The sequence below is a fragment of the Thermogemmatispora tikiterensis genome, assembly GCF_003268475.1.
GTDB lineage: Bacteria > Chloroflexota > Ktedonobacteria > Ktedonobacterales > Ktedonobacteraceae > Thermogemmatispora > Thermogemmatispora tikiterensis.
This window is the reverse complement of the sequence record NZ_MCIF01000002.1, coordinates 4,904,100-4,961,770: the sequence shown is the minus strand read 5'-3', so window position 1 is coordinate 4,961,770 and position 57,671 is coordinate 4,904,100. Positions and strand designations below refer to the sequence as shown.

The window sequence follows — 57,671 nt, the reverse complement described above, 5'->3', positions numbered from 1 at the left end:
CCGAACGCCCTGCCTCGCGGGTTATCTGCTATGTTTAGCTGCCGGTGTACTCGTAAAGCTGGGTCCCACCGAAGCTGCCGGTGTACTCGTAAAGCTGGGTCCCACCGAAGCTGCCGGTGCTCGTGCTGCCGGTGCTAGAGGACTCCCAGGCGCTGCTCGGTACCTCTTTACAGTGCTGGGTAATCCAGCTAATCAGGTCGCTCTGGCCACCGCCGCCGAAGCCGCGCCCGCTGCCACTGATGAGGAAGAAGCGCACCTGGCCGCTCTCTACCAATTGGGCCAGTTTGGCCGGCGTCAGGATCGGATCGCTGCCAGAGAAGCCGCCCATCGCCATCACCGGCTGATTGGTGGCCAGAATGATCGAATCGGCCTCGTTCGAACTCATGACCGCCACCAGGTACTTGGCGCCATTGCGGTGGGCCTCCAGGTAGTTGATGAGGGCCGTATTGACGGTCACCCCCCCGTCTCCGCCGTTAGGACCCTGCCCATTGGCCGGCAAGGCACCGCTTCCATTCTGTCCGCTGGCAGCGCGCTCAAAGTCTCCAAAGTAGGAGCGGAAGCGCGCGGCATCGTTGCCATTGCCCCTATCGAAGGCCGAGAAGCCGCCAGCACCAAGGCCGCCGAACTGGTTGCCGGGGCCAGCAGTTGGCAGGCTGGCCGCCTCGCCGCGCAGGACAGGAATGAAGGACCAGACCGCCGGCGTGAGCTGCAACGCGATCAGGGCCACCACCAGGGCGGGCACCAGTACCTGCGCGCGCTCACGCAGGAAGGGGATGAAGCGCGCCATGAAGAGAACCAGGGCCGCCAGGGCGCAAGGCACGGCGATCAGGGGAATGAGCCAGGTGCCCCAGGCCGGATTGCTGGTGATGATGTGCAGCTGCTCCAGGGCTGTTAGCAGCAGAGCCAGCGGCAGCAGCCAGCCACGCCAGCCGCGGCGACGGTAATCGTGCCACATGACTACAACGCCGATGCCAAAGAGGGCGGCGACCGCCGGGGCCATCGTCGTCAGGTAGTACTGATGGAAGAAGCCCGCCACCGAGAAGAAGACCGCCGTGGTCAGCAGCCAGACGCCCCACAGGACCAGCCCTTGCTGCTCAGGGTCGCCCCGGAAGCGCGGGCGCCGCTGCCAGGCGACGGCCACGATGCCCAGCAGGGCCAGCGGGAGCAGCCAGACGATCTGCCCGCCAAGTGGCTCGTTGAAGAGGCGGAAAGGACCAGGCGTGCCAGTGCCGAACATGCCGCCACCGCCGGCGTTGCCACCGGCGTTGCGCGCGCCCTGGAAGCCCTCGGGCACCTGCCCAGGGGTGCCAGCTGCATTCCCGTTGCCTGTGCCATTGTTGTAGCCCGGGGTAGCGCTCGCTTCAGTAGCCGGCGCGCTACCGTTACTATTGTTGCTGCCAGGCTGGAAGTAGTTGCTCGCTGGCGACGGTGGATTAGTGCCGTTATTGCCACTATTATTATTTGCACTACTAGAGCTGCTGCTATTCGTGCCATTGATGCTGCGCTCGAAGGCCGAGAAATTACCTCGGGCTCCGGGACCAAAGCCGAATTGCCCCAGGAGACGCTCAATGCCGTTGTAGCCCAGGGCCAGGCTGATCTCCGAGTTGTCCTGGCTGGAGCCGACGTAGGGGCGGGCTGAGGCCGGGGTCAGGTCGACGGCCAGGGCCCAGGAGAAGGAGACGGCCAGCAGGACGACGAGGGCCAGGGCCAGATGGCCGATGCGGACCCAAATGCGCCGCGGGGCGGCCAGCAGGTAGAGCAGACCATAGGCTGGCACAACCAGGTAGGCTTCGAGCATCTTGATGTTGAAGCCCAGCCCGATACAGAGAGCACACAGCAGTAGCCAGCGCAGCTTGCCGGTCTCGGCGGCCCGCATGACAGCCCAGGCGCCGAGCAGCATGACAAAGACCAGTGTGCTGTCGATGGTGTTGTTGCGGTTGGTGACGACGCTGATCGGGCTGATGGCCAGGGCCAGGGCTGCCAGCAGACCGGCGGTGGTGCCGAAATGTCTCCTCACCAGGTGGTAGAGCAGCAGGACAGAGAGGACACCCGCCAGGGCCTGGGGCAGCAGGATGCTGAAGGCCGTGAAGCCGAAGATTTTGGCGCTGGCAACCTGCAGCCAGAAGCCCAGGGGCGGTTTGTCGATGGTGACGAAGCCGCCAGGATCAAAGGAGACGAAGAAAAAGTTGTGCCAGTTATCGAGCATGCTGCGCACGCCCGCGGCGTAGTAGAGGTTGCCAAAGCCGTTGGCGCCGAGCTGGTAGAAGTTGAGAAAAACTGACAGCAGGGCAATGGCCGCTAAGGCAAGGCGTCGCCAGAGCGGTGGCCAGTCCCACTTTGTTCTCGCTGTTGGTGTTGTATCGGGGGCCAGCGGCTGCTCGACCTCCGGGAGCGCCGGAGTCGGAGCCGGGGTCGGTATTCCCATCATAGCGTTTCGGGTCCTTTCCTCTTCGACAGGGTTTGATAAGCGTGCGGTGTTAGAGGTGTTGGACCGTGGCCCTCGGCGGGCGACGGTCCCCTTTGTGAGCAACGCCGTTGCCCGACTGAAAGATGCATGCCTGTCACACTTTGGCCAGGGCGGCGCTGGACGAAGACCCAGAGCCGTAAACCCAGGTAGGAGATGAGAGCCGTGCCGCCGATGGCGATGATTTTGGCGGCGTTGGTCCATAGCGTCGGGTTAACCAGGATATGCTCTAGGCCCAGGCCGGCCAGCCAGAGGATGCCACTGCTCCAGAGGCTGCCGCTGATGGTGATGAGGGCGAAGCGCAGGAGCTCGCCGCTCGTGACTGGCTCACGCTTGCCAAAGGTCCAGTATTTGTTGAGGATAAAGCTGTTGATGGCTCCAACACAGTAGGCGACGATGTTGCAGGCCAGCAGCAGTGGCGTGCTTCTGACGGCCAGGAGCCAGACGAGAAGGTTGAGGACAAGGATATCAACCAGGGTGTTGAGGCCGCCCGTGATGGCGAAGCGCAGGAGCTGACCTACGTTCCAGTTCGAGCGGCGCCGATCACCGCTTGCCCTGGTCTGACTTTGGTTCGCCTGCTCCTGGTTGACGATGAGTTCTTCATCCTGATCGGCTGGCAGGAGAGCCAGGGAAATGGCTCTTCCTAGCCCTGGCTGCGGCTGCGTGAGCCGGTAGAGCCGCGTGGGCCGCAGGGACTGGATGGTCCGGGATCGCCGGGACTGCTCTGCCTGTGGCTGGCACTGGCCGGCCCGCGGACGGCTGGCTATGGTCACTCGTGGCTCAGGTATAAGACGCGCGCTCTCTCTGCTCCGCGCCGGGTTTATGCTCTGCTGAGCAGGGCCGCTGGTGGGTTCACCGGCTGGCCGTTCTAGCAGGATCAATGGTGTCTCTCCTCTTTCTTGTTCGGTTGTTCCCTGCTTCGTGTGCTTCGCTTCTTTTGCTTACTTAGCTTGATTGCTGTTTTGATCTATGTCTGATGCGGTCTTCGCGTGCTCGCTTCGTTGCTGCAACTGTGCCATCCAGGCGTCGGAGCACCTCGGCGAGGTTGCTCCGACGATGGATGGCTGGGGATAGGGTTGCCACCCGCCTGGGCACCTCTCTCTATCGGCGCCTGCCCCCAGGTCTATCTATCGCCTTTAGCATAGGAGCCTTCTTTTGAAAAAAGATTGGAGAAAGATGAGAATTTTCTCATGAAAGGCGGCGATCCGCTGCCCCGCCGCTTGTGCTCTGCCTCAACACAGGCCCGATCTGACTTCTCCGGCCTACTTGATCAGTAGAGGCCAATATAGTACAATTGGCGGCAGGCGAAATGGTTGTGATGCATAGGATGTCCTGCAAGGAGCAACCCCTTGAGTGATACGGGCAGTGGCCCTGGTAACCCCAATGCCTTCGGCTCTGGGAAACGTCGCTGGCTCCGACGGCGAGGCTGGACACAGGAAGAGCTGGCAAAACGGTTTGCTTCTCATCCTGATCTTGTGCAACGCATTCAGGAAGGACTCTTTCCTCTGTCGCCAGAGCTGCGCCAACAGCTCATTGAGTGGTACGGTCCCCATCGCCTTCCTTCTAGCCCAGAGGTCCTAGCCCCTCTAGACCAACCCTTTCAGGAGAGGCCGCCTGACTTCACTGCCGACCCGGAGGTAGTGCGGACCCTGGTGGAGGGTGAACGGCTCTCGCATGCCTATCTTTTCAATCCGACCTTCGCCGCCGAGGTGGCCCTGATCGACCCCCTCCCTCACCAGCGGCTCGCTGTCTATGAGCATATGCTGCCGCAGCCGCGCCTGCGCTTTCTGCTGGCGGACGATGCCGGCGCCGGGAAGACGATCATGACGGGCCTCTATATCCGTGAAATGCTCAGTCGCCGCCTGATCAGGCGGGTCCTGATCGTGCCGCCGGCGGGCCTGGTTGGAAACTGGGAGCGCGAGCTGCGCACGCTCTTCAATCTGCCCTTCCGCATTGTCATGGGCAGTGAGGCGCGCGGGGGCAATCCTTTCCTGGGATCAGGGAGCGATCTGCTGATCGTGAGCGTCGATACGCTGGCTGGCGAGCGTCTCTTTGGGCGGCTCCAGGAGCCGGAGGTCGAGCCGTACGATCTGGTGGTCTTCGATGAGGCCCACAAGCTCAGCGCGAGCTTCGATAGCGATGGGCATTTGAGAGCAACGGACCGCTATCGCCTGGCTGAGGCGCTGGCCGGTATTCCGTCAGACGAGCCGCGCTGGTCGCTGTCCTGGAGCTGCCATCATCTCCTGCTGTTGACGGCGACGCCCCATATGGGAAAGGCGGACGCTTACTACTGCCTCTGGCGCCTGTTGGAGCCAGAGCTATTGTCGACGATGCAGGCGTTTGAGCAGTATCCGCCCAAGGCTCGTCAGCAGCATTTCCTGCGCCGCGTCAAGGAGGAGCTGGTGACGCTCGATGGGCGCCCGCTCTATCCGCCGCGCATGGCGACAACGCTGCGCTACGAGCTGACTCCCGCTGAGCAGGAGCTGTATGAGGCGACGACCGAGTATATCCGCACGACCTATAACCGTGCTCAGTTGCTGAACCGCGAGGCGGCGCGCCTGGCGATGAGCGTTTTTCAGCGGCGGCTGGCCAGTTCGACCTATGCCCTGCTGCGCTCGCTGGAGCGGCGGCTGGCGCGTCTCGATGAGCTGATCGAGCGGGTGCGCCGGGGCGAGCTGCTGACGGCGCACCTGAGCCAGCTCCAGAAGCAGGCCGCCTCGGCCCATCTGAGCGATCCGTTGGAGACGAAGACCGCCGATGAGGAGGAGAGCGCTGCGGGCCAGGAGGAGCACGAGCAGGTAGAGCAGGAGATTCTGCGCCTGGTGCTGACCTCGTCGCTGCAGGAGCTGGAGGCGGAGCGCGCGCAGGTGGTTGCGCTGCTGGAGCAGGCTCGCCGAGTCTATGAGCGCGGCTCAGAGGCGAAGTTTGAGAAGCTGCGCGAGGTGCTGCGCGATCCGCGCTTTGCCGGGGAGAAGCTGATTATCTTTACGGAGCATCGCGATACGCTGGAGTTTCTGCAGCGGCGTCTGGAGGCGCTGGGCTTCACCGGCCAGCTGGCGGTGATTCACGGCGGTATGGACTATCAGCAGCGTGAGCAGGCGGTGGCCTTTTTCCGCAGGCCAGTGGAGGAGGGCGGGGCGCGCTATCTGCTGGCGACGGACGCCGCCGGCGAGGGTGTCAATCTCCAGGTGGCCTGGCTGCTGGTGAACTACGATCTCCCGTGGAACCCGGCCCGCCTGGAGCAGCGCATGGGGCGCACTCATCGCTATGGCCAGCGTCACGATTCGGTGCATATTGTCAATCTGGTGGCCGCCAATACGCGCGAGGGCCGGGTGATGGAGCGCCTGCTGGAGAAGCTGGAGGCGATCCGCCAGGAGCTGGGGAGCGATAAGGTTTTTGATGTGATCGGGCGGCTGCTAGAGGGGGTGTCGCTGCGCGAGTATATGGAGCAGGTGGTGCTGGGGCCGGCGGAGGCGACGGAGGAGATCGGGCGACGGCTGGAGGAATCGCTGACGGCGCAGCGGGTACGGGCTGAGCAGGAGGAGGAGCGCCGGCTTTATGGGCTGAGTGGTTCGGCAGGCGAGGCGATCAGGCGCGAGCTGCCGCGTGTGCGCCAGGAGCTGGAGCGTGAGCGCTATCGTCGTCTGCTGCCGGGCTATGTGCGGGCTTTTGTGGAGCGGGCGGCTCCGTTGCTGGGGTTGCGCGTGGAGGATAACGGCGATGGGACGTTCAGGCTGTGCGAGCAGGTGCCAGGCTCTGGCGCCTTGACCAGGCTGGAGCGCTATCCAGCCGCTCGCCGCGGACGGCTGACGGTCTATCCGCCGGGCGAGGGCGAGGAGGCGATCTTTCTCTATCCGGGGGAGCCGGTCTTTGATCAGCTGTATCATTTGCTCTGGGTCCGCTACGGCGAGCTGGCCGAGCGCGGGGCGGTCTTCGTTGATCCGACGGCGCGCCGTCCGTATGTCTTCTCTTTGCTGCGCCTGGAGGTGCTGCGTGAGGCCGATGCCAGTCTGCGAGCTTTGCAGCGGCCCGAGCGGGTGCAGGTACAGCTGGTTGGCCTGCGTTGGGAGGAAGATGGGACGCTGCAGGAGTGCCCGGCGGAGCAGCTGCTGCTCTTGCGCGCGGGGAGGAGCGAGCAGGCGCCGGAGGCTCAGCGGGTCTGGCGCTCGCTGCTGCCGCGCTGGCCGCAGTATGTGGAGGCGCTGGAGGCTTTTGTACAGGAGACGGTGGGAAGGCGCCTGGTCGAGGAGCGGCGTGCGGCTCTGCTGGGAACGCTGAAGGAGCGGCAGGTCTTCCTGGAGCGCGCTTTTACCTACCAGGAGGGGGAGCTGGCTGAGCGCCGCCGCCGCTTGTATGAGAAGGCGCAGGCCGGCAATGCCCGGGCGAAGGCTGAGTTGACGCGCGTGCGGGCGCTGCAGCAGTCGCTGCAGGCGCGACGGGCGGCGGCGTTGGCGGCGCTGAGCCGCGAGCCGGAGCTGTTGACGCTGAGTGAGGTGACGGTTGTGGCGCAGGCGCTGGTCTTGCCGTCTGCCGATCCCGAGGATCAGCAGCGCTATGCTGCAGAGGTGGAGGAGATCGCCATGCGGGTGGCGCGCGCCTATGAGGAGGAGCGTGGGGCCAGGGTCTGGGATGTGTCGACGCCGGAGAAGGCGCGGGCCGCCGGGTTGGAGCCGTGGCCAGGCTTCGATTTGCTTTCGCGGCGCCCTGCGGGCGAGGAGCGAGCAATCGAGGTGAAGGGGCGCGTCGGGCTTGGTCCAATTGAGATGACGGAAAATGAATACCGGCGCGCGCAGAATCTGGGTGCAAAATACTGGCTCTACTGCGTTTTCGAGTGTGAGAAGGCGGCTCCGGTGCTGCGGCGCGTGCAGAATCCCTGCGCGAAGCTGATCCCTTACCCGAAAGGGAGCGTGCAGTTTGCGCCGGCGGATATTCAGCGCGCCGCCGAGGAGTGAGTGATCTTCCCCTATTTTGTTTCATTTTTTTATTTCTTATCCTCTAGATTGCTGTCAGAGAATATGGTTATGCATGAAGAGAGTCGCTTGATTGAGGTCGATTTTCCGTTAAAGCAGACGTCGCTGGATGCGGTGCATGAGAAGAATGTGCGCCACGGGCACCTGTCAACGCTGCACATCTGGCCGGCGCGCCGTCCGCTGGCGGCCTGCCGGGCGGCCTTGTTGTCGGCTTTGCTGCCGGCTCCAGCCACAGAGCTGCAGCGGCGTCAGTTGCTGGAGCGGATCGCCGGGCGCCTGAAAGATCCGGTGCGGCGGAAGCGCTCGGCTGGCAGGCTGCAGGATGAGCATGCCGAGGAGACGGAAGGTGGGGTACTGCACTGGGGGCGCGAGACGGATGAGGCGCTGGCCCCGTTTCGCCAGGAGATTCGCGCGGCCTTCGGCGGACGGGCGCCGCGGGTGCTTGATCCCTTCGCCGGTGGGGGAGCTATTCCGCTGGAGGCGATGCGCCTGGGCTGCGAGGTGACGGCGATCGACCTGAATCCGGTGGCCTGGTTCTTGCTGAAATGCACGCTGGAATATCCCTGGCGCCTGGCCGGGGAGCGGCGCCCGCTGCCGGGCTTTGTCTTAGGCTCTCACGCCTTTATGAAGGACTATCTGCAGGCCCAGGGCATGAAAGGGGCGGCGCTGAAGGCTGAGCTGGCCCGCCTGGGGCTGAATGGAGAGGGCAGGCATGGCGAGAAGATGGATGAGCTGCAGCAGCAGGCGCTGACGGGGCTGATGGAGAAGATCAGTCTGGAGGCCGACCTGTCCTGGCACGTGCGCGCCTGGGGTGAGGAGGTGCTGCGCCGGGCGCGCGCCGCGCTGGCGCGCTACTACCCGACCCCAGAGGGCAAGACGACGGTGGCCTATCTGTGGGCGCGGACGATGCGCTGTAAGAATTGTCGGGCGACGGTGCCGCTGCTCAAGACGCGCTGGCTGGCGCGGACGGAGCGCCAGCGGGTGGCGCTGAAGCTGGAGCCGAATGCTGAGCGGACAGGGGTGGTCTTCGCGATCTGGGAGGACGTGCCGAAGCCAACGGGGACGGCGCAGGAGCGGCGCGCTTTCGAGCGCCGTGTGGGTGGGGGGACGATGTCGCGCACGGGGGTGACCTGTCCCTGCTGCGGGACGGTGATCAAGATGGAGGATATCCGCTTTGAGGGGATGGCGGGCCGCCTGGGGACGACGCTGACGGCGGTGGTGGTCGAGGGCGAACAGAGAAAAGAGTATCGCTTGCCGACGGAGGAGGAGCGCCGCCTGGCTGAGGAGGCCGCCAGCGCTTTGCCCGCTGTGTTCGAGGCGATTCCTTTCGGCCTCCCGAGCGAGCCGTTGCCTAGTAAGGAGACGCTGGGCATTCGCGTCCCTCTCTACGGCTTCGAGAGCTGGCAGCAGCTGTTTACGCCGCGCCAGTTGCTGGCCCTGGGGACGTTCGTGCGCGAGACGCGCGCCGTGCGCGAGGAGCTGCGCGCTCAGGGCTACCCTCCAGACTGGGTGGAGGCGATCGGCGCCTATCTGGCGCTGGCGATCGACCGCCTGGCGGATAGAGGGAGCACTATGTGCACATGGGTAAGCAGCAGAGATACAGTCGGTCATACTTTTGTTCGCTTTTCGTTACCTATAACATGGGACTTTGCCGAGTGCGTCCCGTTTGAAGACAGCTCGGGCGGCTATCCCGGAGCCATAGAGTGGCTGGCCCGCTACCTTGAGCATGCTCTGGCAGCCTGCCGGCATAGCCCGACTGCGCCACGCATTCTGCGGCATTCCGCTACCCAGGTAAGCATAGAGCCGGTCGACCTCATCGTCACCGACCCGCCCTACTACGATGCCATTCCCTATGCCGATCTGATGGACTTCTTCTACGTCTGGCTGCGGCGCAGCCTGCACGGCCTCAGCCCTGAGATCGACGCCGTGTTCGCCGCGCCCCTCTCACCCAAATGGGATCACGACCAGAACGACGGCGAGCTGATCGACGATGCCAGCCGCTTCGGCGGCGACAGCCAGCGCTCGCGCGCCGTCTACGAGGACGGCATGTTCCGCGCCTTCCAGGCCAGCTATCGTGCCCTGCGGCCCGATGGACGCCTGGTCATCGTCTTCGCCCACAAGCAGCCCGAAGCCTGGGAGACCCTCGTCTCGGCCCTCATCCGCGCCGGCTTTGTCGTCGTTGCCTCCTGGCCTATCCAGACCGAACGAGAGAACCGCACACGCGCCCTCGCCTCCGCCGCTCTGGCCTCCTCCATCTGGCTGGTCTGTCGCCGGCGGCCCGAGAGCGCCCGGCCCGGCTGGGATAAAACCGTCCTCAACGAGATGCGCCAGAACATCACCAGCCGCCTGCATCACTTCTGGGACGCCGGCATTCGCGGCCCCGACTTCATCTGGGCCGCCACCGGTCCGGCTCTGGAGATCTACAGCCGCTACCCCGTTGTCAAAAAGGCCAACGAGCCGGGAAAGCTCATGAGCGTCAGCGAATTCCTGCGTCAGGTCCGGCGCATCGTCGTCGACTTCATGGTCGGGCGCGTCCTCAGCCAGAGCGGCGAGAGCATCAGCGAGCTGGACGATGTCACCGCCTACTACCTGTTGCACCGCTACAGCTTCGGCTTCAAGGCCGTCCCAAGCGGCACCTGCATTCTCTACGCCATCTCCTGCGGCCTCAGCGATCGCGACCTGGTGCAGCGCTACGACCTGCTCAGCCGCGGTGGTAACCTGAGCCAGCCGAACGGCAATGGCCGTCACAACGGAACTGCTCCCGTGGACGACGAGGCCCTGCCCGAGGAAGAGGCGGACGACGACAGCGAAAGCGAAGCGAGCAATAGCAGTCTGCGCCTCAAAAGCTGGCAGCAGCGCCGTCAGCCGCACCTGGGCCAGAGCGTCAGTGGCCGAGACGGTGAGCCGCCCCCGCTCATCGACCAGGTTCATCACCTCATGCATCTCTGGAAGGCCGGCGACGTCCGTCCCGTCAACGACTATCTCGACCGCCAGATGCTCGATCACAAGCCGCTCTTCCGCTCGCTGCTGCAGGCCCTCATCGAGCTGGCCCCCGAGGGCAGTGAAGAGCGCTCGCTGCTAGAGAGCATCAGCAATCATCTTGCCATGCGCAAAGGCTTGCCGAGCCTGCGTCTGCCGTTCAGCCAGGTCTGAGCCTCCAGCGCTGCACATGGGAAGCCTGGCCCTGGCCTGAAGGCCGTCTATCCAGTCCGCTTTCATCCCTACATGGGGCAATTCAGGTCAGGCGCAGGCGCCAGCGAGGCAGTCCAGCACAGCGACAGTGATCAGTCTCATCCAGCAAGCTAGTGAGCAGGAAGGAAGGGAGAGAGGAGATCGATCATGAGCACCGGCACCCCTAAATGGCGCCCCTGGCATGAGATCGTCCGCCTGCGCGACGAGCTGCTGAGCGGCGATCTCAGCCTGGCCAGTTTCGCCGCTGATCTCTACGACGTCGTCATGCAGCGAGGCAACTCGCTCTACCGCGAGCCAGACGAATTCTTCTCCTTGACCTACCCGACGGCAAACATGCGCCGCCTGGCGCGCGAGGTCATGCAGCGCTTGGCCGGGCGCAGCGACCGCGCCGTCTACCAGCTTGAGCTGTACTATGGCGGGGGCAAGACCCATACCCTCATCACCCTCTACCACCTGGCTCGTCGGCCCGAGCGGCTCCCCAAGCTGCCCGCCGTCGATGAGTTTCTGGCCGCCATCAGCCTGAGCGCCCTCCCGCGGGCGCGCATCGCCGTCCTGGCCTTCGACAAGCTTGACCCCGAGAAGGGGCTAGAAATCCCGGGGCCTGGCGGAGAGCGACGCCTGCTGCGTCATCCCTGGAGCATCCTCGCCTATCAACTGGCCGGCAGCGAGGGGCTGCGCCTGATCCACAGCGACGGTGAGGACGCCGAGCGTGAGACACCGCCGGCGGAGGAGCTGCTCACTCAGCTGCTCTCTCTGCCAGCGCGTCAGGGCGATGCCACCCTTGTCCTCATGGACGAAGTGCTCATCTACGTCCGCGAGAAAGTGAGCCTCGACTCCGTCTGGCGCTGGCGCATGAGCGACTTTTTCCAGTACCTGACGCAGGCTGCCAACAAAGTTCCGACCTGTGCCGTGGTCGTCTCACTGCTGGCCAGCGATCCGCGCAAGCGCGACGAGCTGGGGCGCGAGCTGAGCAACGAGCTGCAAGAGATTCTCGGGCGCCAGCGTGAACCGGTTTTTCAGCCCGTCGAAAAAGATGACGTCGCCGAGGTGCTGCGCCGGCGCTTCTTCACGCCTGACTCCATCCGCAATCGCGACCTCTTTCGTTCCCAGGCCATCTTTGCCGTCAATGGGATCGCCTCACTGGTCGAAGAGGTAGCACGCCAGCGCCACCAGCTGGAAGAGCGCGTTGCCGCCAGCTATCCCTTCCATCCCGACCTGATCGACCTCTTCTACGGCAAATGGACCGACCTGCAGAGCTTTCAGGGGACCCGCGGCACCCTGCGCAACTTTGCCCTGGCCCTGCGAGACGCTGCCCGTTGGGACGCCTGTCCGCTGGTCTCCGTCAACGCCTTTCTTGGTCCACCCAATAGCGCCGCCCTCTCGGAGGTCGCCCTGGAGCTAGCCACCACCGCCGAAAACGAGTCCTACGAGGGCCGGCGCCAGGCCTGGAGCGCCATCCTGGAGAGCGAGCTAGCGAAGGCGCGTCAGATCCAGCGTGACTTTCCCGCGCTGCGCTTCCGCGAAATCGAGCAGGCGGTCTTTGCCACCTTCCTGCACTCGCAGCCGGTCGGCAGAAGCGCCAACCTGCATGAGCTGCTGCGCCTCATCGGCCAGATGAGTCCCGATCGCATTGCCCTGGTGGAGGCATTGAAGCGCTGGACCGAGGTTTCCTGGTTCCTGGATGAGAGCACCTGGCGTGAGCGGGAGACTCTGGAGGAGCAAGGCCAGCCCCTGCCGAAGGTCTGGCGCCTGGGGGCCAGGCCCAACCTGCGCCAGATGCACTATGACGCCTGCCAGAACATCAGTCCCGAGGCCATCGAGAGCTACCTGCGGCAAGAGATCGAGAGCTGTTCCTATCTTGCCCCGTCCAGGGCCAGCTACCCGCCCTCGGTGCATATCCACAAGCTCCCCCGAGAGCCGCGCGACGTTGACGACGATGGCGATCTGCGCCTGGTTATCCTGGGACCCGAGGGGGCCTGTCGTCCCGAGCGTCCCTCGGAGCTGGCCCTGCGCTTCCTCAACGAGAAAAGCGGCCCCGAGGCGCCGCGCGTCTACCGCAACGCCATCATCGTGGTGGCCCCCCATTCACGCGGGCTGGATGGCGCACGCGAGGCCATCCGCAGCTATCTGGGCTGGTGCGACGTTGAGGAGCGACTGAAGCGCGAAGAGCAGGAGATCGATAGCAATCGTCAGGTGCTGCTGGAGCGCGAGAAGAAAGAGAGTGAGATGCGCCTCAAGGAGCTGGTGCGCGAGAGCTACTGTATTGTGGTGGCTTTCTCGGCCAGCAACGTAGCGGAGGCGTTCCAGATCAAGCCTGGGAGCAATCTTTACGCCTCGCTCAGGGCCGATGAGCGTGTGCGCCTCTCCGAGCAGCCAATCGAGGCGGAGGCCCTGCTGCCGGGTGGCCCTTACGAGCTGTGGCGAGAGGGAGAGACGGCGCGGCGCTACAAGGACTTGCTGGATGCCTTCGCCCAGTTTGTGCATCTGCCGCGCATCGTCGATCGCAATGCGATCAAGCAGACGCTGATCAATGGTGGTCTGCAGGGGCAGTTTGTCTTTCGCCAGCCGCGGCCCGATCGCAGCTATCGCACTTGCTGGCGTCAGCGCCCTGATGAGGAGGTGCTGCGCGATCCAGCACTAGAGGTGGTCCTTGCGGAGGAGGCCAGCCTGACCTCGCTGGCGCCCGAGCTGTTGCAGCCTGGGGCTTTGCCAGGCCTGTGGGAGGGGGACGAGCTGCCGCTGAGTCGGCTCTACGCCTACTTTGCCGGCGGCCATGTTGTTGAAGAGCAGCGCGATGGCTACAGTGAAACGCTGATCATTCCGCGCGCTGAGTCGGCTGCGATCAGGCAGGCGGTACGGGAGGCAGTGCGCGGGCGACAGCTCTGGCTGCTGAGCGGGCGCAGTAGCTTTTTGGGCGAAGAGGTGGCCGACGATGTGCTGAGCGAGCAGGCGCGTTTGCGGCGTCCGCGGGACCCGCTGGCGGCCAGTGAGATTCTGCCGGAGAACCTGCCGGCGGCCTGGCAGGGTGAGCAGACGACGGCGCGGGCGATCGCCGATGCGCTGGCTGAGCGTTTTGGGGTGCCACTGCCCTGGCTGAGCGTGCAGGCCGCCATTGAGGATGCTTTTCAGCAGCGCCTCTTAGAGCGCAGCCTTGACTCTGGTCCCTGGCCCTGTGACTATGCTGGGGCGCGAGCGGTTAAGATTCTGGTTGTGCACCCGGAGGCGGTGCATGCCGGACTGCAGAGCACGCTTATGGGGGCGGCGAGCGCGAGCACTCTCCGCGAGCGGCCTCTGACTTATGCGCCGCTGGTGCGGGCCGAGGCTCCGGTTGATAGTGAGGCAATCCAGAGTCTGGCTGAGGTATTGCCTGAGCTGTTCAGGATCTGTGGAGACAACAACCTGACGCCGAGCTTTCAGCTGGCTATTGAGATTGAGCCGGCCAGCCGTGTGACTGGCGAGGTGTTGGAACGGCTGAATGCTCTGCTGACGAGCAAAGTTTCGTCTAAGCTGACGTTTCGACCGCCGTCAGAGTGAAGTGAGCGGCAGGATCTTGTTGTCCGCTGCGCTGCATCTTGGGCGAGCGCCGGGCGCGATGCCCGGCGCTTTGCTGTTCAATATCCTCGCGCGGATCGACTCCCCAGCAACCGACGCCAGCAGAGCAGGGGCGGAGACACTTCTCACCTATCTTAGACTGATCGCAGTCCCGTTTTTGGCTTTTGAGAGCCTACTGTCTTCTCACTCCCCTTTCAACAATCTAGCGACTCACACAACCTTGCTCGAAACTCGCCCTGGTGGCTTGTAGCACACTGGTCTCAAGAAGGAGCAGATAACTCTTTCTTCCCAAGGCAACAAAAGACGCAGCATTCCGACCTCACGCGCTCAGACGATGGCCCCACAAAAAAACAGGAGCGCGCTTGAAACAGCGTCCGCGCGCTCCCGTTACGGTTGCTTCCTAGCTGCTCGGATGATCATCCTGTAGTGCTGCCTGCTCCTGGTTCGGAGGAGTCAACTCAGTCTCAGTACCCATAAGCGCATACGTCTGCTCAAAGATCTCGCGATCCACTGGCCAGCTCCCTTCCTCAGAGATGACCAGATAGTCGCCCGCCTTTCCTTGCATGCCATCGATCACGAACGCCTCCGGTAGGGCCGCCGCCCAGACCGTATCAGTGCGCTGATAGAGCGCAAAGCCCTCTTCGTCTGCCGGCGTCAGCTGGCGATAGCGCCGCTCCAGGGTGCGGCGCCAGATCGGCCACTCACCTTTCGCGTCGCGCGCCAGATAGTCGCCCGGGCTGAAACGCAGCAGGCCCTCGGGCGCCTGGATCAGTCCCCCACGCTCCTGATAATCTTGCTCTGTCAGCACACGCGCCCTCGTGGGGGCCACTTTCCGGTAGCGTCGAAAGACGATCATACTTCTTCCTCTGACTGCTTTTTACATTTGTTCTCCTCTTCTAGCTCTTCTACCCATTGTTTGATAGCCTGCACAGTAGGGAAACGTTGGCGTAGCTCTTCAGCCAAGCGGCGCGCTCGACTTTGCATCTGAGGCGACTCCAGCTCCCTGGCCCGTGTCGCAAACAGGCGGCCCTCGGCCAGGCTGCCCTCCACCTCTCGGCACATCATCAGTGCTCTAGCCCAATCAACACGAATCCAGGCTTCCAGGCGGTGATTCCCATCACGCTGGATCTGGTCGCTAATGGTACGCTGCAGTGCCAGCGTTTTCTCTGGTTGTCCCAGCTCAAGCCAGCCAAAGCTTTCCTCCGCGAGAATGCCGCTGAGGGGATGATAGACAAAATCGGTCCCATCTCCATACGAAGATGGAGCCAGCCTCAGAGCCGTCCCAATAGCGCGCTCGAAACGAGAGCAGTCCCCTATAGCGCTATAGACGCGCGCGAGATAGGCATGTACATATGCTGCCACAGATCGGCTGGACTGAAAACTATAATCACGTGCCCCTTCTAAATGCTGAAGAGCCTCTTGCATTGTCGCAGACCATGATGAAGCATGCGCCTGCCGTTGAAAATAAGCTGCGCGATGGTACTCGATCCCGCTCCCTACTAGCGCATGAGCCAGCCAGGTAGCTTCTCCCAACTGTTCAGCTACCCTACGCATCTCGCGGAAACAGGTCAGTGCCTGTTCATACCGCTCATATCCTATCAAGACCACAGCATCGATAATGAGGCTCTGAGCGTAGAGTCGCAAGAAACGCTGCTCCTGGCGAGCCGCTGGAGGTTGATGTTCTTTGATGAATGCAAAGAGCTGATGCACCGCTCTGGCATCGGCGGCAGCCACTGGGAGCGGCACACGGCGGTAGATGGCTTCAAACCTCTGAATGGTATATTCAGCCAAATCCAGTGTTTGATCGAGCAGACATCTGCCACGGGGATGCCAGGTCGGATCTTGAGGATCGAAATCGGATAAGCCCAATTGCCAGGGTTCAAGACCAAGGAGATCACAGAGTCCGCGCTTAGTGCGCTCACTCCGCACAGATTTTTTGCCTGCCTCGACCATCTGGACGAATCCCAGACTGACGCCGACTCCTCCATCATCTCGCGGCCAACATGCAGCCAGCTCAGCCTGGGTCATTCGCAGCCGCTGACGAGCCTGTTTGATCAAGCTGCCATAGTGGAATGCGCTCACACGACCGCTCCTTCTTCAAAAACTTGACAGACCTACCGCATGGTTTAGCCGTTGTCCTATCTCAATCCGTCAAAGACATCACCTGCTAGAGTGTTCTCTGCCGCCTTGTAATAAGGTACACTCTCTTATAAGAAGTGGCTGCTGATAGTTAAATTATAGATCATTTCTCTAATGATCGCAATATTACACAAGCAATAGAGGTACCAACACCTCCTTTGCAGAAGGGAGGGATGAAACTCTGATCCTGACTGCGCATGGCCCTGAAGCAGGTGCGCGTCGTGTCCATTGGCGATGAGAAGTCGGCCTAGTGCCGATCGTCGCTGGCCAAGCCATAGTGATCTTCGGCCACGCTCTCGGCTGGCAGGCTGCAAGCCAATTTCTCCAGCTCTTCCGAGAGCAAGCGCACACTGGCTGTCTCGTAGCGTTCCAGCAGGCGCTTGTGTCGAAAAGCCCGGCTAATCATGTGCGGTGATCCCAATGCCAGACTGTGCTGCAGAAAGTCGCGCAGCTCCTGGACACTGGCCTCAACTTCGCCCAACAACAGCCAGGCCCGGGCCCAGTCGAGCGGAATCCAGGCCCGCAGCCAGCTATTGCGCTCAGCCGCAATCTGCTGCAACAGGCGCGGTTTAAGCGCCAGCGCCTGCCGCGGCTGCTGCAGGTCGAGCAGCCCATAGCTCTGCTCCGCCAGCACCCCGCTGAGCGGCTGAAAGACAAAGGCTTCTCCCTGCTCAGCGCCATAGGCCGAACTGGCCAGGCACAGCGCCCGCTCGATCGCGCGCCCGAAATGCCGCTCGTCATGAACGCTGGCATAGGCCCGCGCCAGATAGGCGCTCACCAGGCGTTCAACAGCCCGGCTCGCGCGCGTGGCCAGTCGGCTGGCCGCCTCCAGGGCCTCCACTGCTTCCGGGAGCCGATTTGCTCGCTCCAGTTCGGTCCCGATCCCCATCAGAGCAATGGCCAGCGTATCCGGCTCACCGAGCTGCTGGGCCGTCGCGTACATCCGCTGGAAATGGGCCAGGGCCTGCGGATAGCGCTTCTGCTCGACCGCCAGCACGGCCTCCAGCCGCTCGACCTGGGCCGCCAGACGCAGAAAGCGCGGCTCACCCAGAGCACGATAGCGCTCGATGAGCATCCTCGGCAGGGCCACAGCCTGCTCAATGACTGGCAAAGGGGCCGAGCATCGCACCTGCCAGGCATGGCGGATGAGCGGCTCCAAAAGGGCGAGCAGGTGCGGCCCGCTGAGGGCCCCGGTATCGGGATCATATTCGTCCAGGCCAAATAGCCAGAGAGGAATGCCCAGCAAAGCGCTAAGGCGACGCAGGACCTGGGGATCGCGCAGGCGGCGCTGACCGGCCTCGACTTCCTGTACGTAGCGCACCGAGACGCCACAGCCTGGCCCATGCCACTGCGCAGCTAGCTCCGCCTGCGTCAGGCCACAGCGCTCACGATAGGTTTTGATCAGACGACCAGGATGATCCATCGGCTTCCTCCTTTCAGGAACCATCATACTACATGGGCGCCTGAGCAGGAGAAACGAATCAACAGGTTCGTGTTGCCTGGTACTCGTCTGATATAAGCTAGGGGACAGGATAAGTACCGACTGAAGATCGTAAGGCCATGATGAAGATTGGCTAACAGTGGATACCAGTCTAATGAGCCAGCGCCTCTTGTACCATATCAACACCGTAGAGATGAAAAAGCACCTGGAGCAGACGCATGCGTGACGTCGGATGCCAGCGTCTCTTACCCCTCAACTCCTGAACAGCAGTCCTCAGCGTCAGTGGCAACGCACTCAATCGCGCAGCCTCATCACGATCAGCCGCTTGCAAGAGCCAGCGCATACGCACCTCATCCGCCGGAACACGCAAGCGAATCACTACCACCACAGCAACCGCCAGCAGCCAGTACTCAAGATTCAACGAAAGAATCCTGATCTCCTCAATTGCCTCTGGGCCTAGTCCGAACTCCTCCCTGATCCCACGACACGCACAGGCGAAGAAATCGCTATCACCCGAGCGCTCACGTCCCCGTGGGTCCAGGCCCGGCGCATTCATCGTCTCTTCAAACGAGACCGACCAGCATCCAGGATAGAACGCTACCGCCGCCGAGCGCTGCATGAGTATCACCCGCTGATCACTGGTCACTATCACCCCCTGAACGCTGACCGGCATAGGCAGCGCCGGATGCGTCGCTGGCAGATAGTGGAAAGCGGTCACGCCATACTTCTGGCGCAGGCTACACGGGCCGGTTGGTCCCTCCAATAATGGCTCATCCAGAGCGCACGCCAGCGGATAATAGTCATGGAAGCCGATGGGTGCTAGCGTCACCTCCAGTCCCTGGCGATCACTGAAGGCCGGTGTATAAGTCACCAGACGATAATGAGATGAATTGGTGAAATGAGCGGCCACACGAGGCAAATAGCGCTGTCGACATTGCTCGACCTCCTCGGGAACCGGCAGCGGCCCTGCGAGCCTCCGCGTCAGAATATCGGCAGGCAGCCAGCCACGAAAGGCCGGACTGCTGGTGAGCACGATCAGCCCATCCACCGCCAGGCTGTCAATCCCGGCCTCTTGCATCAACTGCGTGGCCTCCGGCGCCTCCAGATCTGCAAGTGAGGCCACATTGTCCAACTGCGACGTCCCTTCTCCCCCATAGGCCGCTCCAACGATCGGCCTCACCTCCTGCTCATCAAGAGTCGGGCTATACGTCTCTGCAAGCTCAGCCTCCCGAGACAAGCCTGACACGCGCCCCCTTCCCCCAATTGCCGCCGCCACAGCATCCAGCCCATAGCGCCCAATGAGCCATTGGAGCAGACGCATGCGTGACGTCGGATGCCACAGGCGAGGCTCGAAGAGCGCGGCCACTACCTCAGCAAGCTCACAGGAGATGCTGGTGACCTGCAGCGCCTCATCACGATCGCGCGCGCTGATGAGCCAGCGCTCCTTGACAGCAGCAAAGGGCAACGCTAGCTTGATCAATATAAAGACGTCAACCGAGAGCGTTGGATATTCCACATTCAATGACAGTGCTTTCATCTCCTCAACGGCCTCAGCGGGCAGGCCAAACTCCTCTTCCAGGCCGCGATAAGCGGCGTCAAAGAAATGCGCATCGCCAGACTGAAAGTGCCCGGCGACTTGCCCCGGCGCATTCATCGTCTCCTCGAACGAAGCCGACCAGCACCGCGGGTAGAAGGCCACAGCCGCTGAACGCTGTACCAGCACCAGACGCTCATCTTGCGTTTGAAGTAGACATTGAATGCTCACCGGCGCCGGAATCAAGGCCGCGTTGCCGTAGGAAAAGCGAGCGTACAAAGCAGCGCTGCCGTACTTTTCACGAATACTAAGCGAGCGACCATCATGAGAGGATAGCAGTGGTTCATCAAGGACCGGAAGCAATGCCGCATAGTCGTTGAAACGGAGCGGGGCCAGGACAAGCTTTAAGCAATCAAGGTCACTCCAGGCGGGCGTCATCGCGACCAGCTGATAGTGAGGGGCATTGAGAGCATGCTCATCTAGTACCGTCTGTTGCTTGGTCAGGATAGCAGCCAGATCATCGGGAAGGGGCCACGGCTTCGCTAGCGTCGTAATTTGTATTTGTCTCCTTTCCCATCCTTTGAAGCCTTCACTTGCGCTGAGGACAATACAATCGTCAACAGCAAATCGTTCGACGCCTGCCTGCTCCATTAGCCAGCGGGCTTTCTCCGAGGCCAGGGCAAAGAGACCAGGGGCCGATAAGATCTTTGATTGCTCATGAAGGGGAAGCCTGCCAGTTTGCATATTCAGGCCCTGATCTGGCTGGCTCCGGGTCAGTTGCTGTTCCAGCTCTTCAAGCAGCGCGCGATAGCGAGCGGCCTTTCGACGCAGCTGCAGGCTCGCCTGCTCTGCCTGCTGGACTGCTGGCTCACGCATCCATGCCTCCAGTTGTCTCAATACTCGCTCCACCTCCTCCCTGCTCTGCTCCAGATCCTCCCAGGACAGCAGGTGAGCGCTCTTAGTATTAGACGATGCTGGTGGCCAGAGACCCAGTTTGATCAGATCTTCAAAGCCAAGCAAGCCAGGGTCAATCGAAGCCAGCGAGAGTACGCGATCCCGCTCGCTGGCAGCACTACAGAGCACAAGCGCCAGCGCAATGAGAAGCATACGGTTTTTGCCACGCGCAGGAAGAGGCATCTGGCCATTCTCCAAACGGCAGAGTGTACTCTTGCTGCTGCCTACTAAGCTGGCTAACGTCTCCAGAGAAAGACCGATCCGAGCACGCAGGCTTGCAACAAACAGCCCCAAATCACGTGCCTGCTGCACGCTTCCCTTCATCATGGCCAATCCTCCCGATCTTCGTCAGTCTAAGATGAGTCGATGTTTCTGCTATTTCAAGAAGATGATTGCTTTCCCATTTTTCCCAGCTACACTATCTTCAGACGTGAGCCCCGCGACCAGGGGGAACAGAGGCTAGCAAGGAGCAATCACAAGTGATCCTTGTGCTATTGAGCATATATTGAGTGTAAAGGAAAATCAATCCATGCACAAGAGTGACCGAAGCTATTCCACAATAAAAGATGAGCTGCTCCAAAAAGGCGAGCAGGTGCGGCCCACTGAGGGCCCCGGACCTGGGTAGTGGGATCATATTCGTCGAGGCCCAATAGCCAGACCGGCTTCCTCCTTTCAGGAACCATCATACTACATGGGCGCCTGAGCAGGAGAGACGAACCAACAGGTTCGTGTTGCCTGGTACTCGTCTGATATAAGCTAGGGGACAGGATAAGTACCGACTGAAGATCGTAAGGCCATGATGAAGATTGGCTAACAGCGGATACCAGAAGGAGGAGATAGCGGCGCAAAGACGAACACGAGATCAGCGCCTAGACCAACAATGGGGCCAGGGTGACGACCGCCCGAGGACTCCAGGTCTGTGAGCCTTCCCAGTCTCTTCCCTGAGCCCCGCTCGGCTAACGTTCCTGTTCCCGGAAAGGTTCGGGAATGTCTTCAGGGGAGAGAGGAAACGAATACTGCAGGCGATAGAGATCAGCGCGGTTGGTCAGAAAATCGACGCTCAGCGGCTCGCCGGAACGGTCAAAGACGCGCCGCGTCAGTTTGAGCAGAGGACAGGGGTCATTTGGCGAGAGACCAAAGATGACCCGTTCCAGACTGCTGGCGTGCACAACATCCACCGCTTCTTTGCACCAGGAGGGCTGCTTGCCCAGGCGCCGCATCAGCAGGTAGAGGTCACAGTCCGGGGCCTCCAGCTCAGGCAACAGCTCGGCCATCCAGAACGGTAGATAGGTCTCACGCAGGGCCATGAGCGTCTCGGCATCGAGCCATTGCCGCTGGCGGTAGATGATCGCCTTCTCGCCCGGGGAGAGGGCCAGCAATCTGGCGACTTCCTCATCGGCGTAGACCACTCTGATCTCTTCGACCTCGATACGCAGCTGCTGCCCCTGGCGTCGCAGGTCGCTGACAAAGTCCCCCTGGCGGGTCGATAGCAGGCGCGTACGCCTATCCAGTGCAGCGACATGATACTCATCCTGGGCGGCATTGTAGGGCCAGCGATGCTCTTTGATGGGCACAATCTTGATCAGCCCCTCGCTGGCCAGGCGCAGCAGGATGAGCTGCACGCTGGTATTATTAAGCTGGTAGCGTTCGGCAATGGCACGCGGCACAAGCTGCTGACCGGGCTGGTAGGCACCGCGGAGTATCTGCTCTCGCAGGTCGAGATAGGCCTGATCGGTTTTGCTACTCGCACGCAGTCGCGGCGGCTGACTGCGTAGCAACTGCTCGGGTGTCGGTCCTCTCACGCTCGCTGCTCCATGAGGCTCAGAAGATGCTGAAGCTGCTGACTCAGCTGCTCGATGGTGCGCTCCAGGATTGCCCGTCCGCGTTCCTGGCGCGCCTGCTGAGGAGCGCCGATGACGCCACTGGTGCTCAGGGCACGCACACCCAGCACCTGCAGCGCGGCCTGATTCCTCCTTGCTTAGTATATCGTAAACAGGCAAGGCTCTGATAACCAGAATCAGCAGCCCGGCCCCTTGGCAGCGGACCTGATGCCTGCTACATTTGTCACTGGATCTGATTATCATAATCAAATTAGAAAAAGAAGAGCAACGGGGAGGAAGAGAGAAGCCAGAGAGCTGGCTGAGGCTCGTCAAACTGCTATCCTCCATGTCAGCGACCCCTTGTGTTTGACAGCGTGGTTCGGGAAGAAAGGAGAGTCATGATGCATAGTACATGCCCAGCAGCGCCTACCATCCTTATCGTTGACGATTCGCCGGTCTGCCGCACCGTCCTGCGCATAGCCCTCAGTCGCGCCGGCTACCACGTCCAGACCTGCTGCGACGGCCTCAGCGCCCTCTCCACCCTCGCTCACCTCGCCTCCAAGGCCGCCGCTCCCGATCTGCTCATCCTCGACTGGCTCCTGCCCCACCTCTCCGGCCTCCAGCTCGCCTCTCTGCTGCGCCACCAGACCCGCTTTCCCCAGTTGAACCATCTGCCCATTCTGATGCTGAGCTGCCGTCACGGCGCCCTCGACCGCCTCAAGGCCCGCCTGGCCGGCGCCTCCGCCTTCCTCCCCAAACCCTTCACCATCGCCGACCTGCTCGCCATTGTCCGCGCCCTCCTATCCTCTTCGTCTGGTCCACTCCTCACCTCGCTCTCTCCCCCGCCTGCGCTTCCCCCGGTCCCTACCGCCCAGTCCCTGCCGCCCCCCTCCTTTTTCCCTTGATCATAGATAGCCTGCTCGCTCATCCTGATAGCTATTCGTCCAGTCTTACACTCGCTCGTTAGCCCGGCCACCGGCAGGAGGCCCGCCAGCTCCCTGGTTGGCTGCTTGTCGGCAGGCCAGGCTATATGATGCTTCAGTCAGAAGGAGGATCATGCCATGACTTTTCCCTCACCACACTCTGGATCAGCAAGTCGGCGGCTCCGACGCCCTCTCACCCGTCGCCAGTGGCAGATCGTCCTCTTGCTGCGCCTGGGCCACTCGCGCCGGGCCATCGCCTCTCAGCTCGGCCTCTCTCCCGGCACCATCACCGTCCAGCTCGCCCTCCTGCGCCAGCGTCTGGGCCTGCCTCGTCGCTGCAACCTGCTCCCTCATATCCCCTGGGATCGCTGTCCTGCCGAGTTGCTCCCTCCCGAGGGGCTGCCTCCACTCCCACCCGTCCCGCCAGCGGCCCTCAGCCTTCGCCGTCAGCCCGGTCCGCCTCCGCTGCTGCGCGGACAACGACGCTGGCAGGTGCTCCTCTTGCTGCGCGCCGGACTGACGCCCTCCCAGGTGGCCAGGCAGCTGGGACTGAGCCGCAATACGATCTACGCCCATCTGCGGCAGGTCCATGAGCGCCTTGATCTGCCGCTCGACGTGCCAGCTTCGGCGGTGTTAGACTATGTCCCCTGGGAAGAGTGCCCGCCCGATCTGCTCCTCTGGCTGGAGCAGGCAGCGCCTGCCTCACCATCCCAACGGCCAGAGTCCCCAGCCAGAGCACTGCCCTGAGCGAGCAACCAATCGACTGGCCAGTCTCGGTACGAGATACTCGTGCCGAGCCTTATCGCTTGCTTGATCCCTCTCCCTGCGCTATACTCATCATCAGTCATGCAGGGTCATACTCTGCTCGAAAGATAGGAGAGAGCAAAGGGGTCCGTCTGGCTACCGTCCTGCGTCCCTAGGGGCCAGAGCAGTGCCCGAGGCGCTAGTGCGACTCATCGCCGCGCTCGTCTCCCTCGCTCCCCAGGAGCGTCCGGCCTCTGCAGAGGAGGTGCGCCGCCAACTCGCCTCGTTCCTGCGTCGGCCTGGTCTGAGTCAGCCCGAGACAACGGCGCCCGTCACAGGAGTAGTTGCCCCCACGGCCCCGTCTCCCACCCTGAAACGCCGCCGGCTCCTGCGCCTCGGTCTCGGGACAGCGGTGGTCACAGCCGCCGTCGGCAGTGTCCCGTTAGGAAGGCGGCTCTGGTCGCAGCTCCTGCCAGGGCAGGGAGACAATACTCCCCTGGCCGTCCAGCCGATCGATGCCATCCAGGCCCTGGCCTGGTCGCCCGACGGCACTCACATTGTCGCCGGCCAGTGGCCGATAGAGGAGGGAGGCGTCGCCTTTATCTGGAGCACCGACCTGCATGAGACGCTGCTCACCTACAATGGTCATCACGGCGGCGTCCTGTCCGTAGCCTGGTCCCCCAATAGCAGCCAGATCGCCTCCGGCAGCAGCGATCACAGCGTCCAGGTTTGGGATGCCAGCAACGGTAGCACTCTTCTCATCTACCAGGGCCACCGCGATAGCGTGCCGGGCGTGGCCTGGTCCCCCAATGGCCGCTGGATCGCCTCGGGCGGCGCGGACAACCTCCAGATCTGGGAGGCCCCGAGCGGGCACCGGCTGCGCAGCTACCCTCACGAAAGCGAAGGTATCCGGGTCCTGGCCTGGTCGCCGGATAGTCAGCGTCTCATCATGGCCGGAATCAGAATTGTGAAGCTGTGGCAGGTCAGCCTCTGATCCCCCCACTCACGCGCATACGCAAGGGACGCCCGCCGGACGGACTCGGAAAGCTCCCACGCGCGATCTGCTTCCTCTTGCGCTCAGCCGTCTGAAAGATGCTTTCAGTATCCTCTAGCGGATCGACTCCTCTACCACGCTGTAGCTCAACCCTTTCAGTATCCTCTAGCGGATCGACTCCTCTGCCACGCTGACGTATTCTTCCGATGACCATAACTGAGAACAGGGCTTTCAGTATCCTCTAGCGGATCGACTCCTCTGCCACTTTCCGCGCGTTTGTGCGCGTGGCGCCCTTTTACACGCTTTCAGTATCCTCTAGCGGATCGACTCCTCTGCCACCGCAGCCAGCGAAACAGGGTCGGGGATACTTCTCACATATCTTATAACGATCGAGGCCCCGTTTTTGGCAGCTCAGCGCCGCGTTTTCTTCTGCCCCCACCCCCCAAAATCTATCGCATCACGACCTTTCTCGAAACTCGTTTTTTGCAAGCCGCAAGGGGCGAGTTTCGAGAAAGCAAAAGCATATTTTCAATAGCAAAAGGAGCAAAAGATGTGCGCTCCCAGGGAAATGCGGTCAGATTCTGACCGCATTTCCGAGGTGTGCCCGGAGAGTTTCGAATCAGCCCCTCAAAAGGGCCTTTCTACACCACCCCTGATCGTCCCCCACTCCGCTCCCCCCAGTCACAACGAAGGCGGGGACAGCAGAGAGCCAGGCTATCCGCTCTCATCTGTCCCCGCCCAGCCAGTCCGGTCCGATCCAGTCCAGTCCAGCCATCAACGGCAAACAGCATCAGAGGTGCATCCACCGTATCCCCCTTGACTTGACACCGGGCCTCTCGTCTCAGCTACAGCGGCGGCTCCCCATCGTAAATCAGCGCATCCTGCATACGCCGCGCCTGCACTATAAAGGAATGGGCATCCAGCTCCACATCATCGTAGGTCAGCGTCTGACCGCGCGCCACCGGACGGCGCACCCGCGCCCGCGCTGTCAGCCCCAATGGCAGCAGGCGCTGCGCCCGCGCCACCTCGACCCGCTCAATATTGCCATAGAGAGACGTTCCACCCAACCCCTCCAACACCTCACCCTCCTGCAGATCGCGCTTCGCCACCGCCGTCGTCTCCGCCACAGGCGGCCCCGCCGGCGCCAGCGTCGCCTGTCGATACAACACCGCCTGAGCAATCGAACGCGGCGTCTCCAGATTGGCCAGATGATATGGACGATAGAGCGCCCAGTATGGTCCCTCCCCCAGGCGCAAATAGCGCAAATCCTCAATCACCTTCGGCTGCTGAGTCGTAATCACCAGAAAGACCCCCGGCGCCACACTTCCCAGCGCATAATCAACCACTCCCCGCCGTCCCAGAATACCCCCATCCTCGCGCGGACAAAAAACCTGCGCCAGCGTCTCCGGCGTCGCCTGCGGCCCATGCATCCCACTGACATCCGGCACCAACCCCGTCGCATTGGCCACCGCCGTCATCTCCACCATCGTCTTCGTCCCATCGACAAACGACGTCAGCATATGCGGACTCATATGCCGGCTCCGCGCCTGCTCAGCCAACTGCTCCGGCGTCGCACTGCGGTCCAGCGGATTATTTTTCCCCTTACCAGCCGCTACAATTTCAAAGCCGAGCGAGCGCGCAAAATCATACAACTCCAGGATCGCCCCCGGCTCATCGCCCGCCGAGGTCGTATAGACCACGCCTGCCGCATCGGCCATACGCTTCAGCAAATAACCGATCGTAGCATCGGTCTCCACATTGAGCATGATGATGTGACGGCGCGCCAGAATCGTCCGATAGGCCACCAGCGCCCCCACCGCAGGCACGCCCGTGGCCTCCACCACGGCATCCAACGAGGCAATATCAGGGACCAACGTCGCCCGCGCCGTCACCACCCGCTTGCCAGCCCGCACCGCCTCATCGGCCTCACGGCTGCTGGCCCCCGGCGGCAAGAGCAGCACCTCCTCCTCACTATAGCCACAGGCGCGGAAGGCAGCCACAGCTCGCTCCGTCTCAATATCGGCAGCCGCCACTACCTCCATGCCCTGCATCTGACTGACCTGGGCAATCAGACCCGCCCCCATCTGACCAACCCCCACCAGCCCCACACGGATCGGACGCCCCTCGCGCTCACGCGCCTCAAGTTCCGCAACCAGATTCATAGGTCGTGGCAATCCTCCAGTCTGAGCAATTCCAGAATGGTCCCCACCGGGGGCAAATGAAGCAGCGCCGGCGCCACCGAGATCGTCCCTGGCAGAGCCGCCTCCAGCGCCCCATCGAAATGCACCACCAGATGACCCAGCTCCGCCAGATTGGCACTGGCCACCTCGCCAACCGCCGTCACCCGGTAGCTGAGCACCCGGCCCGTCTCGCTCCCCTCGCCAGGCGGCTCGCGGAAGCAGAGCCAGTCACCGACCTCGATCGCCCCCTGCAATGTCGCCCCCGTATGGACGAGCGAGACCTCGCGCAGCTCCGCCGGCGCCTGCGGACCAAAGAAAATCAAGATGCCATGCGGCAGGAACTCCGGCACCTGCGGCCCAATCTCCTCAATCATGGCCCGGTACTTGAGCAGAACCCGCGTGCCCGCCCGAGCGCTGACCTCCATCCCCTCGACCTCTATCCCCTCACCGGCAGCCCCCGCTCCCTCGGCGCCAGCCATTCCCGCCCCCGGAAAGTGATTGAAACGCAGCAGAGACATCGCCGTCTCTCCTCCTCCCTCCTGCAGCAAGCGACCCGGCAACCTGGCCGCCTGCTCTAGACAACTATCTGCCAGTCAACCAGCCGTGCCCCCCCCTGCGCTGGCCTTCCCCACCCTCACCACCGCCCGCGGCGAACACCAGCGCAGAGCAAGGCCAAGCCGCACCAGCCTCTTCACAGCAAACCACCTACCACCGTCACGACTCCTCAAGCAGCTGCACATCCTCGGGACGCACCCCCGACACAAAGAGCTGCTCCGTGATGAACTTCATCAGCGGCCCCGAGGGCGAGCTGGGCTTGACATCGATGGTCAGAATCTTCTTCATCGGATAGACCCCGATGCGCGCCGTTCCACCGCAGTCGATGACCACACAGGCGATCTGCTTCTCAGGGGCCGAAGAACGAAAGCCATCGAAGGCCCGCCCCCCGGTCAGCTCGGCAATGCGCTGCGCCACCGGATGAATACCCCCGCCGGTGACACAGTAGATCAGGTCCTTCCCCGGCTCGGGCTTGACAACCAGCGGCCCGCCCCAGCCACCGCGTCCTCGCGAAATCTTGACAGCACGATAAGGCATCGTCGCACACTCCTTTCTCTCCTCACTCAGTAGCTCAAGGCTCGGCTCAGGCCAGATCTCAGGTCAGGTCAACCAACCAGCTCCAGCAGCAGAGCAGGCAGAACAGATCAGCCGGTCCACGATCTCCGTGGCCGTCACCCCACCTGGCCCGAGCCGCAGCCCAACCCGCCGCGCGTCCGCTCTCTTTTGCTCAACCAGCCTCAGTGGCCGGCATACATCCCAAAGCTGGCCAGATAGGCAATCACGACCGCCAGCGGACCCGTGATCAGGCGCGACATCAGAACTGCCGGCACCCCAATCTCGGTCGTCTCCGGCTCGGCCTCTCCCAGAGCCAGCCCAACCGGAATGAAGTCGCACCCGACCTGGGGATTAATGGCAAAGAGCGCCGGCAGCGCATACTGCGGCGGAATATGGCCCAGACCGATCTCCACACCCAGCAGCGTCCCCACCACCTGAGCGATCACCGCCCCAGGACCCAGCAACGGCGAAAGAATCGGGATGGCACAGATCACCGACATCAACAACAGCCCGAAAATATTCGAGGCCAGCGGCGACAGGGTATGAGCAATAATGTTGCCAATCCCCGTGTAGAGAATGATGCCGATGATCATGCTGATGAAGGCCATGAAGGGCAGAATATTGCGAATCACCTGGTCAATGGTGTCGCGGCCAGCCTGATAGAGAATGCCGACCACATTGCCAACGGCCCGCCCAATGGCCTCCAGACCACGCGCCACAGCTTGCATGACTACGCCTCCTCTCCGCTAGCGAAAGCCGCTCCGCCGGTCTCAACGGCAGGAGCTGCCTCAGTTGCCGACGTTGCTTCTTCACCCTGGCCTTCCGGCGCCGAGCGCCGCGCCCACATGATGGCCGTGATGCGCTCAGTCACCAGCCCGCGAATAAAGATCACCAGCAGGCCCACCAGGAAATAGCGAATCGCCAGATCTCCCAGCCCCAGCCCGAGCTTCGTAATGCCGGCGGCAATACCGGCCCAGACAAAGATCTCACCTGGGTTGGCATGGGGAAAGAGACCAAGAATGGGATGGACAAAGGATACCGCCGCATCATAGAAGGCCGGCTTCTGCTTCTCCGGCAGGAAGCGCCCCATCGTATAGGCCATCGGATTGGTCAGGAAGAAGACGGCCAGGAAGGGCAAGACCAGATAGCGCAGCAAGACGTTGCGGCTACTGATCATAGCCACTTTGTCGATACGCTCGGGGCCAATGAGGCGTACCAGAGCATTGACGGCGGTCATCAGCACGATCAGCAGGGGGATAATGCCCGTGACCAGACCGACGAACTGGGTCCCCCCTCTTTGGAACATGCCGATGAAACCCTCGGCAATACGGGCTGCGATCTCCACAAGATCACCTCCAGACAAAAGGACAATGTGACGATCTTTTGTCCTCTCAGGTCACCACACAGGACAGCAGGCCGCAGCCAGAGCCAGGCAGCACCCAGCGAGGACCGCTCAGCTTTCCCAGCGAGCGAGTAAGTCGGCAATTGAGCGAGTGAGCGACAACCCTCCTCTCAGACCAACGGTTGCAGCGACCGGCGCGGCGCGACCACGCCCCCGTCAGCCTCAGCCGCTGCATCCGCCTTTCGGCGTTCGAACGCCTCCAGGAGCGTGTTGGCAGCAGTTCCGATCGCCTCGGCCAGACGCGGGGCCAGGCCAGCTGCGCTGAGCCTCTCGGGCGAGAGCAGCTCGTCCAGATGCCACCCCTCAAGCTGGGGCAGGGGACGGAGCCGCGCAAAGACGGTGAAGCCACGAAGCTGCCGGGCCGCGAGAATGGTGCGCTGCTGGGGATGGGCAACAAGCACTACGTAGGTGCGCCCACGATAGCGCCCCCCAGCCATCGCAGTGGCACAAGGCCCCAGCCGACGCAGGCGGCTCACCTCGCGGTAGAAGCGCCTCGCCTGCCAGTAGGCCAGAGCCAGCTGCAAGCACCAGGCCACCAGGGCAACGAGGGCAACTTGCTCGATCATACGAACCTCCTGATGTCATACTCTAACGCGGCAGGCACATGGCCAGAGAGAGCCACAATCAGCTTAGCTCCTACAGACAGACCTCGGCCAGCTCGCGGGAAAGCTCGATCGGTTTGTTGACCACGCGCCGGGGCAAGCTGGAGACGAAGAGCAGTGGATCGGCCTGCGCCTCATGCTTTAGGCGACGCGCGAGGGCGGTAGCACGCCAGGGGAGATCACGGCAATATTGACGGAGTAAGACAGCCGCTGGCTTTTCAACGGCGTGGGCGCAACGATGGCAGACGATCCTTTTAATATAGAGCGAGGCATAAAAGACCGTGTGCACCGTCGGACGACCGCAGTAGAGGCAGTCCAGTTCAGTCTGGCAGGCTATCATAGCGAGCGACGCCCCCTCTTTCCTCGACGATCGATCAGCGATGGAGAGGAACAGGACAGCTCAGGCAGGAGCAGCCGCTCAAGGCGCTCTCGCCAGCCCAGCCCAGCCCAGCCCACCCGGCCAGGGCCTGCCCTCCATCACGCATTGCCAGCAAGGCGAAGTTCAGCGACGTAAACAGATAGATGGACGACTCAACGCTCAAGAAATAGGTAATAGACCAGAACCTGAAGCCCCTTCCGCAGGGCGCCCCCTCCTTCCCTGGCAGCAGCGCCAGACTTGACCCACCTAGAGGCCGCGATGGCGACAGAGCCGCTCGGCCTGTAACAGGTCGTAAGCAGTGGTGATCTTCAGATTACTCTGATCGCTTTCGACAACGGCCACCGGATAGCCAAGGCGCTCCAGAGAGGCCGCCGTGTCAGTCCCCTCAAACTGGTCCTGGCGCGCCCGATCGTAGGCCGCCAGCAACCAGGCAGCGCGGAAAGCCTGGGGCGTCTGGGCCCGCCAGGCCCGCTGACCGGCGAAGCGGCGACAGATAGCCTGCTGCTCGTCAACCTCGACGATCAGCTCCTCCTCCTGCAGCGGCATGGCCAGAATGGCCCCACCACAGGCATGCGCCGTCTCGACAAGCTGCTGGATGCGCTCGGGGAGCACAAAGGGACGGGCTCCATCGTGGATCAGAATCAGGTCGATCTCGCCGCTTTCGATGCGCGGGCGCAGAGCCTCCAGCGCACATTGCTCAGAGGCGTGCCGCGTCGGACCACCCTGGACGATGCGCCTGACTTTCTGACAGTGAGCCGCTTGCGTCAGCTTGGCAAGCTGCTCCTCCTCGCCAGCGGCAGCAACGAGCATGACTTCGTCAATCACTGGACAGCGCTCAAAGGCTTCCAGCGTGTAGATGATGACCGGCTTGCCGTGAATCGGCAGGAAAATCTTGTTGATCGGCAGCCCCATGCGCCTGCCCTGACCTGCCGCCAGGACAACGGCCACAACGTGCCTCGCTGCACTCCGCTGGTCGAACACCGTTTCACCTTTGTGCACATTCGATATTTTGTGCATAGTATACCTTGCCCTGTGGCGAATGTCAAGCGGGCGGCATAGGGAAAACCGCCCAGTCGTTGCCCCGCGAAACACCTCACCCTGGCCACTACTCAGCCCTCCAGCGCGCACAAGCGGCATTTCCTTGCCCGGGAGAGCGACAGTGAACAATTGTCCACTTATGCACAAGGGTTGACAACGGTCGTCACCATCAGGTACCATAGAAACAACCGCAATGGAGCAGTTTATAGTAGGGGCGCAACTTTACAGATCGATCGATGGACTATTTTATTAACAACAGATGCGTCCCCTGAAAGGAGGGGAGAAAAAGAGAAGAGGAGTAGCTGGCCCCTTGCGATTTCGCGGGGCAAGGCCAGACGAGGCATCAGCCTTCTTGCCTGATCCATTCAAGGCAGAGTCGTCGCCCTCTCGCTTTTCCTACGTGGTAGTAGGCAAGCAAGCCAGGGGGCACTACACAGAGCTGTGACCAGTTGCCAGGAGGTTTTTCCGCCCATGTCCGATCTACGCATCCTCGTCAGTTGCGGTACCGGGATCGCCACCTCGACCCTGGCCGCCGATAAACTCAAGCGCCTGCTCAAGAGCCGCGGCCTCAGTGTTACGACCACCTCGTGTAAAGCCGCCGAAGTCGCCGGCAAAGTCTCCACCTTCCGACCACACGCTATCGTCTCGACAACCCAGGTCGCCGTTAAGGTGCCCATCAAGGTCTTTAATGGCCTGCCACTCATCAGCGGCGTGGGCGCCGAGCAGCTCGCCGACGAGATTGCCGCCTATCTCAAGACCCTCAGCGCCAGCTGAGCTAAGATGCTCCAACAAGGAAGGCCCCTGGCAAGTGCGTAGAGGATAGGCAGGCAAAACGGCAGCTACAGCCGGCGATCAACGCAAAGTAAGCGAACAGGCGTACATCGCGAGCGAGAGGACAGATGTACGCAGAGGTCGGTTTTTGATCCTCACACGGGTAGGAGGAACCAGCCATGTCCGCTGTTATGACCGTTATCAACTATATCTTGAATCTCGGCCCCAGCGTTATGATGCCCATCATCATCTTCATTCTGTGCATGATCTTTCGCATGCCGCTTGGGCGCTCGCTGCGGGCCGCTATTACTATCGGCGTTGGCTTCATCGCCATCAACCTCGTCATCGGCCTGCTCGTCAACACCCTGGGGCCGGCGGCGCAGGCGATGGTCAACAATCTCGGCATTCATCTCGACGTGATCGACGTTGGCTGGCCGGTGGCCGCCGCTATCTCCTTTGGCACCGTCTCCGTCGTTCCCTGGGTTTTCATTCTGGGCATCCTGCTCAACCTCCTGTTGATCGTCGTGCGCTTCGTCAAGACGCTCGACATCGACATGTGGAACTACTGGCACTTCATCTTTACCGCCGCCTTCGTCTACGTTATCACCGGGAATTTCTTCATCGCTCTGGCGCTGGCTCTGCTCACCGAGCTATTCATCCTCAAGCTGGCCGATCTCTCAGCGCCCATCGTTCAGGACTACTACGGCCTGCCCGGTATCTCGTTGCCGCACAGCAGTACCGTCGACTGGTCCCCGGTCGGCTGGGTTCTCAACAAGCTGCTGGACCGCATTCCCGGTCTCAATAAGCTGCACGCCGATACGGGCACCATTCAGGAGCGCTTCGGCATCATCGGCGAGCCGATGATCATCGGCCTGGTCCTGGGCCTGCTCATCGGTCTCCTGGCCTATTTCCCGGGCCTGGGCAGCGACTTCGGCGGCTCCTTCGCCAAGATCCTGACGACCGGTATTACGCTGGGCGCCGTGATGCTGGTCCTGCCGCGCATGGTGGCCATTCTGATGGAGGGCCTGGTTCCCCTCTCAGAGGGCGCGCAGACGTTTATCAGCCAGCGCTTCCCGGGTCGGGAACTCTACATCGGCCTGGACGCCGCTATTGTGATCGGCTTTGCTAACAATATGACGGTCGCGCTGCTGATGGTGCCCATTACGCTCATCCTGGCGATCGTCCTCAGCTTCCTTGGCCTGAATCATGTGCTGCCCTTCACCGATCTGGCGGTGCTGCCCTTCCTGGTCATCTGGGCCACGACCTGGTCGCGCGGCAACGTGATCCGCGGGGTGATCATCGCCACGATTTTTATGGCCGGCATTCTGTCGGTGGGCACCTTCCTGGCCCCGATGACGGTGGTGTTGGCCAAAGGCGCTCACTTTGCTATCCCCAAAGGGGCGATCTCGATCTCTAGCCTCGACTCGGGCGCGCATTTGATCTCGTTCGCCCTGGTCTTCTTCTTCGCCCTGAACGAGGTCGGTTCCTACGGGCCGGTCTTTCTGGCCTGGTCGGCGCTGTGGGTGGCCTTTACGGTAGCCTGCTATATCGCCTACTTTCTCTATTGCCGCTCGCATGTGCCAGGCATCGATGATAAGGCTCTCTATGTGCGCGAGGAGGCCGCTGCGGAGACAATGGAGGGCGAGGCCGAGGGCGCTGGCGGCCAGGCGATCGCTGGCCAGGGCTAGGCACAGCGCCAGGCTGTCGGGACAGCAAGGGTAAATCAATGGCCAGCGGGCGGCCCGCTCCGGTTCATCAGGGTTCGAGCCTAGCCTGGGCGCTTCGCCCGCCTGGCCTTGTGCTGAGCCTGGCTGCGCCACCAGCGCGGCAAAGGATGGAGAGTAAGCAGAAGGGAGCCAACGATGATCGGCGTGCTGGTCGACTATTTGATGGGACCTCTGGGGCGCGCTCTGGAAAGCGCCTATTTGACGCATTCTTTGCCGATCGGCCTGCTCTTACTGGTCTGGATGGGCGTGGTCTGCTGGGGCCTGCGGGGGGTGATCCGCCTGCGCCAGCAGCTGCGGCGGTGGGTGCAGGAGCTGCTACCGGCCTACGATCCCGCTCAGCCGGAGACGCCTCAGCAACTCCTGCAGGCTTTAGAGCCGCGCTGGCAGGAGGCGGCGGCGCGCGTGCGCTTTATGCCAACACACCACGGCCTCTGGATACGGCGAGCCACTCCCGAGGCCCTGCGCGCTGAAGTGGGCTTTACTACAGAGGGCCTGGCCCGTTTGCTGGCTCGCCTGGCGCCTCGGTCGGCAGCGCCGCGTCAGCCACACCCGCCAGTGCGACGCCTCCGACCCGCCAGCGCCACCAATCGCGCGCGGCGTTGAGAGCCTGGTCAGTGGGCCAAGCCGCCCGGCTAACCAGGTGATAGACAGGAGAAGAAAGGAAGCGATCGACTACGCGAGGAGAGAGTATTGCTCAGGCAATGGAACCGATCGAGCTAGAGCTGACGCTCAACGGGGTCACGATGCCAGTGCTGGTCTTGTGGGGCCTGACGGTCAGGAGCAAGGAGGAGCTGTTTGCCCGTGTGCATGAGGAGCTGCTGCGACGCGGCCAGGTGCGCCCGAGCTATCTGCAGGGCGTCCAGGAGCGCGAGCGGCAGTATCCAACAGGACTGGACTTCGGCGATTTCGCCGTGGCCCTGCCCCACGTCGACTTCGAGCACGTCTTGCGTCCAGCGCTGGTCGTGGCTCTGCTCAGCGAGGCCCTGCCTTTTCAGGCAATGGATGACCCCACACGGCAGCATCTCTGCCAGCTGGCTATTTTCCCTGTGCTGACTTCGGGCGATACACAGCTGGCTTTCCTCCAGGCCGTGACCTGCGCTCTGCAGCAACCCGGTTTCTACGCACGCCTTATCTCCCTGCAGACGCCCCAGGAGATCAGTGCCTGCCTGCAAAGCATGCTGCAGATCGCCGTGAACGAGGGGTAGCAAGAGACCGGTCCTGCTGGCGACAGGCCAGCACTCCTCTCCCAGCAGGACCCCGGTCTCCCGGCAATGCCGCCTTTCACTCAGCGCTTCCTTAGCAGAGAAAATAGCCTCATAGTGAAAGCTCTCCCAGAGCATCTTGGTCATGCTCTCTCTATAAAAACTCGGTTTGGAGAGAAACACGCGGCCTCCTGCCCCGCCTATTGACAGGCTCTCCCTCTCATGGTACATTGAATATGTGTGCATCTTTGAATATTTGTGCAACACAGCAGGAGACGCCAGCTATGTCTGAAGCGGTTCCCGCCCTCTCCCCCGAGCAGATGCGCAGCCTGCTGCAGACCATGTACCGCATTCGCGCCTTCGAAGAGAAGGTGGACGAACTCTTCATGCGCGGCGAGGTCCACGGCACGACCCATCTTTCCATCGGAGAAGAGGCCACCGCCGCCGGGGCTTTACAGGCCCTGCGGCCCGATGACTATATCACCAGCACCCACCGCGGTCACGGCCATTGCATCAGCAAAGGGGCAGACCTCAAGCTGATGATGGCCGAGCTGCTTGGCAAGGAGACCGGTTACTGCCGCGGGCGCGGCGGTTCGATGCACATCGCCGACGTGGCCTCCGGTAACCTTGGAGCCAACGGCGTGGTCGGTGGCGGCATTCCCATTGCGACCGGCGTCGGCCTCAGCATCAAGATGCAGGGTCTTGACCGCGTCTGTCTCTGCTTCTTTGGCGATGGCGCCGCCAACGAAGGCACCTTTCACGAGTCGATCAACCTGGCCTCTATCTGGGACCTGCCCGTGATCTTCCTCTGCGAGAATAACCAGTACGGCATGTCGATGTCCGTGCGGAAGGCCATGCGCTGCGAGACCATTGCTCAGCGCGCTGTGGCCTACGGCATCCCCGGCGAGCGCGTCGATGGCAACGATGTCTTCGCCGTCTACGAAGCCGTCGCGCACGCCGCTGCCCGTGCCCGCGCCGGCCAGGGGCCGACCCTGATCGAGGCCGTCACCTACCGTTACAAAGGCCACTCCAAGAGCGATCAGAACCGCTACCGCACGCGCGATGAGATCCGCGCCTGGCAGGAGCGTGATCCCATCAAGCGGCTGACTGCCTATCTGCGCGAGCACAGCCTGATGACTCAAGAAGAGATCGAGCGCGAGGAAGCCGCGGCCTACCAGGCTATCGAGGAAGCCTATCAGTTCGCCCTGGCCAGCCCCGAACCCGATCCCGACTCTCTCCTGGAAGGAGTGTACGCATGAGCGGTCCTTCTTCTCTCCCGACAACCGTCGCCACCGGCGCGCCCCAGCAAGCAGAAGCGGCCCAGAGCCAGGTCCAGGAGATGACCTATGCTGAGGCGATCCGTGAGGCCCTGCGCGAGGAGATGCGCCGCGATCCGCGCGTCTTCCTCATGGGCGAGGATATCGGTATCTACGGCGGGGCCTTCGGCGTGACCTACGGCCTCATTGATGAGTTTGGTGAGGAGCGCGTGCGCGACACGCCGATCTCGGAGGCGGCTCTGGCCGGCTGTGCCATCGGGGCCGCCCTCACCGGCATGCGCCCGGTAGCCGAATTCCAGTTCAGCGATTTCATGGCCATCGGCATGGACCAGATCGTCAACCAGGGTGCCAAATTGCGCTTTATGTTCGGCGGCAAGGCACAGGTGCCGGTGGTCTTCCGCGCCCCGCTCGGCTCGGGCACCGGCGCGGCAGCTCAGCACTCGCAGAGCCTGGAAGCCTGGTTTGCCCATGTGCCCGGCCTCAAGGTGGTGCTGCCTTCGACGCCCGCCGACGTCAAGGGGCTGCTGCTCTCGGCCATCCGCGACCCCAATCCGGTGATCTTCCTCGAACACAAGCTGCTCTATCGCTATAAAGGGCCCGTGCCTCGTGGCGAATGGACAGTCCCCATCGGGCAAGCCGAGGTGAAACGCCCCGGCAAGGATTTGACGATCATCGCCCTCTCGATTATGGTGCCGCGCGCTCTGGCCGTGGCCGAGCGCCTGGCCGAGGAGGGCATCGAGGCCGAGGTGGTCGATCCGCGCACGCTGCGCCCGCTGGACGAGGAGACCCTGATCGCGTCGGCGCGCAAGACCGGGCGCGTTCTGATCGTCCATGAGGCCGTGCTGACCGGCGGTTTCGGCGGCGAGATCGCGGCCCGCATCGCCGCGAGTGAGGCCTTCTATTATCTCGATGCTCCCATTCTGCGCCTGGGCGGGGCCGAGACGCCGATTCCTTATAACCGTACGCTGGAGCGGCGCGCCACTCCCCAGGAAGAGGATATCTATCAGGCCGCCAGGCGCCTGCTGCAGCGGAGGCCGCTGTGAGCTGGTCCAGCCCAGCCGCCAGGCGATCCCAGGTAATCAGACAAGGCAGAGGTGACGGCGCGATGCAGACGCAGCACGAGCAACGTACGCTGACAATGCCCAAGCTGGGCATGACGATGACCGAAGGCACGGTAGTGCGCTGGCTTCTCAGCGAGGGTGCGCGCTTCGAGAAAGGGGAGCCGTTGGTCGAGGTAATGACCGATAAGGTCAATCTGGAGGTCGAAGCTCCCTGCACGGGCCAGCTTCTGCAAATTCTGGCCGGCGAAGGGGAAACCCTGGAGGTAGGCGCCCCCCTGGCCCTCTTGCTGGCCGAGGGCCGCGATCCGGCTGCCGCTGCTGCCGCTGCCACCTCGGCTGCTGCTTCGGCCCTGGCCGCCGCCCAGCGCGAGAGCTCTCCTTCTTCCTCTTCCACCCCTACAACCGTCGCAGTTCCACCTCCCACGGCTGCCTCCGCTCCATCCAGCGGACAAGAGGCCGCTTCGGAGGACGCCCGCATTGCGAGTACGCCGGCGGCCAAACGCGAGGCGGCCTTGCACGCCATTGATTTGCGTGCCGTGGTAGCGGCTGGTTTTGAGCCTCCACTGACGCGTGACGATGTCCTGGCCTTCATGGCGAGTCAGTCGGCGCCTGCGACTGCAGAGCGCCCAGACGTGCGGGCCACCCCTCTGGCGCGCAAGATGGCTCGCGACCATCAGCTGGATCTGGCCGCCCTGGCCGTGCAGAAGAGGGGCGAGAAGGTGACGCGCGCCGACGTCGAGACAGCTCTGGCGCTCCGCCAGCAGCAGGAGGCGGTCCAGAGTACCCTGGTCGATGGGGCCACGGCCAGCGTGGCTGCAACGTCAACCCGGCCACAGGCTTCTGCAGCGCCCACGCCTGTGGTCACTTCGGCAGAGAGCGAGGAGGCCGAGGTCATTCCTCTCTCGCCGGCGCGGCGCCTCATCGGGCAGCGCATGCTGGCCAGCGTCACTACCATGCCCCATATCTATCTCGACCTGGAGATCGATATGAGCGAGGCCGAGCGCTGTCGCCAGCACCTGGCCGCCAGCCTCTCGGCCCAGGGCGACGAGGTCCCTTCGCTAACAGCCATCATCATCCGCGCCGTGGCTGCCGCCCTGCGCGCCTCTCCCGAGGTCAATGCCACGCTCGACGATAGTCTCGGCCCAGGCAAGGAGGTTATTCGCCGCTGGCGCGCGGTTCACATTGGCGTGGCCGTCGATACCGGCCAGTCACTGCTGACGCCCGTCCTCCGCCACGCCGACCGCCAGAGCCTGCCTGAGCTGGCCCGCAATCTGCGCCGTCTTGTTGAGGGAGCGCGCGCCGGCAAGCTCTCGCCCGACGACCTTAGCGGAGCCACCTTCACCATCTCTAACCTGGGCATGTACGGCATTGATACCTTCCACGCCATCATTCCCCCGGGCCAGAGCGCTATCCTCGCCGTCGGCAAGGTGACGCGGCGCGGCGTGGTCGTCGAAGAGCGCAAGGACGGCCCAGCCGAGCCAACGGCCCATCTGGAGATCCGTCCCGTGATGAAGGTCTCGCTCTCCGCCGACCACCGCGTCCTCGATGGGGCCACGGGTAGCCGCTTCCTGCAGCGCTGCAAGCAGCTACTTGAAAATCCCTATCTACTGCTCTAAGCGCAGCTGCGGTCTGGCTGGTCCAGGAGTCTTTGTCGAAGGCGCGGCGGCGCTCTTGGCGAGCGGACGGAACAGAGGTACCATCTGGTCACTCCCCCCGTTCAGCAACAGGAGTGGGCACCGGTGCCGGGCCTTCATCCGCCAGCAGGTGGGGTGAACGGCCCTCATCGGTGCCCACGGCATGGGCCGCTCGCTGGTTGCTCCGGCGCTGGCCCCAGCGAGGCGACAGAGAGCGGCGGAGATGGTACACTGTCCTCTGGAGCAGAGTGCTCTACCATCGACTGAAGGAGAGAGGTGCATGCAGCAAGCAAAAACCATTGTGCGCAATGAGGTTGGCCTGCACGCCCGCCCTGCAGCGCAATTCGTCAGGCTGGCCAATCAGTTCAAGAGCAAGATCACCATCAGCAGCAAAGGCAAGAGCGTCAACGCCAAGAGCCTGGTTTTGATTCTGACGCTGGCCGTGGGGAAGAATACCGAGGTGGAGATCACCGCCGAAGGCGAAGACGAGCAGCAGGCCGTTGCGGCCCTGGTCGACCTGATCGAGCGCGACTTTGCCGAGGAAGCTCTGCCCCCTTCTTCATAGGAGGAGACAGAGCGGTACTCTGAACGGAGGAGGGGACGGACGACAGGCTGATCGAGTACGGTGCGGGTCTGGCACCCACCCGCCGCGCTCGACGGCGTGGCCCCGTCCCCTGGTTTTTCTCCGCAGTCCGGCACCTGGCTTAGCCGGGGAGGTGAGCCAGCTCCTGGCTAGAGGCAAGTTGCAGCAGGGCCCGCGCCCCCGGTTCATCAGTGATCAGCACTTTGACCACGCCGGTCCGCAAGGCTCCAAACATGGCCTCTTTCTTGGCTGCGCCCGCCGCTACGGCGATGACCAGCGGGACCTTGCGCAATGTCTCAAACGAGACCGTTACTGTACGACAAAGCAGCTCCTGGGCGCAGAGGCGGCCCTCAATATCAAAGTAGCAGCCGCAGATATCGCCGACGGCTCCCTGACTGCGAATCACCTGCAGCTCTTCCTCATCCAGGTAGCCAGCGCGGAAGAGACCAGAGGCCTCCGGGCGTGCGCCACCGATGCCCACCAGCGCCATGTCCATCTGCTCCATCATCTGGAACGAGCGGCGCAGACTGCGCTCCTTGAGCAGACCCTCGCGCACCGTGGCATCGGCCACCAGCAGGGGCGCATGCAGATAGTAACAGCGCCCACCGTAGGCATCCGCCAGGCGACGGGCGATCTCCGGTCCATCGATGTCGGGCCGGGCGGAGGTGTCGACGCTGCCCATGAGCTGGATGACATTGAGCGGCAGGCGCCGCCGGGGACGCAATGCTTTGAGCATCTCCAGCATTGAGGTTCCCCATGAAATGCCGACCGTGCGAATGGGCCGCTTCCCCTCTGCGTGCGATTCCTGGATGCGCCGGTCAACGTAGCGCGCCGCCAGCGCCCCAACGCGGTCCAGCGCCACTCCTTCCGCTTCCGCTGCCTCCAGCACCTGCGCATCCTGCAGACCAAAGCGCGCCATCAGCTCCTCTTGCAGGGCGGCGGAGGTGCGCAGCACCTGATGGACATGAATGTCAACCAGACCCAGCTCCCGTGAGCGGCTCAGCAAGCGGGAAACGCCGGAGCGCGAGATGCCGATCATTTTGGCTATCTGCTCCTGCGTGTAGTTCTCTTCATAGTAGAGGCTGGCCACCTCGGTCAGGAGATAAATGTCATCGCTTTCCTGAGTCATACCGTTGTGCCCTTTCCCTGAGCAACAGAGATCGTTCGCACGCCCGTTTCGGCACAAACGCCGATCTTTGCACCAACGTGCAACCTTGAAAAGTATTGTAAAAGGCAGGTACTCCCCTTGTCAACCGCGTGAGCCTCCGCCACACAGACCCGGCAGGGCGGAGCAGGCTCACGCCTGGCAGCCAGGCCGCTGACGCCTTAAGTCTCAACAGTTGCCCCTGACGGCGTCGCGGCAGCGCTCGCCGCTTCGGCCTCGTCCTGGCTGCGCTCGACAACGAGCAGGCCGCCCGCGCACTCCTCGCACCAGTAGCGTCCTCCTGGTCCTCCCCAGCGCTCCAGACAGCGCTTCCCCAGCGCCTCCAGGGTGGCCGGCGAGAAGACCCGCTGATGCCCATAGACCGGCTCAGGCTGCTCTTCATAGGGGACGGCGATTACCAGGAGGCGCCTGGTGGCCGCCAGCAGGTTGTTCAGGACCTGCTCACCTTCCTCGGGACTGAAATGCTCCAGGACGTGCAGGGCCACAACCGTGTCGAACCTCCCAAGCGGAGCCAGCTCACCGGCCACCCGCAGGTCGGCCTGCACAAAACGCACCTGCGGCCAACCGCGTTCAGCAGCCAGCTGACGAGCCACGAGAAAGGCGTCGGGGAGCAGATCGAGGCCGACAATCTCCCTCAGTTCAGGAGAAGCTTCGGCGAGCAGCAAGGGGAGGAAACCGAAGGAGCAGCCAGCATCGAGCAGGGTGCCGGCGGCAGTGACACGCTCTCGCCCGATGAGGGCCACAACACGACGATAGAGGCTGGAGAAGACGGCAATGGGCGAGACCGGTCGAGGCAGCTCCTGCGGCTGAGCGCTCTGCAGGAGAAGACGATAGCGCTGGAGGGTATTTTCGCCGTAGCGTCGCCAGGCCAGAGCCGGATCACGCGGGGAACAGGAACCAATGACTCCAGCGAAGAGCTGAGCCAGGTCAGCAGGGGTCGTCAGCCAGCCGGCAGGGCGCAACTCTTCGAGAAAGCAGGCCCCAAGATCGGCATCCAGCTCCTGACGTGCGAAAAAGTGCACGAGCAGGCGCCGCGGCTCCTTGGCCCGCTCCGCCATGAGAAAGTGGGGTGTATGCTGCAGCCGATAGCCCCCCGCCTGCAAGCGCTCGGCCAGCGCCTGACGTCGGGTGCGATGACCGTCGATGACGATCAGGTCGCCGACGCGCAAGGCTCGCTCACGAACCGGCACCAGGACGCGATGCCGCTTCTCGCCGCTCTCTGCTGCTTCGCTCACGTCCGGTGCCTCCTTTCTTCACACATCACACGGGAGAAGTCCTTTGCTATTATAGCACCACTGCCATCACCTGGGGCGCCCATCTTACTCGTTCTCTTGCTCAAGTCTTGCCAGGACAACCGTACCTTTTGCTCTGTTTCATCCGTCCCGGTTATGCTGCTCCCTTGCAATACAGCTTTACCGATGTTATGCTGATGCTATACATCTGTGACGTAGCAGATACTAGCAGGATGTCCGGGATAGTTGCAGGTTGTAAAGAAGAGAAAAAGAGGCTTTTCTCATTGCCGCAAGAAGAAGCTCAAACCCTGCCCGTGCAGCGCTGTCGCTCTCTAACGGCGAAGCCGCGCATTGCCGTCTCTTCCAAGATGCCCACCAAGAAGGAGCAGTGATCGTATGAGCGAGCACGAAGCCCAGAGGCAGTCTCTGACCAACAGAGCAGCGAGCAGCCAGCCACAGTCAGCCCCCGAGCGGGGGCCACTTCCCGGCGCCACTTACCCTTTCAATGCCGAGGATGAGGCCGAGCTGAACCGTCTGGCTCATCAGGATCAACTGATTACCGCCGGCATGGGGGGCCTCCTGCCAGAAGAAGGGCAAACCCTACCGGCTGGCGGGCGCGTGCTTGATCTGGCCTGTGGCCCCGGCGGCTGGGCCATTGGGGTCGCCGCCGCCTTTCCCGCCGTTGAGGTGGTAGGCATCGATCTCAGCGCGCGGGCCGTCGAGCGAGCCACCGCCCGCGCCAGGGAGCGCGGCCTGAGCAACGTGCGTTTTCAGAGCATGAACATCATGGAGGCGCTGGCCTTCCCCAACGCCAGCTTCGATCTCATTAATGGGCGCTTCATGGCCAGCTTCATGTTACCGGCATCCTGGCCGCGCCTGCTGGCTGAGTGCCGACGTCTACTCAAGCCCGATGGCACCATTCGCCTGACCGAGACCGAGGGACCGCTCACCAATAGCCTGGCCTTCGAGCAGCTCATGGCCCTGGCCACAGCGGGTCTCAAACAGGCCGGCCAGAGCTTCTCAGCCGATGGCCGACACGGCGGCATGACCCCCATGCTGGCACCTCTTCTGCGCCGGGCCGGCTTCCAGGACGTGCGATTGCGAGCCAGCGCCATCGACTGGTCCTATGGTACTCCGGCCCATGAGAGCGTCTTCCAGGATGCCATCATGACCCTGGAGCTGGGTCGCTCCTTCTACCTCAAGCTAGGGTTGGCCAGCGAGGCCGAGCTAAGCCGTCTCTACCAGCAGGCCATCGCTGACATGCAGCAAGAAGATTTCTGCGGCCTCTGGACCGTGCTAACGGCCTGGGGCCGGCAGCCGGAAACGGACTCTGCCCCGTCAGCTCCTTCCTGACGAAGCCCCGCCTCTGGCTCGGCCTGCCCAGCTGAGCCAGACAGCCGGCGAGCCAGCCTCAGACCTGCCCGCTGGTTGGGAACCTTACTGTTCTCCTTCCTGCACATAGCGCGCCCGCAGCTCTGCCTTGAGTACCTTGCCCATCGCATTGCGCGGCAGGGCCTCGGCAAAGATGATCTGCTTGGGAATCTTGTAGCGGGCCAGGCGCTCACCACAGAAGGCCAGCAGCTCTTCAGGACGCAGGACGCCGGGCGCGCGCGGCACCACAATCGCCAGGCCCACCTCGCCCCAGCGCGGGTCGGGTCTGCCGATCACTGCCGCCTCGGCCACGCCCGGATGGGAGAGCAGCACCGCCTCCACCTCAGCAGGATAGACATTCTCTCCGCCCGAAATGAAGAGGTCCTTCTTGCGCCCTACAATGTAGTAGTAGCCCTCTTCATCGCAGCGCGCCAGATCGCCGGTATGCCACCAGCCACCGCGCGCCGCCTCCGCCGTCTCCGCCGGGCGCCGCCAGTAGCCTGAGCAGACATGTGGCCCCGCCAGCACCAGCTCCCCCACCTCGCCGGGCGCCACATCCTGATCGCGCTCGTCGACAATACGCGCCCGCGAATGGAAGACCGGGCGCCCCACCGAGCCGGCCTTGCGCAGGGCATCCTCGGGCGCCAGACTGAAACAGTTGACGCCAACTTCGGTCAGACCATAGCCCTGGCGCAGCAGGACACCGCGCTCCCCATAGCCCCGAATCACCGGCAGCGGACACGAAGAGCCGCCCGTCACACAGAAGCGTAGCGATGACAGGTCCGTGGTAGCAAAAGCCGGGTGTTCTAGCATCGATTGAAAGACGGTCGGCACAGCAAAGACCACCGTGCAGCGCTCGGCCTCGATCGTGCGCAAGATCAAAGCTGGATCAGAGGAGCGCAGCAGAACCACCGTGCCGCCGCAGTGATAGAGCGGCGTCGTCAACACATTCAGGCCGCCAGCATGAAAGAAGGGGGCAAAGGTCGGCGTGATATCGTCATCGCGCAGCCCCCAGCTGATTTGCGTATTGATGGCATTCCAGGTAATCATGCGATGCGAGAGCATCGCCCCCTTGGGCACGCCCGTGGTGCCAGAGGTATAGAGAATGAGCACCGGCTCCTCACCGTCGGCACTCGCGAAAGGACGCGCTCGCGCCGCCAGGCGCTGATCCTCCCCTGGAAAGGCCGCCCAGGAGAGTAAGCGTGGCGCCGGGCCCGCAGATCCAGCGGTAGAGGTCAGCGCCGTCACCAGCTCGCTGGCCCGCTGACTGTGCTCCTCATCGTGCAGGAGCAGGCGCGGCTCGCAATCACGCATAATCGTCAGCAGCTCATGAATCGTCAGACGCCAGTTGAGGGGCACGAGAATAGCCCCGAGCAGAGCCACAGCGAAGAGGGCATCCAGATACTCGGGCGCATTGTAGGCCAGCACCGCCACGCGCTCGCCCGGGCCGACGCCGTAGTCCTCGCTGAGCAGCACCGCCAGCGCCAGCGCCCGCTCGTTCAAGGCGCGATAGCTCAGCCGGACCCCGCTCTCAACATCGACCAGGCCAATCTTCTCAGGCGTCAGCTGGGCACGGCGCTCCAGCCATTCGCCCAGACCAAGAAAGGTTTTCTCCATCCAGGACCTCCTCACAGAGGGAACTCTCGCGGCTCGCACCAGCGCCAGCCGCGACTCGGCTACCCAGGTTCTTGGCCGATATGCTAAAATATGATACGTGAATCATATATCATGTAGCTAACTGTACCCGAGGCCGGGCCGAAAATCAAGCTCAGAGGGTGCCAGCAGGCTCCCGATCCCCGGAGACATCCCACCGCCAGCCCAGCGCTGCCATTTCCGCACCAGAGCAAGGAAGCGACAGAGCGACGGCCAGGGGCGATAACAGGGACTGGACACGAAGCGCCCGGTATGTGACCATAGAGAAAGGAGGCCATGTGAGGCCCGTTAGAAGAATGGCTAGGAGGAAGAGTCAACAGCACATGATGGACGAAACAGCTCAAGTTCAGCCCAGTGCCCCAGAGAATGAGCGCGCCACCCCGGCCAGAGAGAAAGAGAGCCTGAGCACCCCAGCTCTCTCGCGAGGTGAGATCACGCGTCAACGCATTCTGGAGGCTGCCGAAGCCGTCTTTGGCGAGCTGGGGTACTATGAGGCCAGCATCTCAGAAATCACGCGGCGCGCCGGCGTTGCCCAGGGCACGTTTTACATCTATTTTCGTACTAAGCGCGATATTTTTGTCGAGCTGGTCAGGGACCTGGGTCGGCGCCTGCGCGAAGCCTCGGCGGCGGCCACCGCCGGTCTTACCGACCGTCTAGAGATCGAGCGGCAGGGCTTTATCGCCTTCTTCCGCTTTGCCGCCGCCCATTGCAGTATCTATCGCATCGTCGAAGAGGCTGAGCGCGTCGCCCCTGAAGCCGCACAGGAGTACTACCAGAGCATCAGTCGGGGCTATGCCCGCGGCCTGCGCGCCGCAATGGAGGCCGGCCAGGTTCGCCCGATGGACGCGGAAACGCTAGCCTATGCCCTCATGGGCATCGGCCACTTCCTTGCCTTGCGCTGGATCGTCTGGCCCCAGTTATCAGCCACCGCCGGGCCTGCAGTCGAGGCAAGCGCAGCGGCCCGCCAGAGCGATCAGAGCGCCGAGCAGGTGCTTCCTCCCCAGGTCTTCGAGACCCTCATGGAATTCATCACCCACGGTCTGGCCCCCACCTTGCCCAGCTCCTCGCCCAGCACCCGCGATCGGGCAGGCTCGTCTCCAGCAGAGCGGGGGCAGGAGGCCAATCCGCCAGAGCCACAGCCCTGATCGACTGTGGCCTGGCGCATACGTACGGCCCCTGTCTCGCTTCGGCCCGACTACTGCGCCGTCCAGCCGCAGTCGATCACCTGAGCGCTCCCGGTGATGCCCGCCGCCGCCTCGCTACAAAGATAGCTCACCAACTGAGCCACTTCCTCCGGCTCCAGCAGGCGGCGAATCGCGCTGCGCGCCGTCATCACCTCCGCCACTACGCGCTCTTCGGGAATACCATGCTGGCGCGCCAGGGCCGGAATCTGGCCCTCGACCAGCGGCGTGCGCACATAGGACGGGCAGACGGCGTTACAGGTGACGCCGTGGGGCGCCCCCTCCAGGGCCGTCACGCGCGTCAGCCCCAGCAGACCATGTTTGGCGCTGACATAGGCTGCCTTGAGAGCCGAGGCTCGCAGGGCATGCACCGAAGCGACATTGACAATCCGTCCCCAGCCACGTTCGTACATGCCGGGCAGCACGGCCCGTGTCAGCAGAAAGGGAGCCGTCAGCATCAGATCGATCATCTGGCGCCACTTCTCGACCGGAAACTGCTCCAGCGGCGCCACATGCTGGAAGCCAGCATTATTGACCAGAATATCGATGCGCCCCTCAGCGGCCAGTGTTGTGGCGACGAGGCGCTCAATGTCGGCCTCGCGCGTCAGATCCGCCGCCACAAAGCGCGCCTGTGGCAGGGTCGCCGCCACCTTCTCCCCCTGGGTGGCATTGACATCGCACAGCGTTACACGCACCCCATGCCCGGCCAGATCACGCGCAATCGCCAAACCAATACCCGAGGCGGCGCCCGTGACCAGCGCCACCTTGCCTGTCAAACCTTCCATTGCTTGCTCACTCCTCTCCTCTTGCTTCCTTGTTCAGGCCCCCGCGCACCAGAGAGCGCGCGTCAAGGTTTTCCTCATCCGGTCCCCCAGCCTTCGCCTCGCCACCCAAATAGAGATGCTGTATAGCCGGGCTGGCTGCCAGATCATCTGGCCGGCCCTGCAGGACAATGCTGCCGCTCTGGAGCACGTAGGCCAAACTGGCCACCTTAAGCGCTTTGCGCGCATTCTGCTCGACCAGCAGGATGGTCAGCCCCTCGTCGCGATTGAGGCGCACCAGCACGGCGAGCACGCTTTCGACGATGGCCGGCGCCAGGCCCTGAGACAGCTCGTCGATGAGGAGCAGACGAGGCCGGCTCATCAAGGCTCGTCCGATGGCCAGCATCTGGCTCTCACCGCCGCTCAGGCTGGCCGCCGGCAAAGCCAGCCGCTCTTTGAGGCGCGGAAAGCAGGTCAGGACACGCTCGATATCGGCCTCGATGGCCGCGCGCCCGCGGCGCGTGAAGGCCCCCATGAGAAGATTCTCACGCACACTCAAGGATGGGAACAACTCGCGTCCTTCGGGCACCAGTCCCAACCCAAGGCGCACCCGTCGCTCAACGCTGGCACGCTCTACCTCCTGGCCAGCAAACAGGATGCGCCCGCTGCGCGCCGGTAGCAGACCCAGCAGCGTGCGCATCAGGGTTGTCTTTCCCGCACCGTTGGCCCCCAGTAGCGCCACCAGGCTCCCCGCTGGGACCTCCAGCGAGACGCCATGAAGAATCTCCAGCGGCCCATAGCCAGCGCGCAGGCCCTCAACCTGCAGCATGATCGCTCACCTCCCATTCCTCACGAGCGTCGATCTCCTCCTCGCGCCCGAGGTAGGCTTCCAGGACGGCAGGCTCGCGCAGCACCGTCGCCGGCTCGCCTTCGGCCAGCTTGCGCCCGTAGTTGAGTACGCAGATGCGCTGTGCCACCGCCTGCACTACCTCCATGTTGTGCTCAATCAGCAGCAGGGTCAGACCCAGCTCCGCCTTCCAGCGCCGTAGCTGGTCGGCCAGGGCCGCTACTTCGCGCAGAGGCACTCCCGCCGCCGGCTCATCCAGCAAGAGCAGGCGTGGCTCTCCGGCCAGGGCCCGCGCTACGCCAATCAGCTTCTGCAGGCCCGCCGGCAGCGTTGCCACCAGACGATCGGCGTAGCTCTCCAGCCCCAGCCAGGTCAGGATCTCCCTTGCCCGCTGACGCGCGGCTGCCTCTTCGCGCCTGGCCGGGCCAATGGGAAGCAGGCTCTGAAAGAGACCAGCACGCAGCCGGCTATGGCGCCCCACCAACAGATTTTCCAGGACCGTCATGCTGCTGAACAGCTGTCCATTTTGAAAGGTCCGTCCGATTCCAAGGGCTGCCCGGCGCTCCGCGCCCAGGGCGAGCAGATCCTGCCCGGCCAGGCGAATGCTGCCGCTGCTCGGCCTGACGAAGCCGCTGATGCAATTGAGGACCGTCGTCTTGCCGGCCCCATTCGGGCCGACCAGGGCAAAGATTTCGCCTTCCTCGACACGCAGATCAAGATCGGCCACCGCTACCAGGCCGCCAAAGCGCACGGTCAGCCCCTGCACCTCCAGCAAGGTCCTGCACTGGCGCCCCTCCTGCGGGGCCGTCTGCCGCTCAGCACTCATGGCTTCCCTCCCTCTCCCTGAACCAGGCGCCCGCCTCGGCTAAAGACTGAGCTCAGGCCGCCGGGGAAGAAAATCAAGGCCAGCAGTAGCAGCACGCCGTAGATGCCTGTGGTCAGCGTGGCAATTGGGAGCTGCAGCGGCCCCAGCGTCAGCGGATCGGGTAGCTCGCCTAAGAGCAGGGGCACAAGGCCGACGAAGAGCGCCCCGAGCAAGGAACCGGACAGGGAGCCGGCCCCGCCGACGACGATCATCGTCAGAAAGGCGATGGTCTGGTCAACGCTGGACATACTCGCCGTGGCCGTCGTGCCCCAGGTCGCATAGAGGACGCCCGCCAGCCCGGTCAGGACGGCGCTCACCACAAAGGCCAGCAGCTTGTAGCGCGTCAGAGCCACTCCACAGGCTGCCGCCGCAACCTCGCTATCGCGCAGGGCGATCCAGGCCCGCCCGATGCGCGAGCGCAGCAGGTGGAAGGCGCAAAAGAAGACAAGCGCTGTCAGGGCCAGCACCAGATAATAGAGGACGCGATCATCGCCCAGGGCCTCGGGTAGGGCCGTCAGCTCGTAACTCTGGCGCCCGGCGCTGGTATCCCACAGCGTCAACAGGGAGCCGGTCAAGACAACCAGGCCCAGGGTGGCAATGGCCAGATGGGCTCCCGAGACGCTGAGCGCCGGGCCACCGACGATCAGGCCGAGGAGGGCACAGGCGAGCAGCGCGACCAGCACCGCCAGCCAGTAGGGCTGCTGCAGGTCGCTATTCAGCCAGGCCAGCAGATAGGCGCTGACGCCAAAGAAGGCGGCGTTGCCCAGCGATGGCTGGGCCGCATAGCCGGTGAGCAGGTTCTGGGCCAGGGCGGCGATCGCCAGGATCAGGATCAACGTGACACGGTGCAGCTGAAAATCGGCGCTGTCGCCAAAGAGCAGATCGAAGAGCGATGGCAGCAGGATCAGGGCGATGAGTCCCAGGAGCGGCGCCGTCACTCGCGGCCAGACGTGACGCTCGCCCCCCGACGCTCTCTCTGCTCGTCCGCCGGTGGTCAGGGGCGTCGCCCCTATGGGGGCATCCTGCGAGACCTGGCCCCTCTTCAGGGGCGAGACAATGCGTTTCATGGCCACTCATCTTCCTCCGCACTAGACGCGCCGCAGGGCAGCCCCGCCAAAGAGGCCGCGAGGACGCAGTAGCAGTAAGAGCACAAAGCCAGCGAAGATCAGGGCCTCGCGGATGCCTGGATTCCCCAGGTCCAGGGCGCCCAGACTGTGGCCGGCCAGCAGCAGAGCCAGCACATTCTCCGCCAGACCCACGAGCACCCCCCCGAGTACGGCGCCCTCCAGGCGGTCGAGGCCGCCTAACACGGCGCCGATAAAGGCCAGTAAGAGCACCGGGTCCATGAACTGCACGTCGATCACCGTCTGCCGCGCGGCAATCAAGAAGCCAGCGATGGCCGCCAGGAGGCTGGTCAGCATCCAGACCAGCAGGAAGATCAGCCCGACCGGTATCCCCATCAGACGCGCGGCCTCAAGGCCGTCGGCTGTCGCCCGCATGGCGATGCCCAGGCGCGTGCGCAGCAGAAAGAGCTGCAATACGATGAGGAGCAGGGCCGTTATCAGGAGCACCAGGCCATCGGTCAGTGAGAGATAGAAGCCGCCGAGGCGCAGCGCATGGCCCTCGAAGGGGGTCGGGAAATGCACCGGCGTTGTCAGTTGCGGCCAGAGCGCCTGGACGACCGTTTGGAGCACCAGAGCCAGGGCCAGGGTGGCAATGGCCTTGGTTAGAATGGGGGCCGCCAGCAGTGGACGCGCAAAGGCGCGCTCGACAACAGCGCCGAGCAGGAGGGCAAAGAACAGGCTGAGCAGGACGGCCAGCCAGAAGGGAAGCCGCGGCCCCGTGAGCAAGATATACAGTAAGCAGGTCGAGGCGGCAGCCAGCGCTCCGTAGGCGAAGTTGAGCACGCCCGTCGTGCGATAGATCAGGACAATGCCCAGCGCCAGCAAGCCGTAGAGGCTGCCGGTGACCAGCCCCGACAGCAGGACCTGGAGCAGTGCAAGCACAAGGTGCCTCCTCTCTTCGTCAGCCAAGACGAGCCAGTCAGCAAACAAGCAGAACGACAGCCAGAGCCTGAGACCGCCGACGCCCTTATTATTTATTAAGGAAGGCCACAGCAGCCAGCGGCGATGGCTGTCGAGTTGCAGGCGGCAGGCGAGCGCCGTCGCTCACCTCACGCCTATCGAGAGAGCAGGCTCTAGGGCCAGACGGCGCTGGCTTTGATGAACGAGCTGACAGGCGTGAGCTGCCCTTGCTTGATCTGGAAGAACATGAAGTCGCTCACGCCGCCATGACGCTCCGGCGTCCAGGTCAGCGTCGGCCCAAAGCCAGTATCGTAGTTGACGAAATCGTGGTCGAGGGCGTCGCGCAGACTGGCGCGCGTGGGACTGCTGCCGGCCTTGCGCAGGGCATCGACCATGATCTTGGCGTTGATGTAGCCGTAGAACTTGTAGGCGCTAAAGACGGGATCGCTGCGGGTGGCCTGCAAATATTGCTGCGCAACGGGTGTATCCATGCTGGTATAGCCGCTGACGTAGATGCCTTCGCCGGCAGCACCCAGAACCTTGGCCCAGGAGTTGTCAGCCATCGGATAGTTGGCCAGGTAGCCCAGCCGCGGACGATAGCCCTGGGCGGCTGCGGTGGCGACAAAGCGCGCTGTGGGACTGGGCAGGCCGTTGAGGACGATCAGGTCGGGCGCAGCGGCCTTGAGAGTCTGGAGAGCCGCCGAAAAGTCGGTCTGGGTGGCGTTGTAGCCAACGGAGGCCACGAGCCTGCTGCCGTACTTTTGCAGCGCCTCAGCTAGGGTGGTCTTCTGCTGCAGGCCCAAGACGTCGTCCTCATAGAGCAGGCCGACGCTGTGGGCTTTGAGAGTGGTGGCGGCGTAATAGCCAATGACGTGCCCTTCGTCCCCGTAGTTGGGCTGGGTCATCCAGACCCAGGGCAGGGCCTTGCCGTTCTGGTCGGTGTATTTGGAGCCGCCCCCAATGGGATCAATAAAAGGAATGCCACGCGGGACGGTGTAGCTCTCGGCGACGTTGGCATTGCCGGAGCCGCAGACCTGGAAGATGGCGAAGACGTGGTCTTGCTCGACGAGCTGACGCACGGCATCGCGCGTGCGCGTGGAGTCGCCGTTGTCGCTGACCTGGATGAATTTGATCTTGCGCCCATTGATGCCACCGGCAGCGTTCACCTGGTTAAAATAGAGCTGGTCCCCCTGCAGAATGGGAGCACAGATGACTTTGATGGGGCCGGTGGTGTCAAGCACACCTCCAATAGTGATGGTGTCAGCGCTGACTCCAGGTGCGCTGGAGCTGCTTCCCCCGCCTCCGCCACTGCTGGTGCTCCCGCAGGCGCTCAAGAGGAGCAGGAACAGGAGTACGCCGGGAAGAAGCAGGCCCACACCGGAACCGCCGCGTCTGCGCTGCTCCACTGGAGCTGGTGGTCGCTGAAGCCTCATGGTCTCGCTTTCCTCCTTCCGCTGGTGACAGCCTCGTTGCTTAGCAGCCACACCGATCGCTGTGCTGGGCTATGCGTGGGCTATCGCAGTGATCAGCCGAGTGAATCATGAGTCACTCATCATATGACACATGATTCATGTATCATGATAGTCGGAAAACCGCCATTGTCAAGGGGGAATTCTCCACCTTCTACCCTTGACAGGATCAGGCGAAATATGATACATGAATCATGTGTCATGTTCGCTCCTCCGGTCAGCCGAGGCAGGCCCGACCCGTCGCGGAGCCGTCAGACTCGTGGTCGAGCTGGGGTGCTCACGAAACGAACGGCTCGGGGCTGGCCGGAGGCGGCGAGCGCAGGATGGCGACAGCGCTGCGCCGTTCTGTCCAGACAACCTGTTGAGGTCTGTCAGCAGACAGACCGAGGCCTCGCGATGCCACGAAGGCATCCATGAGCAAGCAAGGGAGATTGCCGTATGCCGAACCCGATGTCCCCTGGTCGTCTTCCTCGCACTCCTTGGCTGCTCGTCAGCGTGCTTACTCTTTCGCTGATGAGCCTTCTTATCTTGCCGCAGCCGGTAGCTCATGCCAGCGGCGGCACCTTTGTCCAGTACATCTACAGCGGACCAGCGGGGAGCCGTCCTTACTATGTCTACACCCCTGCCGGCTACCATGTCGGCACTGCTGTGCCTTTAATTGTGATGCTTCATGGCTGCCTGCAGACGCCGACCGACTTCGCCGCTGGTACACAGATGAACGCTCTGGCTGATCAGCAACAGTTCATCGTGGTCTATCCCCAGCAAACAACGCTCTACAACATCTCTGCCTGCTGGAACTGGTTCCTGCCGGGCAACCAGGTGCGCGGCTATGGCGAGCCGGCCATCATCGCCGGCATTGTCCAGACGGTCGAGCAGAACACTTCCCAATGGACGATCGATCGCAAGCGTGTCTACGTGGCCGGGCTTTCAGCCGGAGCGGCGATGAGCGTGATCCTGGGTGCCACCTATCCTGATCTGTTCGCAGCGATCGGTGTGGCTTCGGGCCTGGAATATCAGGCAGCCACTTCGGCCTACACCGCGCCGCTGGCCCAGCTCTATGGCGGTCCTGATCCCCAGCAGCAGGGACAGCTTGCCTATCAGGCAATGGGGAGCCGGGCGCGGGTCGTGCCGACCATTGTCTTCCACGGCCAGAGCGATTACGTGGTCTACCCCATCAATGGCGATCAGGTGGTGCAGCAGTGGATGACGACCGACCGCCTGGCCTCGGGCGGCAGTTACAATGCCAGCTTTGGCAGCCCATCGAGCAGCAGCAACGGTCAGGTCCCTGGGGGACACGCCTATACGGTCCAGACCTGGACCGATAGCAGCGGGAGAGAGATCCAGGAATACTGGAAGGTCTACGGTATGGGCCATGCCTGGTCGGGTGGCAGCAGCAGCGGCAGCTATACCGATCCCGCCGGACCGAGCGCGACCAACGCCATGTACACCTTCTTTATGAATCACCCCATGTCCTGATTATTCCCCACCTTGTGGCTTCCTGCCCTGGCAGCAGCAGGCCAGCAGCCCGGCTGTTGAGTTGACACGGGACCGGTCCGGGCGGCGCGACGCCCTTGCACGTCGTCGTCACCCGGACCGGTGGCAGGATCAGAAGACGGGGGAGAGCAGTCGGTCGCTCCCGACTCGCTCTCCCCAACCTGAGCAGGCCAGAGGGTTAAGAGAGCAAACGAACACTCGCAGAGCGGATCGGAAAGGGGTCTGCTGTCAGGCCAGACGCTGCCGCGGTCTGGGCGCTGGCGGGCGCGTCGGTCTGGTCCTGGCCCAGGCGATAGCGGTGCAGGCGGCGCCGGATGCGGGCCGGCAGAAATTCGCGCTCAGCGCGCTCGAAGCGCGGCGTGAGAACCATCACGGCGACCGGGTCGTCGCCCAGGGAGCCATAGGGACGGCAGGCACGTCCCGAGGCCACCAGCCGACGGCGATAATCTTTCTCTTTGCGGCGAGCGATCGCCTTATAGACGGCCATCGTGGTGGGCTGGCTCTCTTCTGCGCTCTCCTGAGCAGTGATCATTGCATCGAACCTCCTCCAGGCATTCCTTTTATATTTTTAGAGAGCAACCACGGCTTGACGAACGTAGCCGCAACAGCAGGCCTGGCGGCGGAAGGCCCGACGCTCAGCCAAACTGCCGTAGAGGCGGGTGCGAATGGCAGCCCATTCCCAGCGCAGGGCCTCGTAGGCGGTGAACGTCTGCGGATGGCGGGCGAAATAGTCGACCAGCTCGCGGGCCTGAGCCGGGTAGCCGTTCAAGATCAGGGCCTCCAGCGACTTCACCACGAAGCCCCCGCGCGCCCAGTGCCAGGTACCGTCGTTGAGCATCAGCTCGGGGCGCCACCAGACGTCGAGGGTAAGGCGGGCCAGCTCAGTGGCGGCCCGCGGGGTCGTCAGGAGGGCAAGCTGCAGACGGAGCTGGGCCAGGTCGCCATCGTGCAGGAGCGTGCCGCGGAGCTTGCGCGCCAGGCTGTGGGCCGTCTCCAGCATGGGGGCGTCACGATGCTGGCGCGCATATTCGCCACAGAGGACCGCCAGGTAGGCGACGGGGATCTCAGCATAGCAGGTCGTGCTGCGCCGGGCCAGTTCATAGGCGCTCTGCGTCAGGCGCAGGGCCTCGACAAGCCTGCCGCTGCGCCCGGCCAGGGTCGCCGCTCGCATCAGCAGACGTGCCTGACACTCGTCCTTATCCAGCGCCAGGACCACGGTCGGATCGTCACAGGCGTCGGCATCTTGCGCAGTAGTTCCGGTCTCGGTCAGAGCCAGGGCCAGCGTGGGTGAGCCGAGCAAGAGGGTGCGTCGTAACATCAGGCCACTCTCCACTTCTTCAGCAAAGTAACAGGGCCAACTCCACGGAATAGCAAGCCATCGCATCAGACAAGGCGAGGCAAGCCAAGGCAGGCCGCCCTCACCACCTCACAAGGCACTATCGAAGTGCGACAACGGTTCCCACCTCTCTTTCTCCAGAGCGAGCCTGGTCAGGGGATGGCCCTCTAGCGCGTGTTGGCGCTGGCGCTGCCAGTCCTGCTCTTTGGTAACCAGGAAACAGAGACCATTGGCATGGGCACAGAGCAGGTGATAGCTGCCTGGCGGCTCGCGCTGCTCTTGAATGCGCAGGACCGTGACCCGCGCTTCTCGATCGTTGCGAATACGCTCGGCCAGCGCTTCGGCCTCCTGACGCGTCATTGTGCACGCTCCTTTCTTGCGATAGACATCCTTGGAGTCTTCGACAGTAGTACCAGATCAAGTATACTATATCAGAGAACTCTTATCAAGGCCATTTTATAAGAGCGCTCTAAAATTTGTGGACTCTAATGAAGTGCACTACTTTAGACTCCCTCTATCAGAGTGCTCTGATAAGAGGAGTTCTATCACTAGTAAGTGATCTGTATACTCAGAACAAGAAAGCCAGGGAGAATCTGAGTGCTATTCCTATGCTACGTTTGCGTGTCAGAGAAATCCTGCAGGAGAGAGGGATCAGCCAAGGTCGCCTTTCTCGCGAAGCCAACGTCCCTATCAACCTCGTTCGGCGTCTGGTGAATGACAAGCACTACATGCCGAGTTCGCTGACGTTGTGGAAAGTAGCGCGTTATCTCAAGGTGCCGATGGAAGAGCTGCTCGAAGAGGTTGAGGGGCCGGACGAGGAGACGGCGAACGGGCACCAGGACGAGGCAGAGTGAGCTTTCCTCGGCTCACGCCCTGCCGCGCTCAAGCAGTGCGGTGGTTGGATTGATCCGCGCCTGCTGATTCGTTGATTCCCCATCAATCGCCGTCTCCAGCGTCGCAGCCTCCCGGATGGTCTGTTTGATCTACGATCATCAATACAGACCAGGTCGGGCGGTGTCAGCCTGGCCGTGGTCAGGTCCCATCTGATCAGCAGATTCCTTGTCTCTACCCTTGTCCCTGTCCTCTCTCTGGGTCTCGCTCCTGTATTGTCTCTGCCCACATTGCTCCTGTGCCGGGCGGGCCAGCCAGTGATCGCGCCTGGGCATTGGTAGATGCTCTGGTGCTGGCACGAGAGGATCTATTAAATATCGCTTGCTTGTTTATAAATGATCACTTCTATTCTGGGAGATCTTTCGATCAAATGCTCTTGATCTATATCTCCAAATCTGTTATACTTGCCACAGCTTAGCGAAGGAGGTTCGGCACCTCGTTCTATGACCTCGTCCTGGGATTTGAGCATGAAGCGGCTCTTCGCCCTGGCCGCGCAGGACCTGATCACCTTTGTCTTGCCGGGCGCCTGTCATGTTCAGCAGGCTTCTGGCGAATTTGTTCTATCCATCGAGCCACCGCTCACTGAGCTAGGGGCCTTGTATGCCGATGCCCTGAGCACCTGCACGCTAGCCGGCAAACCTCTGCTCATTCATCTGGAGTTTCAGAGCCGGGCCGACACCAGCATGCCCCAGCGCCTGCTGATGTATAATATCCTTGCAGACCGGCGCTTCGGGTACCCGGTGCTTTCGTGCGTCATCTACCTGCGTCGCTGCGGTGTCCCTGTGACACCTTATCAGCGGTTTTTACCTGATGACTCGCCTGTGCACGAGTTCTACTTTCGCATCATCAAGCTTTGGGAATTTCCTGCACAGGAGTTGCTGGCGCGGCAGCTGCCAGGATTGTTGCCGCTGCTGCCGCTCTCGCGCGACGGGCGCAGCCGCCAGGTCATTCGCACCATGATCGAGCGGCTCCAGCAGACCCGCCAGTATGAGTTACTCGAAGTTGGCTTGTTGTTAGCTTCGCTGGCCTGGGCCGACGCTTCTGCCAGCGAGCGCCAGTGGCTTCAGGAGCAGTTCACAATGCTGACTGAGTTTCTTCAAGAATTGAAACAGACCGACGCGGCCCGCGCTCTCATTGAAGAAGGCCTCCAGCAGGGTCGTCAGGAGGGCCTCCAGCAAGGTCTCCAGCAAGGTCTCCAGCAGGGTCGTGAGGACCTGATCGCAGGGGTCCGCAGCCGCTTTCCCCAGCTAGAGCCGCTCGCCAGGACCGTCGCCCCTCACCTCCACTCGCTGCGCACTATCCATCAGCTCCTGCTGGCTGTCGGCCTGGCCTCCGACGCGGAGCAGCTGCGCGCTCTCCTGCTGGCTCACCTGTCCGACAGCGGCGGCCAGCCGCCGACTGCGCCAACCGCGAACGGCTCCCAACCCTAGCCAGCTAAGCCAGATCCTTTTTCCGTACCATCCCACTTCCACCAAAGCCGATGCCGGCTGCTCTGCTTCGGTGGTCAGCTCTGGTTCAGCCGGAGCTGACTACCTGCAGGCAGCTTCCCAGCTCTTCACTATCAGGAGCGACAATGTCACTCGACGAATTGCTTGCTGAACTCAAACAGACCGACGCGGCCCGCGCTCTCATTGAAGAAGGCCTCCAGCAAGGTCGTCAGGAGGGTCTCCAGCAAGGTCTCCAGCAGGG

General features: G+C 62.8%; 46 protein-coding genes and 1 pseudogene. 19 read left to right on the top strand and 28 right to left on the bottom strand.

The features are described 5' to 3' along the window. Positions 1-34: 34 nt before the first annotated feature. Together A4R35_RS19855 and A4R35_RS19850 are read right to left on the bottom strand one after the other, a co-directional pair. Positions 35-2,428, bottom strand: coding sequence for a glycosyltransferase family 39 protein (locus tag A4R35_RS19855; RefSeq protein WP_223258422.1), 2,394 nt, complete (start codon positions 2,426-2,428; stop codon positions 35-37). Next, positions 2,425-3,345 carry a GtrA family protein gene (locus A4R35_RS19850; protein ID WP_112432467.1) on the bottom strand — a complete coding sequence of 307 codons (921 nt, stop codon included), beginning with the start codon at positions 3,343-3,345 and terminating at the stop codon, positions 2,425-2,427. The genes A4R35_RS19855 and A4R35_RS19850 overlap by 4 nt, the downstream gene beginning before the upstream one ends. 468 nt (positions 3,346-3,813) lie before the next feature. Between A4R35_RS19850 and A4R35_RS19845 the strand changes: the two genes are divergently transcribed. The 3 genes from A4R35_RS19845 (at position 3,814) to A4R35_RS19835 (ending at position 14,160) form a co-directional block, all read left to right on the top strand. After that, a complete protein-coding gene (locus tag A4R35_RS19845) occupies positions 3,814-7,416 on the top strand; it encodes a helicase-related protein (RefSeq protein ID WP_112432465.1) in 3,603 nt (1,200 codons plus the stop codon). Positions 7,417-7,485: 69 nt separating this feature from the next. Next, positions 7,486-10,587, top strand: a complete 3,102-nt coding sequence (locus tag A4R35_RS19840; RefSeq protein ID WP_223258421.1) for a DUF1156 domain-containing protein — start codon at positions 7,486-7,488, stop codon at positions 10,585-10,587. Positions 10,588-10,773: 186 nt separating this feature from the next. Then, positions 10,774-14,160 (top strand): DUF499 domain-containing protein, encoded by a 3,387-nt coding sequence (locus tag A4R35_RS19835; RefSeq protein ID WP_112432463.1) that lies wholly within the window; start codon positions 10,774-10,776, stop codon positions 14,158-14,160. A 418-nt stretch (positions 14,161-14,578) separates the two neighbouring features. On the opposite strand, the gene A4R35_RS19830 is transcribed toward A4R35_RS19835, so the two are convergent. The 6 genes from A4R35_RS19830 to A4R35_RS24405 all read right to left on the bottom strand — a co-directional run bounded on the left by A4R35_RS19830 (position 14,579) and on the right by A4R35_RS24405 (position 22,188). Next, positions 14,579-15,034, bottom strand: coding sequence for a hypothetical protein (locus A4R35_RS19830; RefSeq protein ID WP_112432461.1), 456 nt, complete (start codon positions 15,032-15,034; stop codon positions 14,579-14,581). Next, the gene (locus A4R35_RS19825; protein ID WP_112432459.1) at positions 15,031-16,260 is read right to left on the bottom strand and encodes a helix-turn-helix domain-containing protein; all 1,230 of its coding nucleotides are present in this window, start codon (positions 16,258-16,260) and stop codon (positions 15,031-15,033) included. Before A4R35_RS19825 ends, A4R35_RS19830 begins: the two co-directional genes overlap by 4 nt. Positions 16,261-16,564: 304 nt before the next feature. Continuing rightward, a complete protein-coding gene (locus tag A4R35_RS19820; RefSeq protein WP_189362080.1) occupies positions 16,565-17,740 on the bottom strand; it encodes a tetratricopeptide repeat protein in 1,176 nt (391 codons plus the stop codon). Positions 17,741-17,909: 169 nt separating this feature from the next. Beyond that, the gene (locus tag A4R35_RS19815) at positions 17,910-20,573 is read right to left on the bottom strand and encodes an NUDIX domain-containing protein (protein ID WP_112432455.1); all 2,664 of its coding nucleotides are present in this window, start codon (positions 20,571-20,573) and stop codon (positions 17,910-17,912) included. Positions 20,574-21,202: 629 nt separating this feature from the next. Further along, positions 21,203-22,048, bottom strand: coding sequence for a GntR family transcriptional regulator (locus A4R35_RS19810; protein WP_189362079.1), 846 nt, complete (start codon positions 22,046-22,048; stop codon positions 21,203-21,205). Next, positions 22,045-22,188 (bottom strand): hypothetical protein, encoded by a 144-nt coding sequence (locus A4R35_RS24405; protein ID WP_189362077.1) that lies wholly within the window; start codon positions 22,186-22,188, stop codon positions 22,045-22,047. Before A4R35_RS24405 ends, A4R35_RS19810 begins: the two co-directional genes overlap by 4 nt. Positions 22,189-22,464: 276 nt before the next feature. On the opposite strand from A4R35_RS24405, the gene A4R35_RS19805 reads away from it, so the two are divergent. The 3 genes from A4R35_RS19805 (at position 22,465) to A4R35_RS19795 (ending at position 24,727) form a co-directional block, all read left to right on the top strand. After that, the gene (locus tag A4R35_RS19805) at positions 22,465-22,971 is read left to right on the top strand and encodes a response regulator transcription factor (protein ID WP_112432451.1); all 507 of its coding nucleotides are present in this window, start codon (positions 22,465-22,467) and stop codon (positions 22,969-22,971) included. A gap of 156 nt (positions 22,972-23,127) precedes the next feature. Beyond that, entirely contained in the window at positions 23,128-23,736 is a 609-nt protein-coding gene (locus tag A4R35_RS19800; protein WP_112432449.1) for a helix-turn-helix transcriptional regulator, read from the top strand. 184 nt (positions 23,737-23,920) lie between these two features. Further along, positions 23,921-24,727 (top strand): eIF2A-related protein, encoded by an 807-nt coding sequence (locus tag A4R35_RS19795; protein ID WP_189362075.1) that lies wholly within the window; start codon positions 23,921-23,923, stop codon positions 24,725-24,727. Positions 24,728-25,572: 845 nt separating this feature from the next. Here A4R35_RS19795 and A4R35_RS19790 read toward each other — a convergent pair. From A4R35_RS19790 to ispD, 8 genes and pseudogenes are all read right to left on the bottom strand, one after another. Continuing rightward, positions 25,573-26,889 (bottom strand): NAD(P)H-dependent oxidoreductase, encoded by a 1,317-nt coding sequence (locus tag A4R35_RS19790; protein ID WP_112432445.1) that lies wholly within the window; start codon positions 26,887-26,889, stop codon positions 25,573-25,575. Beyond that, positions 26,886-27,425, bottom strand: a complete 540-nt coding sequence (locus tag A4R35_RS19785; RefSeq protein ID WP_112432443.1) for a PTS glucitol/sorbitol transporter subunit IIA — start codon at positions 27,423-27,425, stop codon at positions 26,886-26,888. Before A4R35_RS19785 ends, A4R35_RS19790 begins: the two co-directional genes overlap by 4 nt. A 196-nt stretch (positions 27,426-27,621) precedes the next feature. Next, complete coding sequence (locus A4R35_RS19780; RefSeq protein ID WP_112432441.1) at positions 27,622-27,999, bottom strand: PTS sorbitol transporter; 378 nt, start codon at positions 27,997-27,999, stop codon at positions 27,622-27,624. Positions 28,000-28,199: 200 nt separating this feature from the next. Next, positions 28,200-28,724: pseudogene (locus A4R35_RS19775) on the bottom strand (PTS glucitol/sorbitol transporter subunit IIB); the annotation flags it as partial. Positions 28,725-28,747: 23 nt separating this feature from the next. Next, positions 28,748-29,362 carry a PTS glucitol/sorbitol transporter subunit IIC gene (gene srlA / locus A4R35_RS19770; RefSeq protein WP_112432437.1) on the bottom strand — a complete coding sequence of 205 codons (615 nt, stop codon included), beginning with the start codon at positions 29,360-29,362 and terminating at the stop codon, positions 28,748-28,750. 167 nt (positions 29,363-29,529) lie between these two features. Beyond that, a complete protein-coding gene (locus tag A4R35_RS19765) occupies positions 29,530-29,985 on the bottom strand; it encodes a transcriptional regulator GutM (RefSeq protein WP_112432435.1) in 456 nt (151 codons plus the stop codon). A 70-nt stretch (positions 29,986-30,055) separates the two neighbouring features. Then, positions 30,056-30,361: a hypothetical protein gene (locus A4R35_RS19760; protein WP_052890237.1), complete on the bottom strand. Its 306-nt coding sequence runs from the start codon at positions 30,359-30,361 to the stop codon at positions 30,056-30,058. Positions 30,362-30,646: 285 nt separating this feature from the next. Next, positions 30,647-31,417, bottom strand: a complete 771-nt coding sequence (gene ispD / locus A4R35_RS19755) for a 2-C-methyl-D-erythritol 4-phosphate cytidylyltransferase (protein WP_189362073.1) — start codon at positions 31,415-31,417, stop codon at positions 30,647-30,649. 492 nt (positions 31,418-31,909) lie between these two features. Between ispD and A4R35_RS19750 the strand changes: the two genes are divergently transcribed. The 8 genes from A4R35_RS19750 to A4R35_RS19715 all read left to right on the top strand — a co-directional run bounded on the left by A4R35_RS19750 (position 31,910) and on the right by A4R35_RS19715 (position 39,675). After that, a complete protein-coding gene (locus A4R35_RS19750) occupies positions 31,910-32,212 on the top strand; it encodes a PTS sugar transporter subunit IIB (RefSeq protein WP_112432431.1) in 303 nt (100 codons plus the stop codon). A gap of 176 nt (positions 32,213-32,388) precedes the next feature. Then, positions 32,389-33,897, top strand: a complete 1,509-nt coding sequence (locus tag A4R35_RS19745) for a PTS galactitol transporter subunit IIC (RefSeq protein WP_223258420.1) — start codon at positions 32,389-32,391, stop codon at positions 33,895-33,897. A gap of 174 nt (positions 33,898-34,071) precedes the next feature. Further along, positions 34,072-34,539 carry a hypothetical protein gene (locus A4R35_RS19740; protein ID WP_112432429.1) on the top strand — a complete coding sequence of 156 codons (468 nt, stop codon included), beginning with the start codon at positions 34,072-34,074 and terminating at the stop codon, positions 34,537-34,539. A gap of 98 nt (positions 34,540-34,637) precedes the next feature. After that, a complete protein-coding gene (locus A4R35_RS19735; protein ID WP_112432427.1) occupies positions 34,638-35,141 on the top strand; it encodes a PTS sugar transporter subunit IIA in 504 nt (167 codons plus the stop codon). A gap of 281 nt (positions 35,142-35,422) precedes the next feature. After that, positions 35,423-36,397, top strand: a complete 975-nt coding sequence (locus A4R35_RS19730) for a thiamine pyrophosphate-dependent dehydrogenase E1 component subunit alpha (RefSeq protein ID WP_112432425.1) — start codon at positions 35,423-35,425, stop codon at positions 36,395-36,397. 80 nt (positions 36,398-36,477) lie between these two features. Next, positions 36,478-37,458 carry an alpha-ketoacid dehydrogenase subunit beta gene (locus A4R35_RS19725; RefSeq protein ID WP_223258513.1) on the top strand — a complete coding sequence of 327 codons (981 nt, stop codon included), beginning with the start codon at positions 36,478-36,480 and terminating at the stop codon, positions 37,456-37,458. 62 nt (positions 37,459-37,520) lie between these two features. Next, positions 37,521-39,092 carry a dihydrolipoamide acetyltransferase family protein gene (locus A4R35_RS19720; RefSeq protein WP_112432421.1) on the top strand — a complete coding sequence of 524 codons (1,572 nt, stop codon included), beginning with the start codon at positions 37,521-37,523 and terminating at the stop codon, positions 39,090-39,092. Positions 39,093-39,390: 298 nt separating this feature from the next. Beyond that, entirely contained in the window at positions 39,391-39,675 is a 285-nt protein-coding gene (locus tag A4R35_RS19715; protein ID WP_052890245.1) for an HPr family phosphocarrier protein, read from the top strand. A gap of 139 nt (positions 39,676-39,814) precedes the next feature. Here A4R35_RS19715 and A4R35_RS19710 read toward each other — a convergent pair whose 3' ends face one another. Together A4R35_RS19710 and A4R35_RS19705 are read right to left on the bottom strand one after the other, a co-directional pair. Next, the gene (locus tag A4R35_RS19710) at positions 39,815-40,822 is read right to left on the bottom strand and encodes a sugar-binding transcriptional regulator (RefSeq protein WP_112432418.1); all 1,008 of its coding nucleotides are present in this window, start codon (positions 40,820-40,822) and stop codon (positions 39,815-39,817) included. Between the two features lie 197 nt (positions 40,823-41,019). Then, positions 41,020-42,093 (bottom strand): class I SAM-dependent methyltransferase, encoded by a 1,074-nt coding sequence (locus tag A4R35_RS19705; RefSeq protein WP_112432416.1) that lies wholly within the window; start codon positions 42,091-42,093, stop codon positions 41,020-41,022. Between the two features lie 393 nt (positions 42,094-42,486). On the opposite strand from A4R35_RS19705, the gene A4R35_RS19700 reads away from it, so the two are divergent. Further along, complete coding sequence (locus tag A4R35_RS19700) at positions 42,487-43,443, top strand: class I SAM-dependent methyltransferase (RefSeq protein ID WP_112432414.1); 957 nt, start codon at positions 42,487-42,489, stop codon at positions 43,441-43,443. A gap of 84 nt (positions 43,444-43,527) precedes the next feature. On the opposite strand, the gene A4R35_RS19695 is transcribed toward A4R35_RS19700, so the two are convergent. Next, a complete protein-coding gene (locus A4R35_RS19695; RefSeq protein ID WP_112432412.1) occupies positions 43,528-45,078 on the bottom strand; it encodes an acyl-CoA synthetase in 1,551 nt (516 codons plus the stop codon). Between the two features lie 359 nt (positions 45,079-45,437). On the opposite strand from A4R35_RS19695, the gene A4R35_RS19690 reads away from it, so the two are divergent. After that, positions 45,438-46,259: a TetR/AcrR family transcriptional regulator gene (locus A4R35_RS19690; RefSeq protein ID WP_223258419.1), complete on the top strand. Its 822-nt coding sequence runs from the start codon at positions 45,438-45,440 to the stop codon at positions 46,257-46,259. Between the two features lie 50 nt (positions 46,260-46,309). Here A4R35_RS19690 and A4R35_RS19685 read toward each other — a convergent pair whose 3' ends face one another. The 6 genes from A4R35_RS19685 to A4R35_RS19660 form a co-directional block, all read right to left on the bottom strand. After that, complete coding sequence (locus tag A4R35_RS19685) at positions 46,310-47,080, bottom strand: 3-hydroxybutyrate dehydrogenase (RefSeq protein ID WP_112432410.1); 771 nt, start codon at positions 47,078-47,080, stop codon at positions 46,310-46,312. A 7-nt stretch (positions 47,081-47,087) separates the two neighbouring features. Continuing rightward, a complete protein-coding gene (locus tag A4R35_RS19680; protein ID WP_112432408.1) occupies positions 47,088-47,885 on the bottom strand; it encodes an ABC transporter ATP-binding protein in 798 nt (265 codons plus the stop codon). Then, the gene (locus A4R35_RS19675) at positions 47,872-48,729 is read right to left on the bottom strand and encodes an ABC transporter ATP-binding protein (RefSeq protein ID WP_112432406.1); all 858 of its coding nucleotides are present in this window, start codon (positions 48,727-48,729) and stop codon (positions 47,872-47,874) included. Before A4R35_RS19675 ends, A4R35_RS19680 begins: the two co-directional genes overlap by 14 nt. Beyond that, complete coding sequence (locus A4R35_RS19670; protein WP_112432404.1) at positions 48,726-49,835, bottom strand: branched-chain amino acid ABC transporter permease; 1,110 nt, start codon at positions 49,833-49,835, stop codon at positions 48,726-48,728. The genes A4R35_RS19675 and A4R35_RS19670 overlap by 4 nt, the downstream gene beginning before the upstream one ends. Before the next feature lie 21 nt (positions 49,836-49,856). Continuing rightward, the gene (locus tag A4R35_RS19665) at positions 49,857-50,774 is read right to left on the bottom strand and encodes a branched-chain amino acid ABC transporter permease (protein ID WP_189362071.1); all 918 of its coding nucleotides are present in this window, start codon (positions 50,772-50,774) and stop codon (positions 49,857-49,859) included. 191 nt (positions 50,775-50,965) lie between these two features. Next, complete coding sequence (locus A4R35_RS19660) at positions 50,966-52,225, bottom strand: ABC transporter substrate-binding protein (protein ID WP_112432400.1); 1,260 nt, start codon at positions 52,223-52,225, stop codon at positions 50,966-50,968. Between the two features lie 474 nt (positions 52,226-52,699). On the opposite strand from A4R35_RS19660, the gene A4R35_RS19655 reads away from it, so the two are divergent. Beyond that, complete coding sequence (locus A4R35_RS19655) at positions 52,700-53,737, top strand: extracellular catalytic domain type 1 short-chain-length polyhydroxyalkanoate depolymerase (RefSeq protein WP_223258418.1); 1,038 nt, start codon at positions 52,700-52,702, stop codon at positions 53,735-53,737. A 196-nt stretch (positions 53,738-53,933) separates the two neighbouring features. Here the strand turns inward: A4R35_RS19655 and A4R35_RS19650 are convergent, their stop codons facing one another. The 3 genes from A4R35_RS19650 to A4R35_RS19640 all read right to left on the bottom strand — a co-directional run bounded on the left by A4R35_RS19650 (position 53,934) and on the right by A4R35_RS19640 (position 55,451). Then, positions 53,934-54,287 carry a hypothetical protein gene (locus A4R35_RS19650; RefSeq protein ID WP_112432396.1) on the bottom strand — a complete coding sequence of 118 codons (354 nt, stop codon included), beginning with the start codon at positions 54,285-54,287 and terminating at the stop codon, positions 53,934-53,936. A 36-nt stretch (positions 54,288-54,323) separates the two neighbouring features. Continuing rightward, entirely contained in the window at positions 54,324-55,073 is a 750-nt protein-coding gene (locus tag A4R35_RS19645) for a hypothetical protein (RefSeq protein ID WP_112432394.1), read from the bottom strand. A 108-nt stretch (positions 55,074-55,181) separates the two neighbouring features. Further along, positions 55,182-55,451, bottom strand: a complete 270-nt coding sequence (locus tag A4R35_RS19640) for a hypothetical protein (protein ID WP_052890258.1) — start codon at positions 55,449-55,451, stop codon at positions 55,182-55,184. 128 nt (positions 55,452-55,579) lie between these two features. On the opposite strand from A4R35_RS19640, the gene A4R35_RS19635 reads away from it, so the two are divergent. After that, positions 55,580-55,945 carry a helix-turn-helix domain-containing protein gene (locus tag A4R35_RS19635; RefSeq protein ID WP_112432392.1) on the top strand — a complete coding sequence of 122 codons (366 nt, stop codon included), beginning with the start codon at positions 55,580-55,582 and terminating at the stop codon, positions 55,943-55,945. Between the two features lie 480 nt (positions 55,946-56,425). Then, positions 56,426-57,412 (top strand): RpnC/YadD family protein, encoded by a 987-nt coding sequence (locus A4R35_RS19630; protein WP_112432390.1) that lies wholly within the window; start codon positions 56,426-56,428, stop codon positions 57,410-57,412. The last annotated feature ends 259 nt before the right edge of the window (positions 57,413-57,671 follow it).

Bases quoted from the DNA above. Each gene is read 5' to 3' on its own strand.
- A4R35_RS19855 (WP_223258422.1), bottom strand. From the start codon at position 2,428: ATGATGGGAATACCGACCCCGGCTCCGACTCCGGCGCTCCCGGAGGTC.
- A4R35_RS19840 (WP_223258421.1), top strand. From the start codon at position 7,486: ATGCATGAAGAGAGTCGCTTGATTGAGGTCGATTTTCCGTTAAAGCAG.
- A4R35_RS19835 (WP_112432463.1), top strand. From the start codon at position 10,774: ATGAGCACCGGCACCCCTAAATGGCGCCCCTGGCATGAGATCGTCCGC.
- A4R35_RS19830 (WP_112432461.1), bottom strand. From the start codon at position 15,034: ATGATCGTCTTTCGACGCTACCGGAAAGTGGCCCCCACGAGGGCGCGT.
- A4R35_RS19820 (WP_189362080.1), bottom strand. From the start codon at position 17,740: ATGGATCATCCTGGTCGTCTGATCAAAACCTATCGTGAGCGCTGTGGC.
- A4R35_RS19815 (WP_112432455.1), bottom strand. From the start codon at position 20,573: ATGATGAAGGGAAGCGTGCAGCAGGCACGTGATTTGGGGCTGTTTGTT.
- A4R35_RS19805 (WP_112432451.1), top strand. From the start codon at position 22,465: ATGATGCATAGTACATGCCCAGCAGCGCCTACCATCCTTATCGTTGAC.
- A4R35_RS19800 (WP_112432449.1), top strand. From the start codon at position 23,128: ATGACTTTTCCCTCACCACACTCTGGATCAGCAAGTCGGCGGCTCCGA.
- A4R35_RS19790 (WP_112432445.1), bottom strand. From the start codon at position 26,889: ATGAATCTGGTTGCGGAACTTGAGGCGCGTGAGCGCGAGGGGCGTCCG.
- A4R35_RS19785 (WP_112432443.1), bottom strand. From the start codon at position 27,425: ATGTCTCTGCTGCGTTTCAATCACTTTCCGGGGGCGGGAATGGCTGGC.
- A4R35_RS19780 (WP_112432441.1), bottom strand. From the start codon at position 27,999: ATGCCTTATCGTGCTGTCAAGATTTCGCGAGGACGCGGTGGCTGGGGC.
- A4R35_RS19765 (WP_112432435.1), bottom strand. From the start codon at position 29,985: ATGATCGAGCAAGTTGCCCTCGTTGCCCTGGTGGCCTGGTGCTTGCAG.
- A4R35_RS19760 (WP_052890237.1), bottom strand. From the start codon at position 30,361: ATGATAGCCTGCCAGACTGAACTGGACTGCCTCTACTGCGGTCGTCCG.
- ispD (WP_189362073.1), bottom strand. From the start codon at position 31,417: ATGCACAAAATATCGAATGTGCACAAAGGTGAAACGGTGTTCGACCAG.
- A4R35_RS19750 (WP_112432431.1), top strand. From the start codon at position 31,910: ATGTCCGATCTACGCATCCTCGTCAGTTGCGGTACCGGGATCGCCACC.
- A4R35_RS19745 (WP_223258420.1), top strand. From the start codon at position 32,389: ATGTCCGCTGTTATGACCGTTATCAACTATATCTTGAATCTCGGCCCC.
- A4R35_RS19740 (WP_112432429.1), top strand. From the start codon at position 34,072: ATGATCGGCGTGCTGGTCGACTATTTGATGGGACCTCTGGGGCGCGCT.
- A4R35_RS19735 (WP_112432427.1), top strand. From the start codon at position 34,638: ATGGAACCGATCGAGCTAGAGCTGACGCTCAACGGGGTCACGATGCCA.
- A4R35_RS19730 (WP_112432425.1), top strand. From the start codon at position 35,423: ATGTCTGAAGCGGTTCCCGCCCTCTCCCCCGAGCAGATGCGCAGCCTG.
- A4R35_RS19725 (WP_223258513.1), top strand. From the start codon at position 36,478: ATGACCTATGCTGAGGCGATCCGTGAGGCCCTGCGCGAGGAGATGCGC.
- A4R35_RS19720 (WP_112432421.1), top strand. From the start codon at position 37,521: ATGCAGACGCAGCACGAGCAACGTACGCTGACAATGCCCAAGCTGGGC.
- A4R35_RS19715 (WP_052890245.1), top strand. From the start codon at position 39,391: ATGCAGCAAGCAAAAACCATTGTGCGCAATGAGGTTGGCCTGCACGCC.
- A4R35_RS19710 (WP_112432418.1), bottom strand. From the start codon at position 40,822: ATGACTCAGGAAAGCGATGACATTTATCTCCTGACCGAGGTGGCCAGC.
- A4R35_RS19700 (WP_112432414.1), top strand. From the start codon at position 42,487: ATGAGCGAGCACGAAGCCCAGAGGCAGTCTCTGACCAACAGAGCAGCG.
- A4R35_RS19695 (WP_112432412.1), bottom strand. From the start codon at position 45,078: ATGGAGAAAACCTTTCTTGGTCTGGGCGAATGGCTGGAGCGCCGTGCC.
- A4R35_RS19690 (WP_223258419.1), top strand. From the start codon at position 45,438: ATGATGGACGAAACAGCTCAAGTTCAGCCCAGTGCCCCAGAGAATGAG.
- A4R35_RS19685 (WP_112432410.1), bottom strand. From the start codon at position 47,080: ATGGAAGGTTTGACAGGCAAGGTGGCGCTGGTCACGGGCGCCGCCTCG.
- A4R35_RS19680 (WP_112432408.1), bottom strand. From the start codon at position 47,885: ATGCTGCAGGTTGAGGGCCTGCGCGCTGGCTATGGGCCGCTGGAGATT.
- A4R35_RS19675 (WP_112432406.1), bottom strand. From the start codon at position 48,729: ATGAGTGCTGAGCGGCAGACGGCCCCGCAGGAGGGGCGCCAGTGCAGG.
- A4R35_RS19670 (WP_112432404.1), bottom strand. From the start codon at position 49,835: ATGAAACGCATTGTCTCGCCCCTGAAGAGGGGCCAGGTCTCGCAGGAT.
- A4R35_RS19660 (WP_112432400.1), bottom strand. From the start codon at position 52,225: ATGAGGCTTCAGCGACCACCAGCTCCAGTGGAGCAGCGCAGACGCGGC.
- A4R35_RS19655 (WP_223258418.1), top strand. From the start codon at position 52,700: ATGCCGAACCCGATGTCCCCTGGTCGTCTTCCTCGCACTCCTTGGCTG.
- A4R35_RS19650 (WP_112432396.1), bottom strand. From the start codon at position 54,287: ATGATCACTGCTCAGGAGAGCGCAGAAGAGAGCCAGCCCACCACGATG.
- A4R35_RS19645 (WP_112432394.1), bottom strand. From the start codon at position 55,073: ATGTTACGACGCACCCTCTTGCTCGGCTCACCCACGCTGGCCCTGGCT.
- A4R35_RS19640 (WP_052890258.1), bottom strand. From the start codon at position 55,451: ATGACGCGTCAGGAGGCCGAAGCGCTGGCCGAGCGTATTCGCAACGAT.
- A4R35_RS19635 (WP_112432392.1), top strand. From the start codon at position 55,580: ATGAAGTGCACTACTTTAGACTCCCTCTATCAGAGTGCTCTGATAAGA.
- A4R35_RS19630 (WP_112432390.1), top strand. From the start codon at position 56,426: ATGACCTCGTCCTGGGATTTGAGCATGAAGCGGCTCTTCGCCCTGGCC.